Raw genomic sequence first — 57,671 nt, forward strand, 5'->3', positions numbered from 1 at the left:
AAAATCAAAAACTTTTTTCAAAGTAGACTCTGGGGTGGAGAATAAATCTTCACTTTTTATCATCATTAATTGTTTTTTTGAAAAATAATTCATCCATTTTTTGACAAAATAAAAATATAGTCCTTGCCATAAATAACATGTTTCACCTTTTTTATTACCTTTCTGTACTAACTTACAAATTCTTTTGATATCCTCGAATTTATCCAGATTATAATTATTAATTTCATCAAAAATCATTTCTAACTTCTTAATTTCTGGAGTAACCGATTCTTCAAAAGAACGAACTTCTAAACCATTCCTGACCCAATGATTATAATGAGAGATCGCTTTATCAATTGGATTTCTCATTAGAACAATCAATTTAACGTTGGGAAACATATCATAAACTTTTTTTTCAATATCGGCATATAAATAGCCGGGAGTTGCTTCTCCTGATATGAAATTATCTCCTGGCAAAATCGGAGAAAAATGTGATCGATACCAGTTTATTCCTTTTTGAAAATTTGGTTGGTGGTTAAAAAATCTGATCTCTTTTTTGATAGAAGGCGAAGCATTAGGATGTTGAAAAATATACTCATAAAGAGAAGAAGTTCCACATTTCCCGGCTCCAATAATAATAAAATTCGGAGAGTCTACTTGTTGAAATTTATTTTCATTTTCTTTTTCCTTATATTTTGGGTACTTTTCTAAAAATTTATTACGACCTGCAATTTGATAGTAATGAATGGCTTTACTAAGATCTCCCTTTTCTGCAAAGCTATCACCTAAATAAACATAAGGCTTATAAAAATATGGGAAAACTTTTATTGCTGATTTATATGCTTTAATTGCGATATTTAATTGATGTGACGTCAATTGAGTATGACCGTGAAAATAACCTAGCTTTCCATATGATGACAAAACATCTGGCTTAATTTTAACTGCTTCTAGGTAGCAATTAAATGCTTCATCAAGCTTGCCAGATTGAAGCTGAATACTACCTAGCTTAAGATAGAGAGTATGATTATTCGATTCAATCGAAAGTGCTTTCTTATAACTAGCAATACCTTCATTTTTTCGTTTTATATCTATAAGCAAATCACCGAGTCTCATGTATACCCAAAAGGGTTGGTCTTCCTTTAGCTGAATTACTTTTTGGTAGGTGGATACAGCTTCTTGTTTATCGGCTGATTTAAAATCATACAATGCATTTGCTAAATCACGATATACCCAAAAAGGAAGATCTGGATCGAGTTTAATAGCTTTTTTGTATCCCTTAATCGCTTCATGAAAACTAGCTAGCTGAAGAAAACATTTAGATTGTTGAATATAGATTTCAGTACGATCGGGTTGAATATCAAGAATTTTTTGGTAACAACTTATAGATTCATGCCATTCTCTTTGAGATTCGTAAGTTTTAGCTAGTTTATTCAGGGAATCAATCAAAGATTTTTCGTGTGATTTGATTAGAGTTTGGTACTCTAAAATTTCTTTGGCAATTTTTTGTTTTTTTTCAATGCTTTCATTAGAGACCAAAATAGAGTTTTGTTTATGAGCTTTGTGTTGCATTGTAATTCTAATATTAATGATTGGAATGAGTGTAGTAGATGCTTTATAGAATCCGAAAATATAGTCTTACCCGCGCAAAATTCCTTTTCAGTACAAGTTATCACACTTTTCTTAAAGTTGCTAGATCGACTTCTTGAACTTTGCGTAAAGAATAAATTATCGTTGTAATTAAGTCCCTTTCCTTGAAGGAAATAGTGTATCAAACAAAAATCAAAAAGTTGCGAAATTACGTAAGTAATATCACTTAAGTGTCGATCGAATTTTGTATGCTTTTTCAACCCAAAGTCAGCATTATTATCCCCACTTATAATAGCGATCGCTACATTGCTCAAGCCATCGACAGCGTTTTAGAGCAAACTGACCCAAAATACGAACTTATCGTCGTTAATGACGGCTCGACCGATCGAACTGCGGAAGTCTTAAAACCCTATCTCGATCGCATTCGATACATCGAACAAACAAACCAGGGGGTAGCTGCTGCCCGCAATCACGGTATTGAGGAATCCCAAGGAGAATTAATTGCCTTTCTCGATGCAGACGATTTCTTTTTACCAGACAAACTGGCGGTGCAAGTTACTCGTTTTGAGGCAGAACCGAAGCTGGGAATGACGGTTTCGGGCTGGCATCTGGTTAACGCCGATGGCGAATTCATCTCGACGGTAGAACCCTGGCACCATGCTCCTGAGTTTAACTTAGAAACCGCAATTGTGCACAAACCCGCTCGTCCCAGTGCCACCATGGTTCGCAGAACGTGGTGCGAGCGCGTTGGCGGTTTCGATACTCGATTTTCGATCGGCGAAGATTTAGATTTTCTTTTACGCTTAATGGTATCGGGTTGTCCGGCCGATTGGGTGCGTCAATCCCTCATCTGCTATCGCCAGCACGATCGCAGCCTGATGTCTCGGGGAATGGAAGTCGTTCGCGGAACGCAAGCGGTGATGGAACGGTTTTTCGCCCGACCCGATTTGCCACAATCCATCCGATCGTTAAAAAACATAGAGCGCTATCAATGTTGGCTTTGGCTGGCCTGTCGCACCTACTACGATGGCGACCCTGAACAAATGGGACGCTGCTTGCACCAAGCCTTACATTATTCCCCCTATCGAAAAACCCAGACGGTAGACCATTGGGTTGCCAGTTTTGCCGCGTACGCTCGCCAGTACGGTCGTACTTTCGATATGTACGCCCTGAGTCATTCCCAACCGTGGCAACAGACTATCGACCGGCTCCTTTCCTCCGAAGTTCAGCCCTATCGACGATGAAACCCCATCTTCTTCTCTACACCGACGACCTCGGAATTGGCGGTGTCGCTCAGTTCAATAGTTCCCTCCTATGTCACCTCGCAACCCTTGGCTACCCACTCTCTCACGTCCAAGCCAAACCCATCGAACCCCTCATCCATCCAGAACGGGAACTGGGCATCGAGCATATCTGGTTGGGTTATCATGCCGGGAACGATTTGACCCGCACCCTCAAAGATATTAACGGTGCGAAAAGGATTTTTCGCCAGAGTCAACCTCAGCTCGTTCTCTTCAGCGACGGTTGGCCGTTTTCCAATCTCGCAGCCAAGCAAGCCGCCATCGAATTGGGAATCCCCTATATCATTATCCTAGGATTCATCGAGCCATCTTGCGTGCGCTTATCCTATGGCGATGATATTCCTTATGCCGATGTGGCAACATACCAATACGGTCGCGCCCGCTCCGTCGTCGCCGTTTCCCAAGAAAACTTAAACCTACTTCAGAGTCTTTTCCATTTACCTTCCCATCTCGGACAGGTGATTCACTACGGACGACCTCCCCAGTATTTTACCCCGCCAGCGTCGGAGGTGCGCCAGCGAGTGCGACGAGAACAAGGGATTCCCGAAGATGCAGTGGTGTGCTTTACAGCGGCGCGGATGGAACCGATTAAAGGCTACCAGTACCAAATTGCGGCGATGCGACAGTTGCAGCTCACCCAAACTTGGTCAAAACTTTATTTTCTTTGGGCGGGGTCGGGTTCGGAATGTCATTATAATAACGAGCAAGAACTTAAAGATGCCGTCGCCAAGTTAGAGATGGACGATCGCGTGAAGTTTCTCGGTCAACGTGGGGAGATCCCAGACTTGTTGGATGCTAGCGATATTTTCATCTTGCCCTCGCTGGCGGAGGGAATGCCCCTTTCAATTATGGAAGCGATGGCTAAAGGCTTACCGGTTATTGCATCTGCCGTGAGCGGTGTTCCCGAAGAGTTAGGCGACACCGGCAAATTATTGCCCCACCCGCAGCGAGACCCCAAAGGGACGGTTCGCGAATTAGTGACCGCTCTCGAAGCTTGGGTTGCATCTTCCCAGTTGCGCCAGTCAATGGGTCGCGCTTGCCAACAGCGAGCTGAAGTTCTGTTTCAAGAGTCGCGGATGCTTGCAGACTATACAACTGTTATTGAAAACGTGCTCTCATCGTTAGTACCCGCTCGTTCGGAGGTTACCTCACCAGAAATCGATCGACAATCCCAATACGACTTAGAACTAGAACGCCGCTTGCGTTATGGTTCCTGGGTTTGGGAAGCGTGGTCGGCTTATTGTCAGGGAAATCTGACGATGATGGCTCAATGCCTACAGAGGTCACTAAATTGCAGTCCCTTTTTGAAGACGAAAACGATCGACAACTGGATATCGAGTTTCCATCAGTTTTCAACAGTTCAAGGGGAGACTTTAGATGTTTACCGGCTCACCGATTTAGAGGAATGGAAGCACGCGATCGACGAATTCTCCATCCTGTATAGAACCCTAACGTTTCTTTGAGTTTTGTTTCTTATTTTTCCAACTATCTAGCTATTTTAGAGTTTTGAGTAATGTACGAAAAGCCGCCTGTGTCTAGTGTAAGTGAGTTGATGGACTGCTTATGCTCTCGTCCGCTCAATTTCTACAATCCCCAAGAGATAGATCCGCCCGTCGTCTCAATTATTTCTTCTTTTTATAACGCTTCAAAATATTTCGACGAAACCTATCATTCCATTATTCATCAAACTTGGCAAAATTTTGAATGGATTATCGTTGATGACTGTTCCCCCGATCCCGAAGAAGTTGAATTTTTCAAAACCCTTCCCCAACGCACATCAAAGATAAAAATATTTTTCCGCGAACAGAATGGCGGGCTGGCCGCCGGTCGAAATACTGGTATTGCCGAAGCCAAAGGTAAATATTTATTTTTTATGGATACAGACGATATTCTCGATCCGACTTATATCGAGAAAGCCGTTCTGTTTCTCGAAACTCACCCCGATTTTTCTTTTGTCAATTCCTACTCTGTGGGGTTCCAAGCTGAAGAATATTGGTGGACTCACGGCTTCAATAAACCGTCCAAGTTTATCGAGCAAAACTGGGTGACCGGACGCTTGTTATACCGGAAAGCGGATTTCGATAAATTGGGAGGCTTAGATGAAAACCTCCGGTTTTATGAAGATTGGGAGCGATGGCTCAAAGCGATGTCTAACCACCAAAAAGGTTGGACGATTCCCGAATATTTAGATTGCTACCGGCGAACGAGTTCTGGATTGCTGGCTTCCTCGCGCGATAAAGTCGATAAAGAGAAGCAAGTGACGGAGTACATCCAGTCTCGCTATCGTCCTTTTTTTGAAGCGAACGAGTTACCGGATATCGAGCTGCGACGATCTGCTTTCGACGCGCGCCAGTTCGATCGAAAAATAGAGGCAGAAAATCCCATTCACCCCGACAGTACCGGCAAGCGGATTTTGTGCTGGTTGCCCCATTTAGAAGTGGGTGGCGCGGATAAATACAATCTCGATTTGCTGACTTTGTTGAAAGCGCGAGGATACGAGATTACGATCGTCACCACCAATCCATCGGCGAGTTCCTGGCACTGGAAGTTTTATCAAATCACGCCGGATATTTTCCACCTATCCAAATTATTCGAAAACGGCTATTGGCTGGAGTTCGCACGCTACATTATGCGATCGCGCCAAATCGATATCGTATGGATGTCGAACTGCTACTACGCTTACTATCTATTACCTTTCCTGCGACCGGAATTTCCGGGCGTGGCATTTGTTGACTACACCCACACCGACGATCCAGGATGGCGGCAGGATGGCTATCCGCGCGTGTCCTGCCGGTTCCATCAATGGCTCGATTTTCAAGTGGTGTCGAGTCAGTATCTCGCCAACTATTACCGAGAGGTGCATCAAACCGATCCCGAGAAGCTCGTCGTTTGCTACACCAACCGGGATACGGACAAGTGGCAGCGCGATTTTCAGCTACGACAGGAATTGCGATCGAAGCTGGGTATTGCCGACGATACGGTGATGTTACTCTACCCAGCTCGAATCGCACCCCAAAAACGCCCTCTATTCTTAGTCGAGATCGTCCGCGCCTTAGTTGCCGCCGAGCAGCCGATTTGCGTCGTGACGATGGGGGGTGGCGATTTGCTAGAGGCGATGCAAGCCAAAATCGAGCGGTTGAATGTGGGGAAAGCTTTTAAAATGCTCTCCTCCGTCGCACCGGAAGAAATGCCCGGTTACTACTCGGCCGCCGATATTTTACTCTTACCCTCCGCTTACGAAGGGCTATCCCTAACGCTCTACGAAGCGATGTCAATGGAACTCCCGGTGGTGGCCTCTGATGTGGGGGGAAATAAGGAGTTAGTCACGCCAGACGTGGGATTTATCTTACCCAAAGGCAACGCAGATCGAGCTGAGGTTGAAGAATATCTCAAGGTTTTAATTCCCTTAATTGAAGATACTCAACAACGCCGTCATCTCGGAGCATTAGCCAGACAGCGGGTGGCGGAAGTCTTCCCCTTGGAAGGGATGGCAGACCAAATGGAAGAGATCTTTGCCCAAGCTATCCAAAAAAGTCAAGCGCAACCCCACCCTGCCATGGATGGGGAGATGACTGAAGAAATGCTGATACTCATTCAAGAATATCTGGCGCTAGATGAATTTACATCCGGGCAATGGAAAGAGTTACAAAGCTGGATACAGGAGTTAGAAAAAAATAAAAATCACTGGCATCGTGCGTGGCAAGAGTCTCATAACTGGGCGCAGCATTTAGAGAAGGAAAAAGTCGCACTCGAAACCCAGCGCCAAGCCTGGGTTAATGTTGCCAAACAAACCCAACAAGAGCTAGAGGCGGTTCAGCTACAACTCCAACAGGCTCAAGCTCAACTTGCCAATTTAAACGGTCACCAGCAACCTGTTTAGTCAAGTCATCGAGTCTAGTGGTACTTTGACAACTTTTAAACCTTTTCACCGCTCAAACCCTTGCTGGGACTAGGATTTAGGTCAAACCTCGAAAAATCGCTCAAACCCCTATGGTTATCACGTTTCTGCTGCTTCGACCTATAAGCATTGCTGTATATGGGTTTGAGCTGAAAATAACACCAAGTTTTGTCAAAGTAGCACTAGAAAACTATAGGGGTCAACAGCCGTTGACCCCGACAAAGATGGCGATTTTAAATTCAAGACGTAAATTCAAAACGCTAAGTCTTTACTCATTCCAATCGAGCTTGTATCCCAAACACTCTTCTAAGCGCTGATTGTGAGGGTGAAAATACTCGCTTAATTGCTCTCGAACAGACTGCTCGATAGGAGAGTAAGAACCCGCATAACGGACGGGATACTCTTCACGGTGAAACTCGGATATTCCCAAAAACTCAAAGACGGTTTCCATGGTTTGTTGGGTATTTTCCAACATCTTCTCATTTTGAAGAACCAAAAACTGGTCTTTGGGGAAAAGATCCACCCATTTTTCAATAAAGTAGGTATACAATCCCATGAGAATATAACCGGGTCGCTCCCACCAGTTCCAAGTTTTAGCCGCTTCTGAAGGGTCTTTCACACCTTGTAAAACATCTAACTCGGAAGCGATAGCCTCTGCGAAGGAGCGTCGCTCGAAGCCGTATTTCAGATTATGCTGATAATGAGAAAAAGCTCGATCTACGGGATTTCTCAAAATTGCGATCGACTTCATTTTGGGAAACAGTTGAAAAACTCGATCGTGGACGTTATTCACCATATATCCGGGACTCGCCTCACCGGTAATGAAAGACTGTCCTTCAACGGTCGGACAAAAGTGAGATAAATACCAGTCAACACCGTACTCGAACTTACCATCGTTATTGAAGAAGTGGACTTCTTTTTTAATACAGGGTAAAACTTTCGGGTGCTTGAGAATGTAGTCGTATAGAGCAGAGGTTCCAGTCTTCATCGGACCGATAATGATGAAATCGGGAGACGTTACCGTTCCGCGTTCCCAGTACTTTCGAGCGTATTCGGGTCGCATTGCCGAACACATTAAAACACTCGCTTTTTGATAGCTCTCAACAGCACGCTCGATATTATTTTGCTTGCTGAGGGTATCTCCCAAACGCACGTAAGCCCACGGATTGTTCGGTTCTTTCTCCAAAAACTTTTGGTAGCAAGAAACAACTCCATCTAACTGATGGGGTTGAGCCTTAGTAAACATGAGCTGGATAAAAGGAGAAGGAAGAAACGGATCGCTTTCAATCGAGCGAGTATAGGAAGCGATCGCTTCATCCAGGCGATTTTGTTTTCTAAAGATTTCTCCGAGGTTGTAGTGAACCCATGCTAGCTTCGAGTCGATTTTCAAGGCTTCCTGATAGGCAGCGATCGCTTCATCGGTTTTTGCCTGCCGCAGGAGAGCATCCCCCATATTTTGATAGGATAATGCGGCTTTAGGATTGACCTCTATGGCCTGAGTGTAGGATGCGATCGCCTCATCGAGCTTGCCCAACTTGGCAAAAGCATCTCCTAAGTGGTGATGGGCGCGATCGAGTTTTGAGTTGACTTCAATCGCTTTCTGATACCAAGAAATCGCTTCATCCCAGCGCTTTTGTTTGACTAGTGCTTGGGCGAGATTATAGTAAAGGCGATCGGACTTGCCGCCCATTTCAATTGCTTTATGATATTGGGCGATCGCTTCAGAAAAATTTTTTTTCGATTGAAAAGCAATTCCAAGCTTTTCATGAAATACTGCTATTTTAGGATTAATCTCGATTGCCTTCTGGTAGTTTTTTATTGCCGGATCGAGCTTGTTTTGCCAAAATAAGGCATTTCCCAAACAATGGTAAGACCATTCAAGTGTGGGTTCAATTTCAATTGCCTTTCGATAAGCTTGAATAGCATGTCCTAATTTCTGTTGAGCTACAAATGTCTCACCCAAATGATGATAGGCTTTCGCAAAGCTTGGATCTCGATTAATTGCTTTTTGAAATAAAAATACCGCTCGTTCTAGGTTGTTTGACTGACGAAGTTTCAAACCTCGCTCGAAGTAATCTTGTACGGTCAGTTCAGCTTTTATAGTTGTTTCTTCCATTTTTTTAGTCAAAATTCTAGAATATATTTTTATTGATTTTTATGGCTTCTCGATAAGCTAAACTGGCTTCATTTACGTTTCCTTTTTTGACCCATGCATCACCCAATCCTTTATAGGAATCTGCTAATTCTGAATTCAAACGAATGGCCTGAGTGTAAGCTGAAATGGCTTCGTCAAGTTTGTCACTCCACAATAGCGTATTTCCCAAACAGTGGTGAGACCAAGAAAAGTTCGGATCGAGTTCGATGGCTCGTTGGAATGCAGATATCGCGTCTTTATTTCTAGAGCGTTGTAGCAGTGCTTCCCCCAAAAAGTGATAAGCCAAAGCAGAAGTGGAATCAAGTTGAATAGCACGGATGTAACTTTCTATAGCCCACTCAACATGACCTTGCTTCATCGAGCTTTTACCGATTTGCAGGCAAACTTCTACATCTTGCAGATCGCTGGGTAAACTTTGATAGAAATTCCCTTGGATTTGACTGACTCGATCGAATGCTTGTTGCGCTTTATCGAATTGATTTTGTTTCACTAAAACCGCACCCAAATAGTGATAAGACCAACTATACTCTGGATCGATATAAATGGCTTTTTCGTAACATTCGATTGCATCCGACCAATTTTCTTGCAGAGCTAAGACTTTTCCCAGCTGTAAGTAGATTTCTACTTTGTTCGGCTCGATTTGAAGCGCGATTTTGTAAAATGCGATCGCCCGGTCTAGCTGACTTTGTCGGGTCAAGGCATTTCCCAATTGTACGTAAAGCCGACCGTCCTTGGGTTGAATCTCCAAAGCTTTATGATACAGCTCGATATTATCAGGATTTTGTTGAATCGCCTGACGGTAGGCCGTTAGCGCTTCTGATGAATAAAATTCCCGTTGTTTCCATCGGATATCTGCTAATTTTTCGTGGACTTTTGGGAACTCGGGATCGAGTTCGATCGCTTGCTTGTAAGCCTGTGCCGCATCCTCCCACAAGGTTTGTTCCGTCAGTGCATCTCCCAAGCCGCAATAAGCCCACACGGCATTGGATTCAATCTCAATCGCTTGCTGGTAGGTTCGCGCGGCCCCTTGCCAATCTTCTGCAGCGATCAGGGCTTCCGCCAACTTCTGGTAAGTCGGGACGAACTTCGGATCGATCTCGATCGCCTGACGGTAGCAGTCTGCCGCGTCCTCCCACTGCTCGAGATTCTGATAGAGCTGTCCCCAGTTACGGTAGACCAGCGGAAATTTGGGACTGATTTCTAAAGCGGCTTGGTAATGAGCCATTGCCTCTTCCGGTTGGTTCAGCTGGGCGCAGATACTCCCCAGATTTGCCCGCACGTAGGCTAAGTCGGGTTTGAGCGCGATCGCTCGGGTATACGCCTGCTGGGCTTCTTCGTAGTTTCCTTGGGCGTAGCAGGCATTGCCGAGGGTAGCATAGGCTTCTGCAGCTTCCGGCTGAATATCCAGCGCCCGTTTGCAAGCATCCACCGCTAACTGCCATTCTTGGTGCTCGTAATGAGTTTTCGCCTCTTCTAGAGCGGCTTTAACTTGAGCTTGATGCTCGGTACTCGGGGCTGGAGAGTCGATAATTAAGGTCGATCGAGCATCAACCTTTTCCTTGGACTGGCTCATGTAGAGCTGCATCGCTTGGCGGTAGTACCGAGCGGCTTCATCGGATTTGCCTTGTTGGGTGAGGGCTTCGGCGAGATTCTGAGATGCCGCAAACAGTTTGGGGTCTAATTCGAGCGCCTGACGGAAGCAGAATACTGCCTCGTCGAGATATTTGTAGCGAAACAAGGTATTGCCCAAGGTCAAATACCGAGCGACACCCACACTATTGGGATTGAGTTTGCAGGCACGGACAGCGCACTCGGCGGCTTCTCGCTCTTTCCCCAGTTGCTGCCACACCTTCGAGAGGCGATCGTAGACTGGGGCAAAATCAGGTTTGAGGGCGATCGCTTTTTGATAGTACTCGGCAGCCTCCGACCACTGTTTGGCTTGGGCTGCCAAGTTGCCCAGATTGGCGTTAGCCTCTGCATAGTCGGGATCGATTTCGATCGCCTTGAGATAGTACTCCCGCGCTTTTTCGATGTCTCCGCGAGAATGGGCGATATTTCCCAAGGTTTTCAACGTGGGAACGAAATTCGGATCGATGTGCAACGCTTCCTCGCAGGCTTGGGTAGCGTCATCGAGCTTCCCTTGAAACAACAAGGCTTCAGCGGCTTGCTGGCGACTGGCGGCAATTTTTTCCGATTGTTTTTCCAGTACCGGACGCTTGCCGTTACTGGGGTTTCCTGCGGGTGCTTTTAAGGAGAATTGAACCGCGTGGCGAGCGTAAATCGCAGCTTCTTCCGATTTCCCTTGTGCGGTGAGGGTACGGCTGAGGCGTTCGTACACGCTCTGCATCTGGGGAGCCAACTCCAACGCTTGACGGTAGCAAGTCATCGCTTGGGTGAGCTGACCGCGCTCGAATAACCGATCGCCTAAATTCAAATGTTCTTCGGGTTTGAACGATTTCGGTTCGAGTTCGTAGGCTCGATAGGCACAGTCGATGGATTCTGCGTCTCTTCCCACCTCCTTCCACACCTTTGAGAGGCGATCGTAGGCTCCGGCCAAACTGGGGTCGCGAGAAATCGCTTTTTGATACCAGCCAATGGCTTCGGGCCAGTTTTTCTCCTGGGCGGCTAAGCTCCCTAAATTGGCATAAGCAGGTCCGTAGTTGGGATCGAGCTCAATTGCTTTTAGATAACATTCCCTAGCTTTCTGACTTTGTTTTTGCGCGTGCCAAACATTCCCAAATATCTTATAAGCTGGAGCGAACTTGGGTGCAATTTCAAGTGCTTTTTTGCACGAGGAAATTGCCTCCTCAATTTGTTTTCGAGCGAGCAGGGTTTCTGCTTGTTTTGCAAGCGTAGCTGCTGTTTGTTCGGGGCTAACGGTGGCTGGCATGGGATTCACAACGAACGCTTCTAAGGGCACGAGTTGGATTGGTTTTACTATACCAATTCTTTCTAAAGTTTTCCGTAAAGTTTCTAAATTAATTTTAATATCTTCGATTAGGGGATTGGGATACATCAGCTTTCTCAGGGGAGAGCACGCAAAGACCTCTCCTCGGAGGTAATAATGCCGAAGACCGACGAGCTGACTAATTGCACCGAAATAATGTCGAAAATAATTCGGGGAAACAATTTCGATAACAGAGGTTTGCGGTTGGCAAAATAGAATATTGGTTAACCCGCTCCCGTGAGGGGCAACGATCGCCTTGGCTCTAGAAAATAGGTGAACTTGCTCATCTAAAGAGAGCGTTTCTAAGCAAACGGAAACAAAACCGTATTCTTGAAGCAGATCGAGCACTTCAGGTTCATTTAAAAGATGGCGATATCTCGTTTTCGTGCGACTAATATAAATTCGTTCCGGGGAAGGAATATCTCCCTCGATTTTTGGCAAAAATGTTTGTCGCAAAAAACGAACGGATTCAGAAGAAAGCCAGCTAAAATGACTGGGTAAAGACGGAACCAGCAAACGCTCGGCTCGAATATGGGGGTGGCGATCGCTTTCGATAATTTTGTCTTCTGGAATCCCCAACCGTTGCAAACTTTCTTTCTGAAACGGCTGACGATATTGATTGACGAAAAACTTATCGATGCGATCGAAATCGAACCCACCCCGTCGCAAAACGTCCAATCGAGGCAGAACGTCTACCATCCAGTGAAAATAGACATTGGCAGACAAAGCGGTGACGACGGCAACGGTTCCTTCGATCTGTTCGCAAGGGGGCAACTCTTCCATGCGAAAAATTCGGTGCTGTCGGATATTCCGGCGATCGCAGCTAGGAAGTTGACCGGGATACTCCGGCGATACATCAGCAAGCAGGTAATTATCTGGGGTGACAGTAGCCATCGTTTCGCACATTTGCCACCAACTGGTTTGAGGCATCACCCACGTCTGACCCTGGGGAATCGTTGCCACGAAGGTTTCGGGAGGTTCTACCCCGTAGGCATTCCTGGCACATTGGAAAACTCCCCCGCCGACATCCGTCATCTCCCAAGTCTCGAAAGTGGATTTCAAACAGCGATGACAGGCCAACCCCGCGCATGGGTCTTCAGCGGCAAAGGATGGGGGCTGCGGTTCTGGAGACGCGGTCGATGGTGCGCCTCTATTCACCCGAACGTAATGGGTCGAGTCGAGATCCGATCGCATCCACCAATCTCGGGTTGTGGGGTATACACCTCGGGGAAACCGATCGGCGCCAGTTTCGAGCGCTTGTAAGCGTTGTTGTTGCGACGCGCACTTTTGCAACTGCTGTTTGAGTCGATCGTCTTCGGGGTCGATGGCTGCCGCTTGTCGGAAATACTCGGCGGCCGGGTTGTAGCGATCGGAATCGAACTGAACGTTCCCCAGATAAGTATAAGTCTCTTTTAAATAGCGTACTGCATCGGGAGAGTCGGGTTGCTGGTCTATTGTCGCGACGAGTTGACCCGCGGCCCACCGCGCCCGTTCGAAATTATCCTCAGCCACCAACTCAGCCGCGCGATCGCAGTAGGCTTTCACCCACTCTGGCTGACGGGCGATAATGCGATGAAAGTCGGCAAAGGCTTTTTGATATTCTCCCCGTGCCATCTGGGAAACTCCGCAATCGATTTCGGCCCGGACCAGATCGGGTTCGAGTTCGATCGCCTTTTGGAAACAAGTCACGGCTTCACTGTGACGATCGCTTTTTTGATAGGCTTTGCCCAGATTGTAGTGAGTTAAGGCTCCCTCGGGATTTAATTCGAGCGCGCGATGGTAAGTGGCGATGGCTCGATCGAATTCTCCTTGGAGAAACCACAACTTTCCTAGGTTATTGTATGTGGGGACGAAATTCGGGTCGATCGCTCGTGCGGCTCGGTATGCTTCTAGAGCTTCATCAAATCGTTTTAGTCTGACAAACAGCAGACCTATATTATTGTAGGCATATAAGCAATGGGGCTGGTTCGCCTCGAATCGCGCCAGTGCCTTTCGGTAGCAACCAATGGCATCAGTTGGGCAACCCTGTCGGGTTAAAACCAAGGCGAGTTTGTAAAATGCCATTCCCCAGCTGGGTTGGAGAGCGATCGCCCGTTCGTAGCAATTTCGGGCTGCGGCTAAATCCTGCCGTCGATACTCGATCTCGCCGAGTTCGTAATGAAGTTGGGAATTCTTTGGAGTTAGGGCGATCGCTTGCCGGTAGTGCCATACAGCTTGAGAGAGTTCCCCAGCTTGGGCGAAGGTTCTCGCCCGATCTCGATAGCTAGTTTCGGTACCAGTGGCGGGTGGCCGATCGTTCTGTGCATCCCCCACGCCAACGTTATCCACAGCCATAACAGGCTGCTGTTGCACTGGCTCTGATGAAACTCCGGCGCTCGATTGCCGTTGAGCTTCGTGAGTGGATGCCATGGGGGGGTCTGCCTTCATGAACGATCGTTGGCTTTCGCGCAAATATCTGTGCATTCGGACTGTTCGATCGCAACGGACGCTCTGCCGTACGCCGAGAGTCCGAACCCAAACAGGTCTACTGAAGTCGAGGTTTTTTCGGACACACTACCAATTTGAAGCTCGATTCATTCTGTAGAGAGCACCCTACACCCAAACGCTAGACCCTGAAGAGTATTTTGGTAAAAGCTCGAGATATATACTCACTCTGGGCGGATTGGCTTGCTTCGTTTGGGAGATCTAAGAAGTTGAGTTAGTTTATTCTTAATCGTTTTTTGCGCTGCGTCATCCGTCATTTTACTGAAGTTCGATGGCGCCACGGGGTATGACCCATCTCGGTACAATTTCCGATCGGATGATTCGAGACGATCGCATCAGAAGTTTCCTCAACAGGCAGAGCGAGGTGATTCTTATCTTCAAGTGAAAAACCACAGTCCCGGTGCAGCGGCAACTGTGGTTAGAGTCGTACAGATTGAATGTTTCTCAATATTTAGCAAGCGATTGAAAAGCGCTTGGGTTGGAAATTTAAGCCTAAATCGAAGGCCGTTCCCAACGTAACCGATTACGTGGCTGAAACTTAGAGCAGACCGTAATCGGTGGTATCCTCAACGATCTCGATGATGCCGGTAGCGTCGTCGAAATCTATCTTCAGACCGGAACCATCAAGTTGAATGCTGTCTCCGTCATCTTCACTGAAGTCTTTGATGATATCGCCCAGTCCGGCTACGAAGACATCAGCACCGCTACCACCGACAAGAGTGTCAATACCTTCACCGCCAACCACGCGGTCGTCTCCGGCATCACCAGCAACGAAGTCGTTACCTTTACCACCAATCACAGTGTCGTCGCTGTTACCACCGCGAATGCTGTCATCATCGCGACCGCCGTGTAAGAGGTCTTCTCCACTCTTACCAATGATCGTGTCATTACCGACGTTACCGAAGGCAGTATCGTTACCTTCAGCAGCGAGTATGAAGTCATTTCCATCACCGCCAATAACGCAGTCGTCACCTAATCCAGCGCGGATCGTATCGTCTCCATCGCCACCGTAAATTAGATCGTCGCCTGTAAGACCTTTGATAAAGTCGTTACCATCGAAACCCGCAATTAAATCATTACTACCGTGATTTCCAACGATAACGTCGCTATCTTCTGTACCAAAGGTAACCGTATCTACAATAAATGTCATTTGCTTTGCTCCTTTTGTGTCTTCTAATTGCTTGCGCGTCCTCGTTCAGTCGCGCCCTAACGGGCTTGAAGTCAAAGACTTCAGTGTTGCACATTGCTTGATCGTCTGCCTTCAGCCATAAAATAGAGGCTTACTTTTACGTGGCAGTACGTACCAGATTCCCGATCGATACTTAAACGAGTTCAATTACTTGCTTGGCTTTGGCTGAGTTTTTGTAAACTTGACCTTAGCTATAAAACATCGTAAGTGGATTTATTTTGAGCGTCATCAGTGATAGTACGGAAATTACTTATATTTTTTTGTTATAGGCCACTATATTAACATCAGCCTGGGTTAAATCTCAGTAATAATGCTGATACTTATATCTGTGTAAATACTTATTCATAAGCAATACCATAATACACTCTAATTGTCAATTCGCTATCTCGCTGACATTTCGTTTCCGGTTGAATGTCTTTATCGATCGAAAATAGCACTATCGTTTATCCGGTTATTTCCATCTTTTATCCGAGATACTCTGAAGAGCAACGATCGTTAAACATTTTTCTCTCACGCATGTTGTCTAGTGAGATTGTGCAGTGAGAGTGGGGTATTCTGAGAAACCCGCTTCAATAGGAATGCGATCGAGATGCAAAATGCATTCAATCGTTCGATCGTTTTTGAGAGCGCATCTTCAAAGATTCACTCAAAAACGATCGATTGCCCTTTATCCATATCTACCAAAAAATTACCAGACAGTTACTCTCGCTCGCAGTCAATTTGCACAATTATCATCTCCTGTCAAAATCTCGATATGACTTCAAGGATTAACGTTTAAATTTCTCGAGCGTTTGAGTCGCTCGGTTACAGATTCTCTCTCCGAGTCTGTCTTCACATTCAAGTGGTAGAGAACCTCACAGCTCAGCCTGTCGTGGAGAATCGAACTGCCGATTATCGCTTTCATGACAGATTGCGATCGTTTGCGATCGTTGCGTTTTAACGTTGATTTTAGAGGGATTTTGGAAAAAAATATAAAAGATTAGATAATAAAAGCATGATATTGCTAGTGTCTTAAAATCGGTTTCAAAACCCTTTAAGCCCGATAAAATTTAACCCATAGCTTTGATATTGCAATAAATCTTTAACCGCTCCAGAACTGAGTCCGAAACTTCAAGAATTCTGTAAACCAATAATATTATTAAGTTCTCCCAATATCGTCTCGCAATAGGGCATAAACATAAAAGCAGCTCGTATCTATTCAAAATAAATTATCTGATGGGAGAACATAAACGCATTGGAATTCTCACCAGTGGTGGTGACTGCGCGGGACTTAACGCCGTCATTCGTGCTGTCGTTCATCATGCAACCGACAACTATAGCTGGGAAGTTTTAGGCATTCGCAACGCAACTCTCGGGTTGATGCAGCGCCCTCCCCAAGTTATGGATTTAACCATTGACAATACCGATCGCCTACTGACGATGGGCGGCACGATCCTCGGAACCACCAACCGGGGCAATCCCTTTGCCTTTCCCATGCCGGACGGAACGGAACGCGATCGCTCCAAAGAAATTGCCGAAGGCTACCATCAACTCGGACTCAATGCCCTGATTGGCATCGGAGGTGACGGCAGTTTGGCGATTTTGCGTCGTCTTGCCCTCGAAGGAGGGATGAACCTGATCGGCATTCCAAAAACCATCGACAACGATGTAGGAGCAACTGAATGCTCTATCGGTTTCGATACTGCCGTCAATATTGCCACGGAAGCTCTCGATCGCCTCCATTTTACCGCTGCGAGTCACTCTCGGGTGATGATTCTCGAAGTCATGGGTCGCGATGCCGGACATATTGCTCTCAATGCCGGGATTGCCGGAGGCGCTCACGTTATCCTGATTCCTGAAATTGCTTACAAAGTGGCAAACGTTTGTGACAAAATTCGCCAGCGTCAAGAACGGGGACAAAATTTCTCGATCGTTATCGTCTCGGAAGCGGTGTGTACCGAAGCCGGAGAGTTGGTTACCAAAATGGAACAATTCGGCGAATCTCGCCTGGGTGGGGTCGGACAGTATCTCGCCGAGCAAATTTCAGTTCACAGCGGGGCCGAAACGCGAGTCACGGTTTTAGGTCACATTCAACGAGGTGGTATTTCCTCCCCCCTCGATCGACTTTTAGCCTCTTCCTTTGGGGTAGCCGCTGTCGATGCGATCGCAGCCGGTCGGTTCGATCGGATGGTGGCTTGGCAAAATCGACAAGTGATTGAGGTTCCCATTGGCGAAGCGATTGCCAATTACCGAGCGGTCGATCCCCAAGATACTTTGGTCAAAACCGCCCGAGGTTTGGGGATTTGTTTGGGGGATTAACCCGATCTGGGGGCTAAGAGAGTACCGGAAAGAAATGGGGACATAGGGGGAATTTGGAGAAATTTAAGCCCCCGAAGCCCCAACTATACGATGTCCGGGCAAATTCGCTAAACTTTGAGGATGAAATACTCTCCTCCAAAGCGATCGCCCCTTCGCCAAACCTCACTCATGGCTGATGAAGAGATTTCGCGCCACACGCTCTGGCTATGCGTGGGTGCGGTCTCGTTTTTGTTGTTGTTTGTCAAATTTGGCTTCGTTCGTTCCGATCTGACCCTCTCCGTTACGGAAGAGACCCAGATCGAACAGCCTAGCACCGTTGAAAGAATCGCCACCTTTGCCAGATCGAGGCTTGATCGCGCCAAAGCCAATCGCGCTGCTCAGTCCAAAATACGTTTAGCGGTCGATTTGAGCGATCGTCGCCTTTACCTGTACAAAGCCGATCGTCTCCAAAGCAGTTATCCCGTGGCGATCGGGCAAACGGAGTGGGAAACCCCAACCGGTGAATTTGAGGTGATTCACATGGAAAAAAATCCCGTTTGGGAGCAACCGATCAACGGCAAAATCGTCCAGCCGGGGGAAGAAAATCCCTTAGGCGATCGATGGATTGGATTTTGGACCGATGGCACCCTGCACATTGGCATTCACGGGACATCGGACGAGAGCCAGATCGGACAGGCTATCTCCCACGGCTGCCTGCGAATGCGAAACTCGGAAATTCGCCGCTTGTACGATCGGGTTTTTTTGGGCACTCCGATCGAAATTCGGGATTAGGTGAGGTTTTCGAGAGTAGGGATTGTCTATTTTGAGTAATGGTATAGAATAATCTTCAATCTACTTTTACTAAATCTTTACACAAGGAGATATCAAAGTATGGTTAATCCGATGGGTGCTAATTGGTTCGGGCGCTCTCTGGCTCTCGTTGCAGTGACTGGAGCGAGCGTTCTGTTGAATTTGCCTGCGACTGCCGAATCTGTCCTCGAAGGCTCCCGAGAAAACTCCGTTGCCGAAACAATCTCCGAAACGAAGTCTGAAGAGACAGCCTCGGCAAGTGGAACCATTGTCGATATCGCCGCGAGTAGTGGTTCTTTCAATACCCTCGTTACCGCTCTAGAAGCCGCCGGTTTAGTAGAAACTCTTGCCTCAGAAGGACCCTTCACGGTCTTTGCCCCGACCGATGAAGCCTTTGCCGCCTTGCCTCCGGGAACGGTCGAAGAATTGTTGAAGCCGGAAAATCAAGACGACCTGATCGCGATTTTGACCTATCACGTCGTTCCCGGTACGGTAATGTCCACCGACCTCGAAGCTGGGTCAATTTCAAGCTTGCAAGGAGAAGCTCTCCCCATCGACCTCAGTAACGGCGTGATGGTGGGTGATGCGATGGTTCTCGAAGCTGACATCCAGGCCAGCAACGGTACCATCCATGCGATCGATACGGTCATGCTTCCCGAAAGTGTCTTGGGTGTCGAGGCAGCACCGATGCCCGAAGGGATGATGATGCCCGAAGAAATGACCACACCCGAAGGCATGACTCTTCCGGAAGAATCACCGATGCCTGAAGGAATGATGATGCCCGAAGGTAGCACTCGCTAAGATTGCCAGGGTACTGTTTGAATGGGTTTTAATTTAAAATTTGAATAAGTCAACCCCGTCGCTTAAGCGACGGGGTTTTTACATGAGGCCGATTTGTATTGCGCTTTGTCAAGTTTGAATTGACGGCTTGACTCTCACGACAACTAACTGGGATGATTCACCAAACGCGAAAATCCCCATCTTTATCGAACCTCACGCAAACAGACTGTTTTTCGGGTCAATTTCCAGCTTGTTTGTTCGGCAAGGCTTTGAGGGATTTTCGTTAAACCCATGAATAATGCAGGCTAAACCTGGGCTAAAACCGGCTCTCGGGTTGGCACCACAGAGGTTTCTTCCGGTTCTTGAGTGCAGTAGACCTCGCAAGAATTGTTCGGACTCTCGATCAATTTAATCTTGTGGAGTTCGGCACCGAGGTCGCGAATGGGTTGGCGCAGCAAGTCGCGGATGCGGATGGCAATATTTTCGGCCGTGGGAACTACTTGGGCGAAGTAGGGAATATCTTTATTGAGAAAGGTATGATCGAAGGGTGTGACCACGTGTTCTTCGATGGTTTCGAGCAAAGTACCCAATTCCACGAGCATTCCCGTGCGAGGGTCGATATCTCCTTTGACGGTGACTTCTAGATGATAGTTATGACCGTGACCGTTGGGACGAGCGCATAATCCGTAAATCTCGCAATTTTTCTCGTAACTCAAATCGGGCTTGGCCAGTCGATGCGCGGCGCTGAAGTGGGTACTCGTTGTTAGGTAAGCTTCCATTCCGTTTCCTAGATAATCTGCCCAAAGTTCGGGATGTTCGTACAATTGAATGCGCACCAGGGGAAGGTAGGGAGCCAGCCGTTGCCAGATGACCCGAGCTACATTCTCTGTCGTGGGTAAGGTTTGCGCGAATTCTTCCCACACCTCATTTAAAAAAGAGAAATCAAGCTGACTGGTGACTTCCCGTTTGATATCGTGCTTGACATCAGATAGGTTGAGTACCATGCCATATTCATCGAGTTCCCCTTCCATCGAGACGTACAGCACGTAGTTGTGACCGTGTCCCGGCGATCTCGAGCAGCGACCGAATCGCTGCAAGTTCTCGTCTGCACTCAGTTCTGGCAGCCAATAACGATGACTCGCCGAAAACTGAGCGCGACGATTAATGATACATTTCATGAATTGGATCGGGTGAAACTTTTGTGAAGTTATGCAAAGTTAGAGCTTTCTTTAGGATATCTTAATTCTCGCTCTTTCTTTCAGGAAGCTCCTGGAGAGCCAGATGCCGGCAATTGAGGCAGGGGCAGATCGGAACTGGGGTTGAGTTGCTTGGGTTCTTCGGTTCCCGGCAGCTGGGATGGTACGGGTTCGGCTATCTCTCCAGCATCTGGAATCTCATCGAGAAATTGGGGAATCGTGGGGGAGATGTTAGTGGCTTTGGCACTGGAAATGAGAGAGACCGTATCCCCCAAGGCTGTCGTCAAATCCGTTCGGGTTTTCGCGTGATTTTCCCGTTCGGTTTTCAGGGCTTCTCTCAAACCGGCGAGTTCTTGAAGCAAGCGTTCGCATTCCACGGTTCGATCGATTAATTTTGGCTTGAGTCGGTCGGGGGGAAGTTGTTCGACCTCTTGCTCGGCGGCGTTGAGCAAATTCGCGGGTGAGGGTTTGGGGGGATTTTGTTCTTGGGCAATTCGAGTCTGCAACTGCTCGATCTGAGTCTGAGCCGCATGAACTTGGTCGCGACGCTGTTGGGCTTCTGTGGTGTAAAGAGATCTCCAATGTTCGGCACTCGCTCGAGCCGCCGCCAGTTCTTGTTTGACCCGAGCCAGTTGCTGTTGCAGCGACTGAATTTCCCCAATCCATTGAGCGACGTTATTATCCATGGTTTTTGTTGACGATCGAATTGCAAGGTCTGCGGCTCGTTTTATTGGGACAACGAGTGGGATAATGTGGCATTCAGAAATGGGGAGACGCTCGTTGCGGTGTCACGATCCAAGATAATGCGATGGATCGAGTTTACCAAATTCCTTCGACTCTTCGGCAATCGTTACCCCGATTTGCCGGTAGCCGCATTCCCTAGCCTTTGATAGCGCGAGTTTTAAGATCGGGCAACATTGAGGGCGATTCAATCAGAGAATCGGGTGTTCGCTCATTGTTCGACTGAGGAGGAATGCAGGTTTGAGTCGACCCAAAACTGGCATTCGATCGAGTTGCGAGCGCACCTGTATGACGAGCTTCGAGACCTAACCTACGCTTGCAACCCCGATCGAGTCGCAAGCGCAGATGATGTGGAGCAGAATTTTCAAGCTGTCCGAGAACGATCCAGAGATCTTCGCAAACTGACCAAGGTCGGGGCGTGGCTATTTTTCATTCCCAAACGTATCCTTCAAGACCGTCCGGGCCGCCAGATGATTGCGAGTTGTCGTGAGAATTTCTGCTTCGCGCTCCAGTCGCTTCAAGGTATCTTGCATTTCTAGAAGAGCTTGTTGTTCTGAAGCCACGCCATAAAGATTTCCGGCAACCCAATAGGAAAGTTCCGTGGGTAAGCTGGGAATATCCTCGGGGATTTCGAGCTGCCGATCCATTAGCTTCGCCGAGAGACGAACGACATCTTTGAGAAGTTGTTCGACTGTTGTTGCCAAATCTGTCAAATCTCCTTCCGGGGGACGATCCTCGATCCACTCGACCAGACCGACGCGGTAGGGCTTCTCGCGCACGTATTCCAGAACGCGAAACCGTTGCTGCCCCAACGTCCAAATTTTCATGCGATCGTCGGGTAGGCGCTGATGTTGGACCACTTCAGCACAGCACCCAACGGCTGCTGGCTCTCCATTGGTCGGATCTAACATGAGTACCCCAAAACGACGATCGCTCTTGAGAATTGTATTCATCATCATCCGGTAGCGAAACTCAAATATATGAAGGGGGAGCGGTCTACCGGGAAATAGAACCACCTCTGGCAATGGAAACAGAGGCAGTTCGCGAACGGCGATTGAAGATGAGGTGGCCATTATCCCTTGGAAGTAACTGTAGTAACTGCGGTTCTTTACTTACTTTAACGGATTTGGCCCGAACAATTCTACGTTGCGCCGGTGGTGTTAGAGTTTCACTTCAATATCAACGCCCGCGGGAAGATCGAGCTTCATCAGAGCATCGATGGTTTTAGAGGAGGGTTGATAGATATCAATAATCCGCCGGTGAGTGCGCGTTTCAAAATGCTCTCGCGAATCCTTATCGATGTGGGGCGAGCGCAACAGACAATAGACCCGACGCTTTGTGGGAAGGGGAATCGGACCGATGGCGGTGGCGCTGGTGCGGTTGGCTGTATCGACGATCTTCTCACAAGAGGTATCAAGTAAGCGGCGATCGAAAGCTTTGAGGCGGATGCGAATTTTTTGCTGCTGAATGGTAGCCATGATTTTTTAATTGTCGAGGTTCGGTCAGTCTAAACAATCGCTGAGAACAACTAGGACGCACTGTAGAATGAGTGCGTCCCAAGTGTCACAGAGGGTGTGGGTTCGCCCTATTCGAGGATTTTAGCGACGACTCCGGCACCGATGGTACGACCGCCTTCACGAATGGCAAATCGCATTCCTTGTTCGATGGCGATCGGGTTAATCAACGTTACGGTCATCTTAATCCGATCTCCGGGCATCACCATTTCCGCCGTGCTGCCATCGTCGGCGGTAAATGCGTCGATGGTTCCGGTTACATCCGTGGTGCGGACGTAGAACTGAGGGCGATAACCAGAGAAGAAGGGAGTATGGCGTCCGCCTTCTTCTTTCTTGAGGACGTAAACCTCGGACTCAAATTTGGTGTGGGGTGTAATGGAACCGGGCTTGGCAAGCACCATTCCCCGTTCGACGTCGGTTTTTTGCATTCCTCGAAGCAAAATACCGGCGTTGTCCCCGGCCATTCCTTCATCGAGGCTCTTCTTGAACATTTCCACACCGGTGACGGTGGTCTTGCGGGTATCTTTAATTCCCACAAGTTCGACCTCTTCACCGACCTTGACTTTACCCCGTTCGATCCGTCCGGTGGCGACGGTTCCCCGACCGGTAATGGTAAAGACGTCTTCAACGGCCATCAAGAAGGGCTTATCCACATCCCGTTCGGGGGTGGGGATGTAACCGTCCACTTCATCCATCAGTGCCCAGATTTTATCCACCCATTCGTTGTCGCCTTTGTTGGTGCTGCCATCAGCAACCATGGTCTCAACGGCTTTGAGTGCCGAACCGGCAACAATCGGAATATTATCGCCGTCGAAATCGTACTCACTCAGCAACTCGCGGACTTCGAGTTCCACCAGTTCCAGCAGTTCTTCATCGTCCACTTGGTCTTGCTTGTTCAAGAAGACCACCAAGTTGGGAACGCCCACCTGCTTGGCCAGCAGAATATGTTCGCGGGTTTGGGGCATAGGGCCGTCGGCGGCCGACACCACCAGAATCGCCCCATCCATTTGGGCAGCTCCGGTAATCATGTTCTTCACGTAGTCAGCGTGACCCGGGCAGTCCACGTGAGCGTAGTGGCGGTCTGGGGTTTCGTACTCGACGTGGGCGGTATTGATGGTGATACCCCGTGCCTTTTCTTCCGGGGCGGCATCGATCTCGTCGTATTTTTTGGCTGTGGCTTGACCCGCAGCAGCCAATGACAGCGTAATTGCCGCAGTGAGGGTTGTTTTGCCGTGGTCGACGTGACCGATCGTACCGATGTTGACGTGAGGTTTATTACGTTCGAACTTTTCGCGTGCCATGAATGATGTTCCTTAGTTGTATTTATGCGTTCCCTTTGTTTTTAGCGATGATGGTCTCAGCCACGTTGCGAGGAACCTCTTCGTAGTGACTGAACTCCATGGAGAAGATACCACGACCTTGGGTTTTCGATCGAATATCGGTGGCATAACCGAACATCTCAGCCAGGGGAACCTTGGCTGTGACTTTGGCTTGACCCTGTTCGGTATCTTGACCTTCGATCTGACCTCGACGAGAGTTGAGGTCGCCAATGACGTTGCCGATGAAGTCTTCGGGGACTTCTGCTTCGACTTTCATCATCGGTTCGAGCAAGACGGGAGATGCTTTCATCACGGCCGCTTTAATCGCCATGGAGCCAGCAATCTTAAATGCCATCTCGTTGGAATCGACGTCGTGGTAGGAGCCGTCCACCAAAGTCGCCTTGACATCAATCAGGGGATAGCCTGCTATAATACCAGATTCGCAGGCTTCTTTCATCCCTGCTTCAGCCGGACCGATATATTCTTTGGGGACGGAACCGCCGACGATTTTAGAGACGAACTCAAATCCCGTTCCCACTTCGCCGGGTTCGAGTTGAATGACGACGTGGCCGTATTGACCCTTACCACCACTCTGGCGGACGAATTTCCCTTCAGCTTTCACATTTTTGCGGATGGTTTCGCGGTACGCCACCTGAGGTGCGCCCACTTCCGCTTCTACTTTAAATTCCCGCAGCATGCGATCGACGAGAATTTCTAGATGAAGTTCTCCCATTCCGGCAATCACGGTTTGGTTGGTTTCCGAGTCGATGCTGACTCGGAAGGTGGGATCTTCCTCCGACAGGGATTGAAGGGCTTTGGAGAGCTTCTCCATGTCGGCTTTGGTTTTGGGTTCGACAGCCACGGAAATCACCGGTTCGGGGATGAACAGGGATTCCAAGATAATCGGGGAATCTTCGGGACAGATGGTGTCGCCGGTCAAAGTATCCTTGAGACCCAAAGCCGCGCCGAGATCTCCGGCTCGCATCTCGTCGACCTCGATGCGCTCGTCAGCTTTCATAATAATCAGACGAGAGACGCGCTCTTTCTTCCCTTTCGTGGAGTTGAGGACGTAAGATCCCTTCTTGAGAACGCCCGAATAGACGCGAATGAAGGTCAAGCGACCGTAGGGATCGGCCATGACTTTGAACGCCAGTGCCGAGAGCGGAGCTTCGTCATCGGCCGGACGATCTGCGGTTTCGCCATCGGGCAGAGTTCCCTGAATCGCGGGAACGTCGATGGGAGCGGGTAAGTACTCCACCACGGCATCGAGTAGGAGCTGAACCCCTTTGTTTTTGAAGGCGGAACCGCACAGCATGGGAACCACGGTACCTTCGATGGTGCCTTTACGCAGGGTGGTGCGGATTTCGGCTTCCGAGATTTCCTCCCCTTCAAGATATTTTTCCATCAGGGCATCGTCGGCTTCGGCCACCGATTCGATGAGCTTCTCGCGATATTCTTGGGCGGCATCCATCACCTCTTCGGGGATGTCCGTCTCTTGAATGTCGGTGCCTTGGTCGTTGGTGTACATGAAGGCTTTCATCTGCACCAGATCGACAATCCCTCGGAAGTCGGCTTCGCTGCCGATGGGAATCTGAATCGGAGCGGCATTAGCGCGCAGGCGATCGCGAACTTGGTCGTAAACCTTGAAGAAGTTTGCTCCCGTGCGATCCATCTTGTTGACGAAGACGATGCGCGGCACCTGGTAGCGATCGGCTTGCCGCCACACGGTTTCCGACTGGGGCTGAACGCCACCGACGGAGCAGAAGACCGCGATCACCCCGTCGAGCACTCGCATGGAACGCTCCACCTCAATGGTGAAGTCCACGTGACCGGGAGTGTCGATAATATTGATTTGATGGTCTTGCCAGGTCGTACTGATTGCAGCGGCAGTGATGGTAATTCCCCGCTCCCGCTCTTGAGCCATCCAGTCTGTTACGGCCGTTCCTTCATGGACTTCTCCCATTTTGTGAACGATGCCGGAATAGAACAGAATGCGCTCTGTTGTGGTGGTTTTTCCAGCATCGATATGTGCTGCGATGCCGATGTTACGTACTCGTTCGAGCGGGACTGTTCGTGCCACAGTTACCTCCTTGTTTTTCTGCCGCTGTTAATGTTGTTATGGATTTTGTTTCTAAGCGTCCTTAAGGCAATCGGGAACAGACAGGTCGCCCACAAAACTCAGTTACGTTTGCGACGCTGTTTATTGATGGGTCGAATATTTGACAAAACGATTTTGTCGACTCGCACATCACGCTTCTTATTACATCTTAATATTATTTAAGAGATTTATTTGCTTTTGCGATAAATAACTACGATTTTCTAGCAATTCAAAGGAATTTTACCGCTCTCAACCCCACAGCCAAGAGCGATTGAAAATACTAGTAGCGATAGTGGGCAAATGCTTTATTCGCTTCAGCCATCCGATGGGTTTCTTCCCGCTTGCGGATGGTGTTTCCCGTTTCATTGGCCGCATCCATCAGTTCGTTGGCGAGTTTCATTTCCATGGTTCGACCCCCGCGCTGTCTTGACGCTCGGATCAACCAACGTAGGGCTAAAGCGATACCGCGTTCGGAACGAACTTCCATGGGAACTTGATAGGTTGCCCCACCCACGCGACGGGCTTTCACTTCGACTAAAGGCGTGGCATTGCGAATGGCTTTTTCAAACAGTTCTAAGGGCTCTCCCCCAGTCCGTTCTTCAATCAGTTTCATCGCCCCATAGACAATGCGAGAGGCTAAGGATTTTTTCCCTTGGCGCATGACTCGTCGGATCATCATGCTGACCAATCGGCTATTATATACCGAATCGGGGGGAACCGGACGCTTTTGAACAACTCTACGACGAGACATATGTAATTATTACAACCTACAAACTTTAGAAAGGTTACTATACAATGCGGTAAGTTTTGACCTAAATGGGAGTTTTCCAACGGAATGGATTGACAACCGATGAAAAACTGCCGACGGGCAATTTACTTCGGACGCTTCGCACCGTATTTGGATCGACCTTGGCGACGATCTTTAACGCCTGCAGTATCGAGCGTCCCGCGAACGATATGATACCGAACCCCTGGTAAATCTTTAACCCGACCGCCCCGCAGCATCACCACCGAGTGTTCCTGCAAGTTGTGACCGATGCCTGGAATGTATGCTGTCACTTCAAAACCGGAAGTCAAGCGAACGCGAGCCACTTTGCGCAGGGCAGAGTTGGGCTTTTTCGGCGTGGTCGTGTAAACGCGGGTACACACGCCTCGACGCTGAGGACAACTTTTAAGAGCGGGTGATTTGGTCTTTTTTTGCGCTTTCTTGCGCTCGCTGCGGATGAGCTGCTGAATGGTGGGCATAAGTATATGGATGAATCTAGTGCGAGCTAGATCGGCAGTATATGCAAACAGTAGACCATAATATCAATATTGCCAATCCGTGTCAATCACCCCCGCTGGAGCCAAAGCCGATCGTGGGAGGAGTCCTCCATCTTGGCGATCGCCCATGAAATGCGAGGGGTTTCTATCGATTTATAGCAGTCCCGGCCGGTATTATTACAAATTTTCAGTTATGGGGAACGGGGAATGGGGAATGGAAAATACCGATTTCTTCGATTTGTGTAAATACACCAGCGCGAAGCGCTATAGAACCCGATCGGTCACTACCTACATACCTACATACATACAACCCAATACAGATGAACCTCAATCAACTCTTTGTGTGGATAGTATGCCTGTCATGCTTGGCTCTTTTGGTAAAGTCCTTTCGTTTTCCGAAGGATGTGGCGCGGGGGTGGACGATCGTCTCGGTGGGAATTTTGGCGATCGTCGGTCTGGCATTGTACCTTTCCCCAGCGATCGCCGGTTGGGTTGGAGGCGCTGTCTGGATGCTCGGGATCGTGCTGCCCCTGTTGGGTCTCAAACGGGTCGATCGACTCTGCCTGCAGGAACGCTACGATCGAGCCAGCCGATGGGCGAAGGGGTTGGGGTGGTTGCATCCGACGGATGGATGGGTCGAACGCGCCGAACTGCTGCGGGTGCTCGCATTCGCGCAAAGGGGAGATTTCGCCGCCGCCGACTCGATTCTCGATCGCTATCGAAAAACCGGTGGGACGATCGGGCGCCGCGCCACAGCCATGGGGTATGCTCTCGAGGCTAATTGGGTTGGGCTGCTCGACTGGTTTCGTCATAGCGTCTCCCCAAACGTCACCGCCAAACCTTGGGAACTCGCCAACGATTACCTGCGAGCTTTAGGAGAAACGGGAGATTTGAACGGCTTGCTCGAAGAATGCGTTCGATGGGAAACTAAAGCGCGTCGAACCTCCCTAGCCATTGAAGATCTGCGCCAGGTCGATCGAATGCGACTCTACGGCTGGGCTTTTTGCGGTCGAGTCGATCGCGTCGTTGCCCTATTCGAGCGCTGGCCGAACTTGTATTCCGCCGACACCCGCCAGTTTTGGCTGGCAACGGCTCAGATGGTTGCCCGCGGGAGCGAAGCCGAAGACGCTCGTCATTGCCTCATCGAGTTAAAAAAGCGGGCAGACGGAGTTCTCGAGCGGGCGATCGCGTGGCGTTTATCGACGCCCTTAGCCGATCCCCAACAGGTACTCCTTCCATCTTCTGAGGGGATTTTGTGGCACTGGGAAACTCGTGCTGCCACTAGCTCGCGATCTCGGATGGGACCTGGTAAAGGTCTGCCAAAAGCAACCTACACGGTAATTGCCCTCAATTTACTCTTCTTTGCTGTGGAAATTTTCCTGGGGGGCAGCCAAAACAATCAAGTCTTGTATCGTTTGGGGGCATTAGTGCCTGAAGTGGTTTGGCTCGGAGAATGGTGGCGGTTGTTGAGCGCCACGTTCTTGCACTTTGGCGCGACACACCTGGCCATGAATATGTTGGGTCTCTACTTTCTTGGCACCTACGTTGAATTCGCATTGGGGATGCGACGATTCATTGCCATCTACTTAGCCAGTGGGGTGGGATCGATGCTAGTCACGACACTTTTAACGATTTCGATGGAGTCGGAAACGGGTGTGAGACTGGTGGTGGGAGCCTCGGGGGCGGTGATGGGTTTAATGGGAGCGATCGCCGCTATTTTTCTACAAGGATGGCGTCAGGATAAAGCGCCCCTGGCGCGCGATCGTCTACGTGCCATTGGGGGGATTGTTGCCATACAAATGATGTTCGATCTGATGAATCCTCAAATTTGCTTTATCTGTCACCTCTCAGGGATGATTCTTGGTTTTTTGACCTGTCAATTTCTGTTGTGGATACAGCAGAAATAAGAAGAATAGCGATCGAGAAACTCATTGTTGAATGGGATCGAGATCGAGACATTCAAATTTTTTGAGATTTTATTTTAATTTACAGAAGTTTTGGGAATCAAAAAATACCGGTAAGATCGAAAAGAGATTTAAATCAATCTAAGACTCGTTTCCCCTGAAATCAGATAAGCGAAGAGATACTCAAGATGCACGAACAAAATCGTAAACGACTCGCTCGATTCAATTTATATGCGATCGCCTTGCCATTAACGCTCGGGTTTTTGCCATCGATATTACCCGTAGGAGGGCAAACCCGAGCGCTGGCCAACGAGCAACGGGTGGCCAGCCAACCGACTCCCATCATTTATTTCGAGCCAGCCAACGATGATTCCGTCGATGGAGATGGCAATTCTCGGGGTGGCGCATCTCGTCCGGCCACTCAAAAATGCCAGCAAGATACAACCTATCCCGTACCGATGACAGCGTTACTACCGGATTCAAGTCGAGGGTTAACGGTGGAGGGTCATCCGACCTTCTTCGTCTATATTCCGCTCACCTCCGCCCCGCAAGCTTACTTCATCATCAAAGACACCACCACCGATCTCGAAGTCTATCAAACGATGTTTCCCTTGACCCAAACCTCCGGTATCCTCAGCATCCCCTTACCCGATTCCGTACCGCCATTAGAAGTTGGCAAAACCTATCGCTGGTTTGTTGGGTTACTTTGCCAGCCATCTCAGACGGATCTGCCTTGGGTGGAAGGCAGTATCGAACGCATCGAACCCAATGGCGAACTCAAGGTTAATGCTTCCCTCGAAGAGCAAGCCATATCCTACGGTGCTTTAGGAATTTGGTACGATACGATCGAGCGAGTCATTCAACTGCGACAGCAGCAACCGAATAACGAAGTGCTCGGTATCACTTGGTCGGCACTCTTGGACTCCGTCGGTCTGGGTGAGATCGCAACTCAACCAATGTTATAAAGTCTCTCCAGGGCGATCGCGATGTCATTTGTTAGCTCGATATTTTTGTGTCTTTAAAGATTTGACGATGCTCGAACCCATTCAATTCGGCTTTAAAACTTTAATGATTCAAAAATATTAGGCGAAGTAAATGACATCGTGATTCCATTAGAAGTGGTCGATCGTTCCACCCGAACACGTTCATGTCTACCGAATCGACTCGACATCTTGAAGTCTCAAATGTGTGCCCGAGGATAATCTGGTCGAACTTGCTACATTCCCTGACAATCAACAACATTACTCCGGTTATGGGGTTCTTGAGAATGCAATGGTAATGCAATCGAAGCTCAACATTCTGCGTTGGTCTTGGTTTCCCGTCCTCATCACTACACCTGCCGTTGCCGGTCTCACCCTCTCGATTCAACTGACGGGTTTCTTTCAACATTTAGAATGGGCAACCTACGATCGCTTTTTTTGCCTGCGACCCCTCGAACCCCCCGACGAGCGCATCACCCTGATTACCATTGATGAAACCGATATCCATCACCTCGGACAGTGGCCGATTCCCGATGCCACCCTCGCTCGACTCCTACGCACCCTCAATCGTCATCAACCAGCGGCGATCGGTTTAGATCTCTATCGCGATTTACCCGTCGAACCCGGTCATCAAGACCTCGTTGCGGTGATGAAATCCACATCCAATTTAGTTGGGGTGGAAAAAGGAATCGACTCCCGCGTCAGACCGCCACAGATTCTCAAGCAAACCCATCGGGTGGCTTTATCGGATTTGTTACTCGACGCAGACAGCAAAATCCGCCGCATTTTGCTCTCCCATCGCAACAGCGACGGAGAGATTCAGTTTGGTCTGGGAGCCAAGTTAGCGTTGATGTACCTCGAAGAACTCGGAATCGCCCTCGAAGAGATCGATCCCCAAAAAAAGCACTATCGCTTGGGTCGAGCTATCTTTAGACCGTTTTCTGAGAACGATAGCAGTTACGTTCGGACCAATGCCGGGGGCTACCAGGTATTTTTAAACTATCGAGGGCAGCACGATCGCTTTCACAGTGTCTCCCTCACCGAAGCATTAACCGATCGAATCGAGGCTGACGACATTTCCGGACGGATTATCCTCATTGGCTCGATCGCCCCGAGCCTGAACGATCTGTTCTATACCCCCTATAGCAGCCACAGTCGCTTTTTTAAAACCTCCCAGGCTAGTCCCGGTGTGGTCATCCATGCCAACGCCCTCAGTCAAATCCTGAGTGCTGCCCTCGATGGCAGACAACTCATTCGAGCGAGATCTGAATCTTTCGATTGGCTGTCGATCTTGTTGTGGTCGGGGATTGGGGCGGGCGTGTGCTGGCGGTTGTTCGATCTCGACTCGCCCCATGGAACAACCGCCCGGATCTGGATTGTTCGGGGTGCGATCGCCCTAGCGGTTGGATGCTTGCCCATAACGATAGGCTACGGCGCGTTCTTACTGGGATGGTGGATTTGTACCATTACCCCGATGGTGGCGATGGTCGGTTCGGCAGCGACGATCGCTGGAGTTCGCATTCGACAATTACAACAGCAACGCGCCCAACTCGCCGATCGACAACTCCAACTCGAACGAGCCAAAATGAAGGCAGAAGTTGCTTCTCAAGCCAAAAGTGAATTTCTAGCCCACATGAGTCACGAATTCCGCACGCCGCTGAATGCGATTTTGGGTTTTACCCAACTCATGCATCGAGAGCCCAACCTCAACTCCCAACAACGGGAGTACTTGGATATTATCAACAGCAGCGGCGAACACTTGTTAGAGCTCATTAACGATGTTCTCGACTTAGCCAAAATTGAAGCGGGTGTGCTTCCTGTCAACGAACGCAGCGTCGATTTGTACCAGCTCATCGATCGGCTCGATGCCATGTTTCGTCTCAAAGCCGATCGAAAAAACTTAGACTTTATCGTTCAAGTTAACCCTGAGGTTCCTCGGTATATTAAAGTCGACTGTCAAAAGCTGCGAGCCTGTGCGATTAATTTGCTGGGAAACGCACTCAAGTTTACCGAACGAGGTCGCATCACCTTGCGGGTTTCTGTCGCCGAAAAACTGGATTTAGAAGACGGGGGTTCTCCAAGAAACTTAATTTTTGAAGTTGAAGATACCGGAGCGGGAATTGCAGCGGAGGAACTCGATGGCCTATTCGATCCCTTCGTCCAAACCCAAGCCGGTCGGAGCTTAGGAAAAGGGACGGGATTGGGGTTGGCGATTACTCACAAATTTGTGAAAGCCCTCAGCGGAAAGATTGAGGCTTGTAGTGTGGAAAATTCGGGCAGTACCTTCAAGTTCGAGATTCCCCTCGTCTTGGCTCGTCCCGATGAAATGACCTCAGTATCCGGGCAACGAGTTGTGGGTTTAGAACTCAATGGATTTTCCTACCGGATTCTGATTGTCGATGATACGGATGAAAATCGTTTCTTACTGCGCGAACTCCTCCACCCCCTCGGATTTGAAATTCGCGAAGCCGAGAATGGTCTCGAGGCGATCGAGATTTGGGAGAGTTGGCATCCCCATCTCATTTGGATGGATACGCGAATGCCAGACATGGATGGATTGGAGACCACCCGACAAATTCGATCGCGCGAGCAAAGAAAACGGATTCAAAGCCAAAACCCAACGCGCACGGTTATTTTGGCCCTCAGTGCCAGTGCCTTTGAAGAGCGACGGGAGGAAATTTTGGTCGCCGGTTGCGATGATTTCGTTCGCAAGCCTTATCCACAGTCGATCGTCTTTGAAAAAATGGTTCAATACTTGGATGTGAGTTACCTGTGGGAAGAAGAGCCTTTGCCCGTGCCATCTCAACCCGGTCGAACTTCAGAATACCAAGCCGATGCCATCGTTCTCGAGCAACTCTCCCAGATGCTTCATCCCTGGGTGCGATCGCTCGCCCAGGCTGCAAACGAAGGGGATGAGGATCGGGTGTGGGAGTTAATCGAGCGCATTCCCTCCGAGAGAGATCGCCTATCGGCAGATTTAAGGGCCCTCGCCCATGACTACCGGTTGGATATTATCTTGCAACTGGCTCGGCAAGTCCCGGAATCGGTCACATAAGATTCTGAGGATTGCACCGCATTCGAGTTCACTCCTCGACATTGGCAAGTTCATCCCCAATGTCTTTGCTCTCCTTATCCTTAAGCGGCGGGGCGATCGTGGTTAATCCTCCTGGAATGCACTCAATATCCACCGGAGTGGTGCCGATAGTTTCTCCGTCGAGTACGACTTTTTGGGGTGGATTCGTCATCACTTTCACCCGTTTGGTTTGCAGGCTAACGATTTCCTCCCGATTCGTGGGAATTTTAAGCAGTGCCGCTCCGAGCAAATTGGCCATGGCCCTCACCGCTTGGACGTCGGTTTGCGGGGCTGCAATCGTGATATCGAGCAACCCATCATTGGCAATCACCGTTCCCGCACCCTGAGCCATCACGGAGGTTGGGGGGGCAGCATTGGCAATGGTCACGGCTCCCGCATTAAACTTTTTGACGACTCCTTCGACCTCAATTTCCGTTTCAAACAACTCCTGCTCGTTAAACTGCTGAATTCCCGCCATAATATACGCTAAAGCCCCCCAGCGGTTTTTCGCCTCGCGATCTGCTTTTTCTACCATTTCCGCTTCAAACCCAATTCCCGCCAGTAAAATCATTGGCAATCCGTTACAACGAGCTGCATCGACTTTGCGCGTATGACCGTTCAAAATCACCTGACAGGCGCTGCGAATGGGAGTCAATCGGGCGGGAATCCCCAGGGCGACTGCAAATGCATTCGCCGTACCTCGAGGAATAATGCCCAAGGGAACGTCCGTACCGATGAGCGCGTCGGCCACCGCAGACACCGTGCCATCTCCCCCAGACGCAATCACCAAATCGGCCCGAGCCTCCATCGCTTTTTGGGTTAACTGTTCCGGTCCGATTTCTGGAGTGGTGAAATGAAGCATGAGTTGCATTGCCGGTTCGAGCAGTTGCTTGATGAGTTTGAGGTCTTCCTCTGCATTACCTTGACCGGATACGGGGTTGAAAATGAGGTGGGCGATCCGAGCTTGACGTAGGGAATCGGCGATCGCTTCTGCAGTGGCTAGGTTGATGGCCAGGGGAATGTTATGGAGGAGGCAAGCACGCTCGATCGCATCGAGGGTCGGTTCGCCAGGTTTAGCAAGGGGATCGACCAGAAAAATGACAGCCGCCAGATCCCTGGAGATCGCTCGAGCCGCAATTTGAATATCGCCCCCCACGGAACCCGAGAAGAGGCGCTCGATGGGTAGATCCGTTTCCGAGTGAACGAGATCGGCCGTATTTTCCGTGGCGACAACACGATAGCGGGTTAAAAGAGGACGGTGTTTCTTGGCAAAATTCACCATTTCGTCTTTTTTGCTATCGTGAGCAACGAGCGCGATCGTAGCGGTCATTGTCGATACTCCTCCTGTCTATGGTGAGCGTGCCCGAATTGGGTCGAAATTTTACCTAGACTATCCCTAACGGGTCGATCGAGGCAAACCGGCTGGTATGGCAACCACCACATTAGGCGCGGACATCGGTGAAGGTGAGCTGAGGGAGCTGGGGGAAAAAGACCCCGTTTGGATGACACGCGAATGGCACAAATGTCCTAACGTAGCTGGCGACTGCTATAAAAACCTATTTTCGATTTTAGATCTCAACAGTGGACGTTCGCGAGATGGAGTTGTTTAGCTAGAGTTGGAGAACTGAAACGATCGCCCTTCAACTGAGGAGCATGCCACAGACACACCGGACGCGGCGGGAGCCGGGAGGACTAGTATCGCTAAGCGCAGGGGACTTAGGACAATTAATTGGAGGTCACTTTTACATGACTCATTTGGGTTGGGTTCGTGACATTTTTGAGCGACTGAGTGCGTCCCGCTTCATGTGTCCTAACCGCTATGCGCTCGGCTATACGAGTGTGTCTGTTCGAGGTCGGAAAAATACTTCGAGTCAAAATCCTTCAACCCTAGGAGTTTGTGCGAGTATTTCTTGGGAGTGAGGGGGATGGGTGCGATCGACTCAGTATCGGAACGCGAGGAAAGCAAATGAACTTAAAGCATTACGATTACTTAATGGTGCTCGATCTCGAAGCCACCTGCTGCGATCGGCAAACGATTGCTCGAAGTCAGATGGAGATAATCGAAATTGGGGCGGTGATGGTGGAAACCCAAAATCTTACGCCGGTGGATGAGTTTCAAACCTTCGTCAAACCGACCCGCAATCCCCAACTCACGGAATTTTGCCGGCAGCTGACTTCGATTTCCCAAGCTCAAGTGGATACCGCCCCCACCTATCCGGAGGCGGCGAAGCACTTGCAAACCTGGCTGGCTCGATATCCCAACTTTCTCTTCGGTTCCTGGGGAGATTACGATCGCAAACAATTCGAGCAAGATAGCCAATTTCACGGCATTGGCTACCCTATTCCCAGTACGCACATCAATCTCAAGAAGTTCTTCTCCAACAGCCAAGGCTTAAAAAAACGCTACGGCATGGCTCAAGCTTTAGAGTTCGCAGGAATCGCCCTAGACGGAACTCACCACCGAGGAATCGACGATGCTCGCAATATTATCAAATTACTACCCTATATTTTCAAGGACGAATCGATAACAGACCCTCGATCTAGCCGTCGTTAGTTCCAGGAAATTGGGTGTGAGTCGTTCGTTACGGTAGGATGAACAGACCCTTAACCTGAGTTCGGATCGGGAAAACCAATTTGGATCGTGAAGTTTTTCTTTGACCGGTCATTCAAATGCTCGACTTAAAAACCATGAAAAAATTATTTGTCAATCCGATTTCGATCGCCTCAATTGGGCGAACTCTGGGTCTGGCTGTGGCAGTAACGACCCTGTCCGCTTGCGGCACTCCCAGCGCAACGGATACGTCATCCCCCTCCACGGAAACAGCCACGCCAACCCCCACAGAAACGCCCGACACCACAGATTCTGGCACTCTCGATACTCCCGAACCTCCCGAACAACAACCTCTGGCTTCCGGTGCCGAAGAGCAAACCGTTGAAGTCTACTGGTTGGCGGGCGACGATACCATCGAACTCGCTCCCACACCGATTACGGTCAAAACCAACTCCAAGCAACCCGAAGCACTTATAGAGGCGGCATTCGAGCAGTTGTTCCTTGAATCTGAGGCAGAGGAAATTTATAGCGTGATTCCCGAAGGCACTCAACTGCGGGACGTGAGTGTTAAACCGGATGGGATCTATCTCGATTTGTCTTCTGAATTTGCGACCACTAAAGCTGTAGCGGCGATTAATGCCAGCTTAGCTCAGGTCGTTTATACGGCGACAAGCTTGCAACCCGAGTCATCGGTGTGGCTTTCGGTGGACGGGGAACCGCTCACTCAAATGACTGGTGAAGGAATCGATATTCCCCAACCCCTCAATCGTCAGATTATCGATGAGGAGTTTACTTTCTAACGTCAGTTCGGGATCGAAAGTTTCGGGTGTGGGTGGGGAATGGTTAATTGAATAATTCTCCTCTCCCTTGTCTCCCTTGTCTCCCTTGTCTCCCTTGTCTCCCTTGTCTCCCTTGTCTCCCTTGTCTCCCTTGTCCCCCAAAGCCTCCCCCGCTCCCCCGGCTCCCCCGGCTCCCAATACTCCCGACCCGATCAAAGCCAATTCCCCACCAATACGTAAGGTGCCCAATAAATGGGATGTTGGTATTGAGGCGTTTCCAAAAGCTCGATCTGAGCCTGACGCAGGGCTTGAGCTTTCGTGGCTTGACTCTCCCCAAGGGCTTGGTAGAATTCCGTCATCAACGGCGCGGTAGCGGCATCGTCAATGTACCACAAGGAGGCGATCGTACTTCTGGCGCCCGCCCGGACGGCAATCCCTGCCAAACCCAGGGCTGCTCGCTTATCCCCGGCTGCTGTTTGGCACGCACTCAACACCAACAATTCGATCGCGCTCACTTGGGGGTTGGGACGGTTTAATTTGAGCAGTCGTTCGAGGGCGAGAATGCCAATCCGTTTCGTCCAGGAGACCAAAAACGTATCTTCGAGGCTACTGCTGAACTGACCGTGGGTGGCCACGTGCAACACGGGATAGGGAACCAGATCGAGAATTTCTTGAATGGCTTCTGGGGTAAATTCTTCGTCGAGGAGTACCCGCGTCGGCACTCGCTCTGAAATCGCTTCAACTTCAGCTAAGACGTTCGGCAGGGCAGAAAATCCATCTCGGGCTTGGGTTAACGCGGCCAGTAACACCCGGAAGCTGGTATCTTGGAACGGATTTGATTCGAGGAGTTGCAAGCCGGGAGTCAGGGAGATGCCGTACTTTTCGAGCAAAAATCGATTGCCGTCGCTGAGTGCCCCCATGGGCACGTTCCGAAACGCTCCATCGAGGACGAAGACCAAAGTTTGGACGTCGGCTTGTTTGAGATCCGCTTCCACGGGTCGAATCAGCCAATCGTAGACTTGTTCCGATAGGTCTTCATAGGAATAGGAGGTGCGAATGACCAGGGTCTGACGCAGTCGCTTGAGGATATCTTCCACTTCCAACGCACTTTGGAAAATCGTGTAGTGGCGTAAGGGGGCATCGGGGACGGTGACGATGACTTCTAGGCGATTTTCGAGAATAATCGGATAAATCACCGCCGCTTGACGATCGATCTCCTCAATTTGTACCGGTTCGGGTCGCAAACAGGCATCTCGGAAAAAGTTATCGAGTTCGGCAAGCTGAAGCTGTTCGATCGTGTCGCGCGCTTGAATCAAATCGGCTTGGGAGATGGGTTCTTGGGAATCCGATCGCAGCAGCACGTCCACTAACTGACGGTAAATGGGTTCGATATTGTCTTGGAAAGAAAACTGCACGTCTTGGGTGGACGCCACCAAATCCAAACGTAAAGATTGCAGGCTGGCGATCGCTTCGCTATAGGCGGCAATGGACCCCCGACGCTCCCCAGTGCGATCGAGCAAGCGCCCCAACTGCCACTGCCACTGATAGGCAATCTCTGCGGCTTCGATGGTTTGAGCCAGCATCAGCGCCCGTTGGGTCACGTCAATAGCAGCCGCATCTTGGCGAGTTTCTTCATATAGCTTACCGAGGTATCCCAAGGCATAGGATTCCCCCCGTACATCCCCCAAATCCCGAGACATTTCGATCGCCCCGGCTAATTCTCGAGCGGCCCGATCGAAATGGGGGAATTCCCCAGATGCGGCTTCTCCTTGGCTCTGAGCTTTTAAATCCAGCTCCATCAGAGAGTAGGCAAAGTTGGTGCGAGCGTAAATTGCCTGACGACTGGCGGGGAGCTCATCCCACGCGAACTCGATCTGTTCGACCAACGTCCGAGCTTCCTCAAGACGATCGAGGAAAACGAGCAATCTCAACTCGTTAAACTGCCCCTGCATTTGAATCAGGGGAAACTCATCCATCGCAGCTGTTCGTTGGTAGTACTCCAGAGCCCGATCGTACTCTTGACGAATCCAAGACAGGTTGCCGCAGCTCAACAGAATTTTGCCCATCCCTTCGCGCCATCCCAGATTTTGGGCGATCGCCAAACTCCGCTCGAACACCTCCCGAGCTTCATCGAAACGACCGGCGCGCCGCAGTGCTTTCCCCAACGCAAATAGTCCCGTGGCTTTGGTTTTGGAGTCGGCTTCCTCTTTGAGTGTATCCGCGAGACCTTCGAGGATTTCTAACGCTCGAAACTGCAGTCCCACCGCCCACATGGCTTGGGTTTCGTTGATTTGAGCTTGCCACAAACCGAGATCGTAATTGAGGCGATCGTACAATTGACCGGCCTGCTGCCAGTTATAAATAGCCGGTTCCGTTTGTCCCGTTTTTAAGTACAACCGACCTTGGGTATTGAGTGCCATTGCCAAAGCACGGAGGTAGTCGGGGGCCTCGGAGTCGAAATTACTGTTTTGTAAGAGTTCGAGACTGGTGGAAACCGTTGCCGACGCCGCAGACCAATCGCCGAGTTGCTGGTAAGCCAAAGATAGATCGCTCAGGGCGATCGCCCGTCCGAGCTGATTTCCCCCCGTGGTAAATTGCTCCACCGCTTGTCGCCATGCCAGCGCGGCTTGGGCGAACTGTCCGGCTTCGTAGTAGGCTCGTCCTTGCAGCACTAACCGACCGCCTTGAGAACGAGGCGAAGACAGTAGGTGAGTTGCCGTCGCGAGAGAATCATCTTGCCAGGGATGGACTTCTGCCATCGCCGCTTCAGCAGATGTACCCCAAGCTCGGGCGGGCAAACTCCCAATCCCCCACCCGAGCGCCGATAGGGTCACCCCAGCGATCGCCACCGAAACACTCCGCCACGGCGATCGCCAATTTTGAAGGTCGAACCCGATCGCCTTGAAACCACTCAAACCATTTCGATTACCCAAATTCATGCCAATCTTCTGATGTTGATTCTACTTCTAGGCTAGTTTTGAACCCACCCAAATCCCACTCGGATTGCGATCGAAAAATAGAAAACCATACCAAAACTCGATCGCACCGTTGAGCGATCGTCAGATCGATATCGTGATATTTCCTTGCGTTAACGCCAGTTTTGGATCGGCCCAAACCTTGATGCTACCGTGACCCAGAAATAGGCAAAAACCTGATTCTGTCGTTGAAGCATTCAAAATTTAACTCTTAACCAAAACTCAGATTAGTTGAGGAAGATCGGTATGTTTGCCAAGGGCGTACGATAGCACAAACATCTTGTTTGCATTATCGACAATTGCAGCCGCCAGAGGTTTTAACTCAAGCCGAAGACAGCGATATCTTGATTTGCAGGGAGAGGGAGAAAACGTACAATTCACACCCCGCGCGTCAGCATCTCTCCAATTCAGGGTTTTGAGAATTTCGACGTCCGAATTCCCCTTAGAACGGCGACCATCTTACAGAAAAATAAACCCCGTTTTCCTGCAAAGAATCTCGATCGGGATTGTTATCGTCGATCAAGCGAATCCCCCAATCCACGCGCGCTGAAAAGTCATCCCCTTGCAGCCACGCCAACCCCAGTCCGATGGCGACTAAGGTCGTCGGATCGGGATCGGTGCGACCTTCGGCTTCATTATTCCACGCCGTACCGACATCGAAAAAGGGACTCAGTTGTAGGGTTCCTTCTCGATTTGCCGTTCGCAGCAGGGGAATGCGTACTTCTGCCGAGGCAAACAAGCCATTATCGGAGAGCAACTCATCTTGACGATAGCCCCGCACGCTTTCAAAACCCCCCACTCCGAATTGTTCGAGGGGAACTAGAGAAGTTGCCGCCAGTTGCAAATCCGATCGCACGAGCAAGGAGGCTGCATTTTCCGACTCCGAGAGCAGTTTCAAGTATTGCACTTGACCCCGCCAGGTAAAAAATCGACTGTCCGGTGCGATACCGTTGACGGTGGCATCGAAGGCATCGATTCCCAAGCTAAACTGAGAGCGAGCCGCAAACACTTCCCGCGCCCCCCGTTCGGTATATTCTTGAAAAAAGCGCAGTACCGAGAGCCGGGTTTCGCCATCGTCGCTCGCCCCCAGGGACAGGGGAAAATCGACCCCCAACAAGGAGGTATCGCTTTCGCGCCGGGTGGCCGTCAAACCGAGGGCAAATTCTTGGGTTGGGGTTTCGTAAATCGGTTGGCGATAGCTAATCTCGAAGTCGCGGGAGTCCGCTTCGATGTCGAGGCGATCGAAAGGTTCTTCGACAATTTTGCTCGATACGATCCGAAATCTCAGGTCGATGGTGCCGTTGCTGGAGTTAATTGGCAGGGAGTAGCGCACTTCTCCTTCATTGCTACCATCGGTATTTTTGTAGCTCAGAGAAATGCTATCCCCAAACCCGAACAAATCCCGCTCGCGAATCTCTGTCCCCCGTCGGAAGGTTCCGACGCTCGGGGAGCGACCGTTATCGGCAAAGATATCGACGCTAAAGGTATCGGCTTCGATGACTTCGACTTCGAGTAAGTTGAGACCCGGACGAGACCCGGCCGATAGCTCTGCCGACAGGTTCTCCACCAGGGGATTGAGTTGTAGCAGTTGCAGCGATTCGAGCAGTCGTTCGACATTCAGAGGCGGTTCGGTGGCCCGTTCGAGGCGACCGCGCACGTAACCTTCATTCAGCCGTCCGTCTACCGTAACCAGGATATCTTCCAGGCGACCTTCCACCACTTTAATGGTGACGACCCCGCTATCTAAGGTTTGGGGCGGAATGAGCGCACCACTGGTAATGTATCCGTTTTCGGTGTAGAGTTCCGTCACGGCCGATCGCGCTTGGAGCAGTTGAGCGAAGGAAACTTCCCCGAGATATTCCCCGAGGACTTCGTCAAACTCAGCCTGAGTAAAGACCGTACTGTCGATGACTTCGTAGCGATCGACTTGAATGGTTCCCGGTAGAGTTTCGAGAATTTCCTCCGACGGGGCGTCTGAATCTGAGGGTTGCAGCAGTTCATCCGGTGACGGAAGCGGTTCGGGGATGGTCGGTTCCGGGAATTCGGGAGGGTCTGGTTGAATGGGTTGGACTTGAGCGACAGGAGACGCAAACGCTTCCTCAAATGCTTCTTCCTCAAATAACGATCGCCCCCCTTCGATACCGGTGCTGGAGTCATGAACTTTTAATTTTCTTTTTTCCGATTGTCGGAAAGAAAGGGATAAATCGTTCTCGAATTCCCCTAAATCGGACACGATTGGATTGACTTTTGCCGATTTGGCTGATTTTAAGGTTGGGGAGGGTACAGATGTGGCGCTCGCACTACTCACTAGTCCGAAAAAGAAGCCCGCCAGAGACAGCAGACCGAGGGCCTCTCGAGTTGAGGTTCGAGGTTGCAACTCCACAGACCAACCCCGGAAGCGCTTTTTCGGCTTAGAGGCTCGAAAGGCCTTTTTTAAAAGCCACCAGCTGCCCGACAACTTGAGTGCAGAAAGTTGTTGGTCTAACTCGATCGAGTTAGTTCGAGTCACGCCCCTCAGTTTTGCACAATTTCGAGCAAATAGATTCGGCATAGCTACAGTTCTTGGCAATTTATATCGGTAACAAGTATCAATTCAGTCTATACAGAGCCAGAAAATCGTTTTGTGGACTCCAACTGCACCCAGATGTCCTTTACTATCTACGAAGAAGCGGTTCCGGACAAGTCAGGAGTCCCCAAGAATGGGCTTCAAATCCTTACCGTTCAAGGTTTATTAGAAATTCAGACTCCCTCAACCCGAACAATCGAGTCACAGAAGCTAGGAAGTTAACGTGGGAGAAAAAGAGCGAGTCCGCAAGGATCGATGCACGAGCGATCGAGATTTTTAGAAATTGTCGTACTGGCTAACTTAACTTTCCCACAACCTGCGCGATCGCCCAATCCTCGGGCTTGCATTTCTCTCTTTAACGAGCCTAAAAACGCGCGAGAGTTATTACCCACATGGTTCGATTGAAAGTAGAAGAAACCGAACCACGTGCCGGAAATCGATCGAGGTTTTTCGTTTCAAGCTGGCTCTAGCACGATCGAACTTTTCGATCGCTTTAAGCATCCGGCGCGAGATCGGCAACAGTATAACAGAAAGCATTTACCCGTAAGATACGATCGACCCCCTTTTTTGGACGGGTGCAGCCAAGGACGCTCGCCCCATCGTTTAAAAGCGATAGTCTCGATCGAGAATCTCCCCCGCGCGATCGCCATCGAGAGCTCGATCGAACAAAAGACCCTGACCCCATTGACCTCCGAGAGCTTGAATTTGCCGAGCTTGTTGCTGGGTTTCGATCCCTTCAGCGATGACACTCATGCCTAAATGATGGGCCAGGGTGATAATAGCTTGGACGATTTCTTTATTTTTCCCACCGCTCTCCATGCGGGAGATGAAGGAGCGATCGATTTTGAGAGTATCGACGGGAAAACGATGCAGGTAACTCAAGGAAGAATAACCGGTGCCAAAATCATCGATACTCAGCTGAATCTGGCGGGATTTGAGCTCTTCAAGCAGAGTCGCTACCGATCGAGTGCTTTCCATGAGGGCGCTTTCCGTGATTTCGAGTTTTAAAGAGCGACCGTCTAACTGATAGCGAGCCAATATTTCGTCAATTTGTTCGAGTAAATTCGCTTGTACGAACTGGCGGACGGAGAGATTGACGCTCATGGTTAACGGCGGAGCTTCTTCGCCACTCGGATATTGTCTGCGGCGTTGAGTTTGCCAAGTTTGCAACTGACGGCAGGCGGTTTCGAGCACCCATTGGCCGATGGGAATAATCAGTCCCGTTTCTTCGGCTGCCGGGATAAACTCCATGGGGGAAATAAAACCTCGCGTCGGATGTTGCCAGCGTGCGAGGGCTTCAAATCCATGGATGCGTCCGGTATCGAGGGCGACGATGGGTTGGTAGTAGACCTGGAGTTCCTGGCGCTCGAGAGCTCGTCGCAAATCCGTATCGAGCTGCAAAAAGGCCAAAACCCGATCGTGCATGGTGCGATCGAATACTTGATAGCAAGCTCGACCTTTTTCTTTGGCCCGATACATGGCGACATCGGCATCTCGGAGAATATTTTCGGGCAGTTCGTAGCTATCCGTCCCCAAAACGATGCCAATACTGGTATTGATAAAAACTTCGTGGGGATCGATATGAAAGGGACGATTGAAAAGTTCGAGCAACTGTTGGGCCAAATCGGTGGCCTGGCGAATATCCCGAACGTTATCGAGGACGATGGTGAATTCATCGCCGCCCAATCGCGCTAGGGTTTCCACCTGCGGCACCGATGATTTCAAGCGTCGGGCGATTTCGACCAGAAGTCGATCGCCGACTAAATGCCCGAGGGAATCGTTGACGACTTTGAAGCGATCGCAATCGAGAAAGAGAACGGCAAACCGATCGCTGGGTTGGAGTTTGACGCGATCGAGCAGTTGGACGAGCCGATCGAGCAAAAAGGTTCGATTGGGCAGACCGGTGAGGCTATCGTGTAGCGCCATTTGCAGCAGCTTTTTTTGCACGTGCTTGCGCTTGATGATTTCCTGACTTAATTCCTGATTGACGGCTTCGAGTTGGGCGGTTCGTTCTTTGACTCGTTGTTCGAGTTGGGTTTGCAGTTTTTTGAGAGTGAGCTGGTTTTCGACGCGAACTAATACTTCCTCGACTTGAAAAGGTTTGGTAATATAATCGACGCCGCCAACTTGAAAGGCTTTGACTTTATCAAAACTGCGATCGAGGGCACTCAAAAACACAATGGGAATTCCTTGAGTTTCTCGATCGGACTTCAACGACTTACAGATGTCGTAGCCGTTCATTTGGGGCATTGTAATATCGAGTAAGATCAAATCCGGAGCTGCAGCTTTCACCGCCCTTAATGCCAGCGCTCCATTCAACGCACTCCGAACTTTATACCCCGATTCGCTTAAAATATTCGAGAGAAGACGTAGGTTGTCAGGGGTATCATCAACAATAAGAATATCTCCTTTAGAGAAGTGAGTGTTTGAGGTACTCATTATTCGTTTTAGATTCTTAAATTCATCTTTCTCTCTGGACTTTAGAGAGCGAGGGAGCCTTGAAAAAACTCTTGTTTGGCTTTAGAGAGCGCTTTCAATCGACCGGGTATTTGGTGGGAATTTCCAGGGTAAATGACGTGCCACTTCCCGGTGTGGAAAAACACTGAACGGTTCCCTGGTGCTGGTGAACCACAATGGCATAAACCATCGCCATTCCCACTCCCTTGAGGCTAGCTGTCGATTCAGTGGTAAAAAAGGGCTTGAAGACCTGTTGGACGGTCTCCTCGCTCATCCCAATTCCGTTGTCGGTAATGGTGATTTTGACCCGCTCGGTATCGGGACGCTCCGTACAAATCGTAATCATGGGGATGGGAAATGGAGACCCTCCTTCTCGATCGCGCCGATCGAGAGCGGTCATGGCATTGGTCATCATTTCACTAAAGACCCGCGTCATCTGACGGGCGTTGCACTCCACCCGGGGCAAATCGCCGTATTCCTTAAAAACCCGTACCGACGCACCATCACCAACCCGACGCTCTTGCAATGCGGCGATACTTCGCTCGAGACAGTCGTGTAAGTCCACGGATCGGAAATCCTCTGCCCCCAAGCGCGAGAACTGTTGGAGGGATTTCACAATGTCGGAAATAAACTCGGTCTTGGTTTGCATCGAGTTCATTTGCTCGGGCAAGTCAGATTGCAGTAGGCTTAGGTCTACTCGTTCGAGCAACCCTTGAACGGCCTGGGTGGGTTCGGGAACTTCGAGCTGATAGAATTGGAGCAAGTTTAAAAGATTTTGAGTGCGATCGCTCGCGTATCGAAGATTGCCGTAAATCGAATTAGCAGCCTGCTCGATCTCCGAAGCCAAAGCTAAGGTTAAATCTCCCAAATTCGAGATCCGTTCGCTTTGTTCGAGTTGGTCTTGAGTCTGTTGGAGTTCTTCGAGGGCCTTCTCGAGCTTCTGAGCTTGTTCTCGTTCTTTGAGTTCGGCCGCGCGACGATGACCGATCTCTTGCTGCAGGCGCACGTTTTGCTCGGCGAGTTGAACGGAAAGTCGCTGAAGATAACTATTTTGTTCGGCGAGTTGTTCGGAAAGTTGACGCAGGGTCAGATGAGCGTCAATTCGGGCGAGTACTTCTTCCACCTGAAAGGGTTTAGTGATGTAATCGACCCCACCTAAAGATAAGGCATCGGCTCGATCTCGAACTTCATCGAGATCGCTCATAAAGATGACTGGAATGCTGCGAGTGCGCTCGTCTTTTTGCAGCTTTTGGCAAAACTCGCGACCGCTCATATCTGGCATATTGAGATCCAGTAAAATGAGGTCGGGTGGGGTAGCCGTCGCACCGACGAGCGCCATCGAGCCGTTAATCGCACTGCGGACTTTGTACCCATTTTCTCCCAGGGCTACAGATAGAGAACGTAGCTGACTGGGGATATCTTCAACGAGTAAGAGATTGCCCTTGGGGATATCAGTTTGATGGCTGTTCATTACTCAGTCACTTGTTGAGTCAAGGTCATAATTTGATTAAAGCTAAAATTCCCTTGTGCGTCATGGCTTTCTGCGGGATGGCACGGCACTCAAAACATCGGACTGGCTCCCACATTCGTTTGACGATTTCCGTCAAAGCCCTGACGCTTTGGTTAGGTGTCTCAACACCTTTCTGGCATCTCCCGATCGAGCCGATCTTCGAGTCCGGATACAGAAGCATCCGTTTTTCAGACCGAAAACCTTCAGATCGGGGGATCCGAAGGTTGAAACTCTACATCGGCAGCGACGATCTCTGCCAACACTAGAGTTTCAGGAGAATTTTATTTTCCGACTCAAGACAAAGCACCCTACTCTGTAAACTTTAAGCCCGACCCCATTCAGATCGTAACCCGATCGCTCCAGTATGGGAACATCAGTTTTATCGAGGTCTCTCAAGACGAATGGAGTTTAGCCTGGATTATTCACGAGGAGATGCGATCGCCAAAAGAAAAAGAGCCTGAAATGTAATAAAATCAGGCTCTAACAAAGATTTTTCAGCTCCATTGTGCCATGACAGAGCGTGCAACTCCACTCCGGTTCGATTTTTATCAGCAGCGACGATTGAGTGTTGAGTTTTCCGACTTAGATTTGAGTTCGGATGCGGGAATTCTACTCGCCCGACAAGGGGAAGAGCGATTGCAGATTTGTCAAGGTTTGAGTGAGTGTATTCAAGAGTGGCGCGACCCCGACAAAATCACTCATCGCTTGCATCACATGTACTTCCCGGTCTTAATCAATGAAGCCACCAGTGGCTATCCTTTGGTCTTACAGTTGAGGGCTGGCAACACTCATCCGGGTAAAGGGGTCGCGGGGATTTTACGCTGGTTGTTTTGGCGCTTGAGACGCGCCTGGTCTGAGGTCTCAATTACTTTACGAGCCGATGCAGGGTTTTCGTTACCCGAAATTCTGCGGGTGTGCGAACGTTCTCGAGTCGGCTATGCCATTGGCTTTTCGAGCAATGCCGTACTCAAACGCAAAATTGCCAATTTACTCGAGCAGGCTCGGGTGGTTTGCTGCCTGACTCAGGAGAAAGCTCGCTTATTCGATGATGTCTATTACGCAGCCGCGAGTTGGTCAGAACCTCGACGATTGGTGATGAAAGCCGAATGGCTGCTCAAGGGGGCTAACCCTCGATTCGTCGTTACCAATCTAACGCTCCCACCCCAAGAACTCTATGATGACTTTTACGTTCAACGGGGAGCCGATAGCGAACATCCGATTAAAGAACTCAAGCTGGGGATGAGCGCGGGGCGACTGAGTTGTCGAACCTTTATCGCTAATCAATTCCGACTGCTTTTAGCTCAGGCGGCATACCTGTTGATGCTCACTTTGCGCCGAGCGGCAATAGGAACTCGCTTGGCTAATGCTCAAGTCGAACGACTTCGCAGCGCATTGATTAAAGGGGCTGCCCGAGTCCGGGTGTCCGCTCGCAGAGTTCTGGTGGAGTTAGCTGCGTTTTGTCCTTTTGCTGACGAAATTCGCTCCATCTGTGAGCGATTGTGCGAACCTTGGACTCTCCAACTGGGCTAATCCTTTCTCCATAATAGGATTGGTGTCTCCAATTTCTTCGAGATCGGGGTTTTTGAGCGATCGCACTCGGTATTTTTTCTCATCCCAACCCAGTCACTGCTCATTCCGATCGCGATCGCCCTGGAGAAAGTCGCACGATCGCACCTTCGTCACCGGCTCATGAATAATCCAGGCTAAGGGATCTGCGGGAAAATAATATATCAGTCGAAGGGGTCAACGGCCGTTAACCCCTACAGCAAGTCGTTGGCAAGCTGGTATCTTATTTTTTGGCAAGTCCCTAATCTCTCCCTTCCAAAACACCAGCTATTTCTTCGGTCGTGCGATCGCATTCGGTTTGGGCGAATTCTCAAAACTTTTCCCAATCCACAATCTTGTGACTGCCTGATGACTGCGACCCCGATACTCTCTGGGTCAGGGACGGATATAAGGTCGAGGCATCACAGAGGACTCCCAGGTGCTAAGACATCCCGATTCTACGTCCGCGCCCAACGTAGCGACTGCTATAGCTAAGCGCAGGAGAATCTTGACACTCAATGGCATGCCACTTTTGCATGACCCATTTGGGCTGGGTTCGTGACATTTTTGAGCGACTGAGTGTCCCGATTCATGCCTCTGGGCCTGATATGCACTCAGCTATAACTTTAGGATGCGAGTGGCTATGAGTTGGAGCGTCACAATAAGCTCGGACAAAGAGAGTCAGTTATTATCCTCATCTATCTTTGTCCTGCCATTAACCCAGCTTCGGTGACAACTATTTTTCCACTTCGCAGATCCGACCCACTCGGGCGAGAGTAGAACTGTTGCCACTCTATTCGTCTTCGGCAAAAATAAAGCGACGTAAATCTGCTGCATCCGGTTCGGGACTCTCGTTGGCAAAGGTCACCGAATCATCCACCGTTGCTTGAACCTGCCGTTCGATATCCTTGAGTTCTTCCGCGGTGGCTAAGTTGCGCTCGGTCAGGTGAACTTTCAAGCGTTCGATGGGATCGCGAGCCAACCACTCTTCTTTTTCCGCTGGGTCTCGCAACTCATCGGGGTCGGCGAGGGAGTGACCTCGGAAGCGATAGGTGAGGGCTTCGATCAGGGTCGGTCCTTCTCCAGCTCGAGCGCGGGCAACCGCTTCCTGGGCGACGGAACGCACCGCTAGCACGTCCATGCCATCCACTTCGACTCCAACCATATCAAAGACGCTGGCCTTTTTAAAAATTTCCGGCTGGGACGTGGCTCGATTGTGATCCATCCCGATGGCCCACTTATTGTTTTCCACCACGAATAAAATCGGCAACTTCCACAGGGCGGCCATATTCAAACACTCAAAGAACTGACCGTTGTTACTCGCCCCATCCCCAAAGAAACAGGCGACGACATTGTCGGCACTCTCGTCTCCAAGTACTTCTCGTCGGTAACGGCATTGAAAGGCCGCTCCTAAAGCCACCGGAATCCCCTCTGCCACGAAGGCATAACCGCCGAGTAAATTATGGGGGGCTGAGAATAAGTGCATCGAGCCACCGCGCCCTTTACTGCAACCCGTTTCTTTCCCGAACAGCTCCGCCATCACTTCCCGCGCGGACACCCCACAACTGAGGGCGTGAACGTGGTCGCGATAGGTACTGCTAACGAAATCTTCACCGGGTCTCATTGCTTTAATAATCCCCGTCGAGACCGCTTCTTGACCGCTGTAGAGGTGTACGAAGCCAAACATCTTGCCCCGGTAGTACATTTCGGCGCATTTGTCCTCGAACAAGCGTCCTAGAACCATATCCTCGTAAAGTAACAATCCGTCTTCTCGACTCACTTCCTGAGTGGTCGGATCGACGATCGGTAGGACACGTTCTCGAACCATACAGTTTCTCCTATAACTTCACCGCTTTACAATAATTAATCAAAGCATGACAGTGGAACGCTTTGCTAGAAGCGACGCGGGGAACGTACTTGCTTGAACGCGATCGACTCGATTGCCCAGCGCAGATACACGTTACCACGAATGCACAAACAAAGGCGACTTCTCATGCACCGTCAACTTGGGTCGGGTTCAGTGTAGATTGTGCCCTAATGGAGATTCTACGTCGCGCTCGTTCCGAGAAGCTTGCGTTTAACCACATCTTATATCAGTCGTCAGGAACAGCGTAGATTTTAGAGTGTCAACTCTTTGGACCTCTTATCTCCTCTCGATCCCCAGTTCATTAGCTGCCAGAATCTGAAAAATATCTAATATCTCACATCTAAAATTCTCCCGGATCGATACCCCGTTCGGCTCCGGGCAGATTGCGATAGACTAGATCGGGACTTGACTGCGATCCGGAGCGGACTCGTGCTAATTCCTCTCGATTACTACCGTATTTTAGGCGTCCCCATTCAAGCGACGGCCGAGCGATTGCAGGAGGCGCATCACGATCGGGTGCGACAAATGCCCCGTCGGGAATACTCGGAAGAGGCGATCGAGAAACGCAAACAGCTCATCGACGAAGCGTTTGAAGTTCTATCAAATCCCCAAGAACGCACCCGCTACGATGCAAATTTCCTGGCTAAAACCTACGAACTCGAGCCCTTGGGGACCGGCGGTCAAAATCGAGAAAATGGGGCAAGTCCTCAAACCTCTCTGAGAAATTCTCAAACACCCAGTCTTGACATCGATGACGATCGATCCATCGGTGCTTTGCTGCTTTTGCAAGAACTTGGCGAATATGAATTAGTATTAAAGCTAGCTCGTCCTCTCTTGGGGAGCCACCCGACAGAGTCAGATCCCGATCGAGAAAATCGTCCGGGTTCGGCTGCGGTGATTCGCTCGGATATTACTCTGGTGGCTGCGAGTGCCTACTTGGAGCTGGGTCGAGAGCAATGGCAGCAAAACCAGTATGAAAAAGCGGCCTCCTCTCTAGAAGCCGGTCAGGCTCTCTTACTACGCGAAAGCTTATTTCCGAACCTACGGGGTGACATGCAAGCCGATCTGAACAAACTTCGTCCCTACCGAATTCTAGAACTGCTCGCCCTCCCTGAAGAGCAAAGCGTGAACCGCCAGCGAGGGTTGCAATTGCTGCGGGATATGCTATCTGAACGCAGTGGTATCGATGGCAGCGGCGACGATCGTTCGGGTTTGGATGTCGACGACTTCTTGCGCTTTATCCAGCAGTTGCGCCCCCACACCACCGCAGCAGAACAACAGCTCCTATTCGAGCGCGAGGCTCGTCGTCCGTCAGCGGTGGCAACGTATCTGGCGGTCTACGCACTGATCGCTCGCGGATTTGCCGATCGCAAACCGGCGTTAATTCATCGCGCGCAGTTGATGTTGGTCCAGTTGGGACGGCGGCAGGACGTGCATCTGGAGCGCTCTATTTGCGCCCTGCTGCTGGGTCAGACGGAAACGGCCAGTCACGCTTTGGAACTCTCCCAGGAAGAAGAAGCTCTGGCGTTTATTCGAGAACATTCTCGCAATAGTTCGGATCTGCTGCCGGGACTTTGCCTGTACGGGGAACGATGGTTGCAAGATGACGTGTTCCCCCATTTTCGGGATTTAGCCGATCGCAAAGCTTCGTTGAAGGAGTATTTTGCGGACGAACAGGTGCAGGCCCATCTTGAGGCGTTACCCTCGGAAGCAGAACTGTCCGATCGATGGGTTGCGACTGGAACCACCATGGCATTGGCCGATCGTCCGACGACGACAGCCCACGCCCAAATTCCCGTCGCCCCAGCACCGGCCGTGAGGACGGCAGTGGCCGCGAGCGATACCAGTTCTGCTTTCGGTGCGATCGGTGCGAGTCCCGTGACGCAAGTGCCGCCACCGATGGCCGCGCGCGGGACTCCGGAATACCCCCAACTGCCGCTGCCGGAAGGGAACCCCTTCGAGAGCGACAAAGGAGGCACGACTCATTCGCGCTCCAAAGCTAAGTCAACACGCAAGACCCGTTCGGTGAAAATCGATCGACTGATATTAACCATCCTGGCCGGCTTACTGGCGCTGGGGTTTGCGGGCTTTTTGGCCAGCAAAATTGTCGGAGGCTTGGCGGGCTTGGTCCGCTCGCTCTCCGGACCCGAGTTAGACGGTGACGGATTGGCAATTCGCCTCAATCAACCTCCCTTAGAAATTCCCAAACCCGCACCCCCTTCTGCCTCTCGATCGGGACCGCTGAATGAGACCGTTGCCAAACAGATTATCGAAACCTGGTTGAATACGAAGAAAGCGGCAATGGGTTCCCAGTATCAGATTGACAAACTCTCGGAGATTTTAGCCAGCCCAGCTCTGGAGGATTGGCAGCAACGGGCGGCCAGCGCTCGAGATGAGGGAATCTACGTCGAGTACGAACACGGGGTAGAGATTGTTTCGGTGACTCCCAATGAAGGGGATGAAAACCAAGCGGTGGTGGAAGCTCGGATCCGCGAATCGGAAACCATTCTCCAGGGTGGTCAACCCGTTGGGGGGGGCGATAGCAACCTGCTCGTTCGTTACCAACTCCTAAGGCAAAACAATCAATGGTATACCCAGGATTGGACTTGGGAAACGTTATAGCGATCGCCGCGATGGTTAAGATTCTGGTGAGGGGGAGCGTTGGCATGCTTGGATGCGATCGGTAGGTCTTACAGAATGTAGCGATCTTCCCCTAAAATCTTGAATTTTTCATCCTCTCCTCCTTGTCCTGTTGCCCCAGATCTCCGAAAGAGCGATCGCCACTCATCCGAAACGATAACCCCCTAAAATCTAAAATCTAAAATCTTCCGATCGATATATGTCTCACACCCCAGCCTCAGAATTATCCCCTCAAACCACATCACTCTTACCACCACTGACCATCGCACCCGCCCGCGTGATTCGAGGCTGTGGGGCGATCGCTTCTGCGGCTTCCGAAATCGCCCGCCTGGGCAAACGTCCTTTAATCGTGGGGGGAGAGCGGACCCTAGACTTGGCTCGCGATCGCCTGCTGCCAGCTCTGGATGCCCAGCAACTTCACGTGACCCTCGCGTCCTACGGCACGGATTGCGATGAAGCGGGATTAGCCGCCATGCAGCAAGCGGTATCCGATGGCGAAGCGGATGCGATCGTCGGAGTGGGTGGGGGAAAAGCCCTCGATGCCGCCAAACTCCTCGCCTATCGCTGCGGGCTGCCGATTGCCACCATTCCCACCTCGGGGGCGACTTGCGCGGCGTGGACGGCTCTGTCGAACGTCTATTCATCGGAAGGTGCATTCTTGTACGATGTTCCCCTGGAGCGTTGTCCGGATTTGCTCGTCCTCGACTACGATTTAATTCAAACGGCCTCCCAGCGCACTCTCGTCGCCGGAATTGGCGATGCTTTGGCGAAATGGTACGAAGCGTCGGTCAGTAGCGGTCATTTAGAGCACACCACCATCGTGGCGGCAGTCCAACAGGCGCGCGTCCTGCGAGATCTGCTCCTGCAAAAATCGACGGTTGCCCTCGCCGAACCGGGGAGTTCCGTCTGGCAAGAAGTGGTCGATGCCACGGTCTTACTGGCTGGGGTCATTGGCGGACTCGGTGGCGCTCAATGTCGTACTGTGGCCGCCCACGCCGTTCACAATGGTTTGACTCATTTACTGGCCAGCCACGGCACCCTCCACGGCGAAAAAGTGGCTTACGGTATCTTGGTACAGTTGCGCCTCGAAGAACTGTGTCAGGGCAGCCAGTTAGCGATTTCCGCCCGACGGCAGCTTTTGCAATTCTTCGAGACGATCGGATTGCCGAAAACCCTCTGGGATCTCGGACTTGGGGAGATTTCCCTGACCGAATTGCACCACGCAGCTGAAGTCGCTTGTGCGGCAGATTCCGATATTCACCGACTCCCATTTTCCGTCGTTCCCGAACAACTCGTGGCGGCGATGGTTTCAACGACCGCTTTGACGGGAAACAATCGGAGTTCGCTATCGGGTAGTGTCAGCGATTAATGCTCGTTGAGAATGGGGTCTTTCGAGGGTCGTTATATCAAGTTCGGATAATTACTTACAATAAAGAAACCCTTGTGCTTAAATTCAGGCGAATTTTAATGAGAAGTGTTTAAGCGAACCTGATATTACAGCGGTTTTCAAAAACATTGACCGCTGAAAGAAATTTGTAGGGTGGGCAGTTTTCCTCTCCGGGGTCGTACTCTGAATTAGCTATTGCACTGCCCACCAACCCCGATTGGGTTCAACCTTAATGAAAACCGCTATAAATCCCAAAAGAATGAGGGAGAATTCTGCAGAATCCTCCCTCGAGTTGACCCACGCTCGCATCTATAAAAAGTGTCGGGGGTCAGTTATTTCAATTGTTTCAATGCGATTTATGTCGCTTGAGACGTTCCTTTATACCGCAGCATCGTCCCCCGCTGACCGAGAATAAATCCTTGGTCGGCCGAGATAAACTTGACCCGGTTGAAGTTGGACGGAATGCTCTCTAACTCGGCATCTTTGAGCCAGGTTTGACCGCCATCCAAACTACAAAGGGCATTACCGCTACCGCCAACGCCCCAAATTTCTTCGGGAGTTCGGTAACCTAAATCGAGTAATCCCAAGCTATTCTTGCGCTCTGGATAAATCGGCTCTTGCCATTGCGGTTCTTGACCGGGTTCGGTCTTATCGATATCGCTAAATTGAACCATGCCACCGCGACCGAGAGTCCACAGCTCGCCATCGGGGCTAAATCCCATATTCTGCAAGCGGCGAGAACTCTCGCGGTTGTAGGGCCGCCATGTGGGTTCGCCGGGTTTCCAAACGGAGAAGAAGTTACCCCGTGCAGAAACCGCAACATATCCACCATCTTCAGACCGGGAAATATTCCGCAGTATACCAACAGCCCCCTGAACTAGAGCTTTCCAGTTTTTTCCGCCATCTTGAGTGCGATAAATAGCCCCGATGTTGGTGGTCATTTCCGCTGCTTGCGGTCCCATGGCAAAGATCGTACTCGGATTTCCCGGCAGCTTTTGGCTCAATGGAACGCGGAACCAGGAGTTACCACCATCTTCGGTATGCAAGAGCACGGAAGGGGTGCCGACGATCCAACCTTCATCGCCGGAAAAACTGATGGAGTCGAAGCGAATCTTTTCATCACCAAAATCTAACTCGCGCGTTTCCCACGTCAAGCCACCATCGGTGGTCTCGAGAAGGGTTGCGTTAGACCCCACACTCCAACCTCGTTGCAAATCGTCGGTAAATGCAATATCGGATATGGTTTCTTCGGTCGGTAACGAGAGAATTTCCCACGGATTTTCATCTAAGGTCGGCGCGGTACGACAGCCCACGCACAAGAAAATAGCCGCAAATAATACGGCTAATTGTTTGAAGCGATTAAAAATAGAATTCATGAGGTTGGATTCGATCTCTGGCAATGATATGGATAGCAATAATTGGAGTGGATTTGGCAACGGATAACTTGCCCGTAAGAGCCTTATGTCAAACCGTAAAAACTCAGCATGATTAATACCGCGACGCCTAAACCCCCAAAAATTAACAGACTTTTTTGTCCGGGGGTGAGGGTGTTCACGCCGAAGCCATAGCCGTAATTTTCCTTGAATCCCGAGGCACTACTCGCCGGTCCGATATTAGAAAAGGCATTTTTGCGAGCACCGCAGACCGGACAGCGCCAGGTCACGGATAATTCTTCAAAGGACGTATTCGGTAAGATCCCTCCCACGCTATCGCCTTTTTCCGGCTCGTAGACGTAGCCGCAAGGAGCGCATTCATACCGATCGAGTTCGGCAACATCGGAGGTACTCTCCGTCGCACTGGCTGGGGAGTTTTGCTCTGGGACTTTTGGGGTTTCCATTACTTGGGGCTTTTGAGCGGTTTGAAAGTATCAATATTAAAATTTCTGTTAAATATTATGACATAATCGAGTTCACCTGCATCAAAAACCCTTTTATTTGCTTAGAGGGTAAAGTCGGCTAAAACTTTGTTGCCTGATGGGCGATCGGATCGAACTCAAACCTCCGAGTGTAGTCGGCTTTGCCGTAAAGATTGAAAGAAACGGTGGGTTCGTCTCCCATGGCTTCAATAGAGTGAATCGCGTCGGGTACAAAGCCGATGATTTGACCCGGTTCCAAAATGCGATCGCCCACTTGTTCGATGCGATCGGGATATTCTTCATCCGGTGCGCGCCGCCAAAACGTATTCTTCTCCTCCCCTTGCAAAAGTGCCACCAATCCCCAACCGGCATGATTGTGGATGGAGGAAACTTTCCCCGGCTGCCATGCCACCATCTGTACCGTCAGGGGATAGTCGGGTTCGTCGTAAAGCATCACCACCGACCAACCTTTTTGCGGGTCGGGGGGTAGGTACTGAGCTTCGAGCCAAGGAGAGTCGATGAGAAACTGTCGCACCAAAGGGGATATGTACCGCAGACGCTGAAGATCGTCGGTGTGGGCTTCTAAAATATCGTCGAGATCGCTGAGCAATCGATACAGTCGGTAGGGAGTTGGAAGATTCGCTTTTGGAACCCCATCTAAGATTTCGCAGCGTCCTTCTCCGGTTACGATCGAGTCACTCGCTTCCATCGGCTTCTCCTCCAAAGGTTGAAGACTTGTTACTGTACCACGATCGGGTAGTCAGGGGTGGGGTTGAGGGGACAGCTAAACACGTAGTTCCCTGGTTTTAAGGTAATCTGATACTCCTGGGTGGTTCCTTGAGTGAGGCCGCCACCGCTAACTTTCGGTAAGGTGATGCCCGTTGCTCCCGCTCCGCGCAAGTAGAATCCCAACTCGTAGGGTACGTCTTGATTGGTGACCTTAAAGATATAGTCTCCGGCTTTGAGGGTTAATGGTTTAAACTTAGCTTCCCGTTGGGATAGCGTGTCGGTATTGATTTGCTTGCACGCATCGGCATCTGTGGGTTGATATTCGTAATCTTTCTCCTCTGTTTCTAAAAACTGACAACCGGTTTGAGTCAGAGAAATCGTCGTCGGTGGTGCGCTCGACGTTTCGTTAGTCCCAGAGGAGGTTGGAGAATTTTGAGTACAGCCTGCAGTCCCCAACATCAGAAGCATTGTCCAAACCAGCGCTCGGGATGCTTTTGGGGAAGAAGCTAGAGGAGTTCGAAAAAGGCTGGAAATCATGATTTTTACTCGCCGGTTGAGAGGTGAAGTTTTGAGAGATTGCAAGGGACGATCGCGCTCGATTCTTTTGGCTGAGTCATGGGATAATTCAGTCTTTCGAGTTGCCGTCCGATATTTTCTTCAGGGTATTATTGAAATCTCGCGAATCCCTGAGTGGAAGATAAGTTTTTACCCAGAATAAGATAGGAGCTAAATATTGTCACAACGGTGCGAGGTTACCGTCACCTTGAGCCTCAAATCCTCGTTTTTGGCGATGGCGATCGACACCATAAGTTTTCAGGGATTTCTCATCCAGAACTTAGATTGAGATGCTACCTTAAATACCGTACGGGAAGTCTAAGTAAAGCGAGCGTATTGTAACGGAAAATAACACAAATGTTCCGGTGCTTTGGGCTTACCCGTCCTTTAGAATTCCTAAATCTTTTCGATCTGAGGTGCGTTTTCTGCTCCGCCTATCTATAATGGCATAAATATACACATTCAATCGTTACATTGGAGATCGGTAGATGAAAGTTAAATACCTGAGTGCCCTAGCAACAATGACGCTTCTGAGCGTTGGTCTGGCTGTCGGCTGCTCGAATCCTTGTGCGGCTCAAGACGAAGCCCCCACCGAAACCCCAGCAGCAGCCCCAGCCGCGGATCCTTGCGCTGCCAAGGAAGCGGATCCTTGCGCTGCTAAGGAAGCCGATCCTTGCGCTGCTAAGGAAGCCGATCCTTGCGCTGCTAAATAATCTAGATAATATCGTCGGTTGAACTGCATTGTTACCGATACGCAGAA

At 50.1% G+C, this 57,671-nt stretch carries 37 protein-coding genes; 15 read left to right on the plus strand and 22 right to left on the minus strand.

Translation table 11 applies throughout. From position 1 onward, the window contains the following. The coding region (locus tag AC2215_RS04090) for a sulfotransferase domain-containing protein (protein ID WP_486808681.1) at positions 1–1,548 on the minus strand (1,548 nt) is incomplete at its 3' end. 266 nt (positions 1,549–1,814) lie between these two features. Here AC2215_RS04090 and AC2215_RS04095 point away from each other — a divergent pair. The 3 genes from AC2215_RS04095 (at position 1,815) to AC2215_RS04105 (ending at position 6,747) form a co-directional block, all read left to right on the plus strand. Continuing rightward, positions 1,815–2,810, plus strand: coding sequence for a glycosyltransferase family 2 protein (locus AC2215_RS04095; RefSeq protein ID WP_486808682.1), 996 nt, complete (start codon positions 1,815–1,817; stop codon positions 2,808–2,810). Then, entirely contained in the window at positions 2,807–4,330 is a 1,524-nt protein-coding gene (locus tag AC2215_RS04100; protein WP_486808683.1) for a glycosyltransferase family 4 protein, read from the plus strand. The genes AC2215_RS04095 and AC2215_RS04100 overlap by 4 nt, the downstream gene beginning before the upstream one ends. Before the next feature lie 68 nt (positions 4,331–4,398). Continuing rightward, complete coding sequence (locus AC2215_RS04105; RefSeq protein WP_486808684.1) at positions 4,399–6,747, plus strand: glycosyltransferase; 2,349 nt, start codon at positions 4,399–4,401, stop codon at positions 6,745–6,747. A gap of 286 nt (positions 6,748–7,033) precedes the next feature. Here the strand turns inward: AC2215_RS04105 and AC2215_RS04110 are convergent, their stop codons facing one another. The 3 genes from AC2215_RS04110 to AC2215_RS04120 all read right to left on the minus strand — a co-directional run bounded on the left by AC2215_RS04110 (position 7,034) and on the right by AC2215_RS04120 (position 15,501). Next, positions 7,034–8,881, minus strand: coding sequence for a tetratricopeptide repeat protein (locus AC2215_RS04110; protein WP_486808685.1), 1,848 nt, complete (start codon positions 8,879–8,881; stop codon positions 7,034–7,036). Positions 8,882–8,897: 16 nt separating this feature from the next. Then, complete coding sequence (locus AC2215_RS04115; RefSeq protein WP_486808686.1) at positions 8,898–14,294, minus strand: tetratricopeptide repeat protein; 5,397 nt, start codon at positions 14,292–14,294, stop codon at positions 8,898–8,900. A gap of 595 nt (positions 14,295–14,889) precedes the next feature. Next, positions 14,890–15,501 carry a calcium-binding protein gene (locus tag AC2215_RS04120; RefSeq protein WP_486808687.1) on the minus strand — a complete coding sequence of 204 codons (612 nt, stop codon included), beginning with the start codon at positions 15,499–15,501 and terminating at the stop codon, positions 14,890–14,892. A 1,254-nt stretch (positions 15,502–16,755) separates the two neighbouring features. On the opposite strand from AC2215_RS04120, the gene AC2215_RS04125 reads away from it, so the two are divergent. From AC2215_RS04125 to AC2215_RS04135, 3 genes are all read left to right on the plus strand, one after another. Then, positions 16,756–17,838 carry an ATP-dependent 6-phosphofructokinase gene (locus AC2215_RS04125; RefSeq protein WP_486808688.1) on the plus strand — a complete coding sequence of 361 codons (1,083 nt, stop codon included), beginning with the start codon at positions 16,756–16,758 and terminating at the stop codon, positions 17,836–17,838. 120 nt (positions 17,839–17,958) lie between these two features. Beyond that, positions 17,959–18,609: a L,D-transpeptidase gene (locus tag AC2215_RS04130; RefSeq protein ID WP_486808689.1), complete on the plus strand. Its 651-nt coding sequence runs from the start codon at positions 17,959–17,961 to the stop codon at positions 18,607–18,609. A gap of 99 nt (positions 18,610–18,708) precedes the next feature. Beyond that, positions 18,709–19,428 (plus strand): fasciclin domain-containing protein, encoded by a 720-nt coding sequence (locus AC2215_RS04135; RefSeq protein ID WP_486808690.1) that lies wholly within the window; start codon positions 18,709–18,711, stop codon positions 19,426–19,428. Between the two features lie 284 nt (positions 19,429–19,712). Here the strand turns inward: AC2215_RS04135 and AC2215_RS04140 are convergent, their stop codons facing one another. The 8 genes from AC2215_RS04140 to rpsL all read right to left on the minus strand — a co-directional run bounded on the left by AC2215_RS04140 (position 19,713) and on the right by rpsL (position 27,520). Next, positions 19,713–20,585: a 6-carboxytetrahydropterin synthase gene (locus tag AC2215_RS04140; RefSeq protein ID WP_486808691.1), complete on the minus strand. Its 873-nt coding sequence runs from the start codon at positions 20,583–20,585 to the stop codon at positions 19,713–19,715. An 80-nt stretch (positions 20,586–20,665) separates the two neighbouring features. Beyond that, positions 20,666–21,289, minus strand: a complete 624-nt coding sequence (locus tag AC2215_RS04145; RefSeq protein WP_486808692.1) for a hypothetical protein — start codon at positions 21,287–21,289, stop codon at positions 20,666–20,668. A gap of 477 nt (positions 21,290–21,766) precedes the next feature. Further along, complete coding sequence (locus tag AC2215_RS04150; protein WP_486808693.1) at positions 21,767–22,417, minus strand: LON peptidase substrate-binding domain-containing protein; 651 nt, start codon at positions 22,415–22,417, stop codon at positions 21,767–21,769. Positions 22,418–22,504: 87 nt separating this feature from the next. After that, positions 22,505–22,822: a 30S ribosomal protein S10 gene (gene rpsJ / locus AC2215_RS04155; RefSeq protein ID WP_486808694.1), complete on the minus strand. Its 318-nt coding sequence runs from the start codon at positions 22,820–22,822 to the stop codon at positions 22,505–22,507. Positions 22,823–22,929: 107 nt separating this feature from the next. Then, entirely contained in the window at positions 22,930–24,159 is a 1,230-nt protein-coding gene (gene tuf, locus AC2215_RS04160; RefSeq protein ID WP_486808695.1) for an elongation factor Tu, read from the minus strand. A gap of 22 nt (positions 24,160–24,181) precedes the next feature. Next, positions 24,182–26,257: an elongation factor G gene (gene fusA / locus AC2215_RS04165; RefSeq protein WP_486808696.1), complete on the minus strand. Its 2,076-nt coding sequence runs from the start codon at positions 26,255–26,257 to the stop codon at positions 24,182–24,184. A gap of 298 nt (positions 26,258–26,555) precedes the next feature. Beyond that, complete coding sequence (gene rpsG / locus AC2215_RS04170; RefSeq protein ID WP_486808697.1) at positions 26,556–27,026, minus strand: 30S ribosomal protein S7; 471 nt, start codon at positions 27,024–27,026, stop codon at positions 26,556–26,558. 122 nt (positions 27,027–27,148) lie between these two features. Continuing rightward, a complete protein-coding gene (gene rpsL, locus AC2215_RS04175; RefSeq protein ID WP_486808698.1) occupies positions 27,149–27,520 on the minus strand; it encodes a 30S ribosomal protein S12 in 372 nt (123 codons plus the stop codon). 338 nt (positions 27,521–27,858) lie between these two features. Between rpsL and AC2215_RS04180 the strand changes: the two genes are divergently transcribed. From AC2215_RS04180 to AC2215_RS04190, 3 genes are all read left to right on the plus strand, one after another. After that, positions 27,859–29,445 carry a rhomboid family intramembrane serine protease gene (locus AC2215_RS04180; RefSeq protein WP_486808699.1) on the plus strand — a complete coding sequence of 529 codons (1,587 nt, stop codon included), beginning with the start codon at positions 27,859–27,861 and terminating at the stop codon, positions 29,443–29,445. Positions 29,446–29,630: 185 nt separating this feature from the next. Further along, positions 29,631–30,407: a DUF928 domain-containing protein gene (locus tag AC2215_RS04185; RefSeq protein ID WP_486808700.1), complete on the plus strand. Its 777-nt coding sequence runs from the start codon at positions 29,631–29,633 to the stop codon at positions 30,405–30,407. 313 nt (positions 30,408–30,720) lie between these two features. Continuing rightward, on the plus strand, positions 30,721–33,477 hold the full coding sequence (locus AC2215_RS04190; RefSeq protein WP_486808701.1) for a CHASE2 domain-containing protein: 2,757 nt from the start codon (positions 30,721–30,723) through the stop codon (positions 33,475–33,477). 28 nt (positions 33,478–33,505) lie between these two features. Here the strand turns inward: AC2215_RS04190 and AC2215_RS04195 are convergent, their stop codons facing one another. Beyond that, positions 33,506–34,825: a methylglyoxal synthase gene (locus AC2215_RS04195; protein WP_486808702.1), complete on the minus strand. Its 1,320-nt coding sequence runs from the start codon at positions 34,823–34,825 to the stop codon at positions 33,506–33,508. Positions 34,826–35,461: 636 nt separating this feature from the next. On the opposite strand from AC2215_RS04195, the gene AC2215_RS04200 reads away from it, so the two are divergent. Both AC2215_RS04200 and AC2215_RS04205 read left to right on the plus strand, forming a co-directional pair. Beyond that, on the plus strand, positions 35,462–36,049 hold the full coding sequence (locus AC2215_RS04200; protein ID WP_486808703.1) for a 3'-5' exonuclease: 588 nt from the start codon (positions 35,462–35,464) through the stop codon (positions 36,047–36,049). A gap of 116 nt (positions 36,050–36,165) precedes the next feature. Beyond that, a complete protein-coding gene (locus tag AC2215_RS04205; protein ID WP_486808704.1) occupies positions 36,166–36,846 on the plus strand; it encodes a GerMN domain-containing protein in 681 nt (226 codons plus the stop codon). Between the two features lie 191 nt (positions 36,847–37,037). On the opposite strand, the gene AC2215_RS04210 is transcribed toward AC2215_RS04205, so the two are convergent. The 4 genes from AC2215_RS04210 to AC2215_RS04225 all read right to left on the minus strand — a co-directional run bounded on the left by AC2215_RS04210 (position 37,038) and on the right by AC2215_RS04225 (position 46,294). After that, positions 37,038–39,764 (minus strand): CHAT domain-containing protein, encoded by a 2,727-nt coding sequence (locus AC2215_RS04210; RefSeq protein ID WP_486808705.1) that lies wholly within the window; start codon positions 39,762–39,764, stop codon positions 37,038–37,040. 478 nt (positions 39,765–40,242) lie between these two features. Continuing rightward, entirely contained in the window at positions 40,243–42,309 is a 2,067-nt protein-coding gene (locus tag AC2215_RS04215; protein WP_486808706.1) for a ShlB/FhaC/HecB family hemolysin secretion/activation protein, read from the minus strand. Between the two features lie 660 nt (positions 42,310–42,969). Continuing rightward, positions 42,970–44,805, minus strand: a complete 1,836-nt coding sequence (locus tag AC2215_RS04220) for a putative bifunctional diguanylate cyclase/phosphodiesterase (RefSeq protein ID WP_486808707.1) — start codon at positions 44,803–44,805, stop codon at positions 42,970–42,972. A gap of 94 nt (positions 44,806–44,899) precedes the next feature. Further along, a complete protein-coding gene (locus AC2215_RS04225; RefSeq protein ID WP_486808708.1) occupies positions 44,900–46,294 on the minus strand; it encodes a hybrid sensor histidine kinase/response regulator in 1,395 nt (464 codons plus the stop codon). Positions 46,295–46,843: 549 nt separating this feature from the next. Between AC2215_RS04225 and AC2215_RS04230 the strand changes: the two genes are divergently transcribed. Then, positions 46,844–47,863: an IS1380 family transposase gene (locus AC2215_RS04230; protein ID WP_486808709.1), complete on the plus strand. Its 1,020-nt coding sequence runs from the start codon at positions 46,844–46,846 to the stop codon at positions 47,861–47,863. 808 nt (positions 47,864–48,671) lie between these two features. Here AC2215_RS04230 and pdhA read toward each other — a convergent pair. Continuing rightward, the gene (gene pdhA, locus AC2215_RS04235; protein ID WP_486808710.1) at positions 48,672–49,706 is read right to left on the minus strand and encodes a pyruvate dehydrogenase (acetyl-transferring) E1 component subunit alpha; all 1,035 of its coding nucleotides are present in this window, start codon (positions 49,704–49,706) and stop codon (positions 48,672–48,674) included. A 468-nt stretch (positions 49,707–50,174) separates the two neighbouring features. Between pdhA and AC2215_RS04240 the strand changes: the two genes are divergently transcribed. Together AC2215_RS04240 and AC2215_RS04245 are read left to right on the plus strand one after the other, a co-directional pair. Continuing rightward, complete coding sequence (locus AC2215_RS04240; RefSeq protein ID WP_486808711.1) at positions 50,175–52,367, plus strand: IMS domain-containing protein; 2,193 nt, start codon at positions 50,175–50,177, stop codon at positions 52,365–52,367. A gap of 217 nt (positions 52,368–52,584) precedes the next feature. After that, positions 52,585–53,754, plus strand: a complete 1,170-nt coding sequence (locus AC2215_RS04245; RefSeq protein WP_486808712.1) for an iron-containing alcohol dehydrogenase — start codon at positions 52,585–52,587, stop codon at positions 53,752–53,754. Positions 53,755–54,128: 374 nt separating this feature from the next. Here AC2215_RS04245 and AC2215_RS04250 read toward each other — a convergent pair whose 3' ends face one another. From AC2215_RS04250 to AC2215_RS04265, 4 genes are all read right to left on the minus strand, one after another. Further along, entirely contained in the window at positions 54,129–55,148 is a 1,020-nt protein-coding gene (locus AC2215_RS04250) for a photosynthesis system II assembly factor Ycf48 (RefSeq protein ID WP_486808713.1), read from the minus strand. Positions 55,149–55,231: 83 nt separating this feature from the next. Continuing rightward, positions 55,232–55,609 (minus strand): rubredoxin, encoded by a 378-nt coding sequence (locus tag AC2215_RS04255; RefSeq protein WP_486808714.1) that lies wholly within the window; start codon positions 55,607–55,609, stop codon positions 55,232–55,234. Between the two features lie 118 nt (positions 55,610–55,727). Continuing rightward, entirely contained in the window at positions 55,728–56,336 is a 609-nt protein-coding gene (locus AC2215_RS04260) for a cysteine dioxygenase family protein (RefSeq protein ID WP_486808715.1), read from the minus strand. 29 nt (positions 56,337–56,365) lie between these two features. Beyond that, positions 56,366–56,815, minus strand: a complete 450-nt coding sequence (locus tag AC2215_RS04265) for a hypothetical protein (protein WP_486808716.1) — start codon at positions 56,813–56,815, stop codon at positions 56,366–56,368. A gap of 584 nt (positions 56,816–57,399) precedes the next feature. Between AC2215_RS04265 and AC2215_RS04270 the strand changes: the two genes are divergently transcribed. After that, positions 57,400–57,624, plus strand: a complete 225-nt coding sequence (locus AC2215_RS04270; protein WP_486808717.1) for a hypothetical protein — start codon at positions 57,400–57,402, stop codon at positions 57,622–57,624. Positions 57,625–57,671: the final 47 nt, after the last annotated feature.

The organism is Zarconia sp. (assembly GCF_057467645.1).

What these genes read in the sequence shown, in the direction of transcription:
- AC2215_RS04145 (WP_486808692.1), bottom strand. Translation starts at nt 21,289, where the DNA reads ATGGATAATAACGTCGCTCAATGGATTGGGGAAATTCAGTCGCTGCAA.
- AC2215_RS04225 (WP_486808708.1), bottom strand. Translation starts at nt 46,294, where the DNA reads ATGAACAGCCATCAAACTGATATCCCCAAGGGCAATCTCTTACTCGTT.
- AC2215_RS04095 (WP_486808682.1), top strand. Translation starts at nt 1,815, where the DNA reads ATGCTTTTTCAACCCAAAGTCAGCATTATTATCCCCACTTATAATAGC.
- AC2215_RS04250 (WP_486808713.1), bottom strand. Translation starts at nt 55,148, where the DNA reads ATGAATTCTATTTTTAATCGCTTCAAACAATTAGCCGTATTATTTGCG.
- AC2215_RS04135 (WP_486808690.1), top strand. Translation starts at nt 18,709, where the DNA reads ATGGTTAATCCGATGGGTGCTAATTGGTTCGGGCGCTCTCTGGCTCTC.
- AC2215_RS04115 (WP_486808686.1), bottom strand. Translation starts at nt 14,294, where the DNA reads ATGAAGGCAGACCCCCCCATGGCATCCACTCACGAAGCTCAACGGCAA.
- AC2215_RS04110 (WP_486808685.1), bottom strand. Translation starts at nt 8,881, where the DNA reads ATGGAAGAAACAACTATAAAAGCTGAACTGACCGTACAAGATTACTTC.
- tuf (WP_486808695.1), bottom strand. Translation starts at nt 24,159, where the DNA reads ATGGCACGCGAAAAGTTCGAACGTAATAAACCTCACGTCAACATCGGT.
- AC2215_RS04270 (WP_486808717.1), top strand. Translation starts at nt 57,400, where the DNA reads ATGAAAGTTAAATACCTGAGTGCCCTAGCAACAATGACGCTTCTGAGC.
- AC2215_RS04150 (WP_486808693.1), bottom strand. Translation starts at nt 22,417, where the DNA reads ATGGCCACCTCATCTTCAATCGCCGTTCGCGAACTGCCTCTGTTTCCA.
- rpsG (WP_486808697.1), bottom strand. Translation starts at nt 27,026, where the DNA reads ATGTCTCGTCGTAGAGTTGTTCAAAAGCGTCCGGTTCCCCCCGATTCG.
- AC2215_RS04260 (WP_486808715.1), bottom strand. Translation starts at nt 56,336, where the DNA reads ATGGAAGCGAGTGACTCGATCGTAACCGGAGAAGGACGCTGCGAAATC.
- AC2215_RS04230 (WP_486808709.1), top strand. Translation starts at nt 46,844, where the DNA reads ATGACAGAGCGTGCAACTCCACTCCGGTTCGATTTTTATCAGCAGCGA.
- AC2215_RS04130 (WP_486808689.1), top strand. Translation starts at nt 17,959, where the DNA reads ATGAAATACTCTCCTCCAAAGCGATCGCCCCTTCGCCAAACCTCACTC.
- AC2215_RS04195 (WP_486808702.1), bottom strand. Translation starts at nt 34,825, where the DNA reads ATGACCGCTACGATCGCGCTCGTTGCTCACGATAGCAAAAAAGACGAA.
- AC2215_RS04245 (WP_486808712.1), top strand. Translation starts at nt 52,585, where the DNA reads ATGTCTCACACCCCAGCCTCAGAATTATCCCCTCAAACCACATCACTC.
- AC2215_RS04185 (WP_486808700.1), top strand. Translation starts at nt 29,631, where the DNA reads ATGCACGAACAAAATCGTAAACGACTCGCTCGATTCAATTTATATGCG.
- AC2215_RS04255 (WP_486808714.1), bottom strand. Translation starts at nt 55,609, where the DNA reads ATGGAAACCCCAAAAGTCCCAGAGCAAAACTCCCCAGCCAGTGCGACG.
- AC2215_RS04210 (WP_486808705.1), bottom strand. Translation starts at nt 39,764, where the DNA reads ATGAATTTGGGTAATCGAAATGGTTTGAGTGGTTTCAAGGCGATCGGG.
- rpsL (WP_486808698.1), bottom strand. Translation starts at nt 27,520, where the DNA reads ATGCCCACCATTCAGCAGCTCATCCGCAGCGAGCGCAAGAAAGCGCAA.
- AC2215_RS04100 (WP_486808683.1), top strand. Translation starts at nt 2,807, where the DNA reads ATGAAACCCCATCTTCTTCTCTACACCGACGACCTCGGAATTGGCGGT.
- AC2215_RS04220 (WP_486808707.1), bottom strand. Translation starts at nt 44,805, where the DNA reads ATGAGTACCTCAAACACTCACTTCTCTAAAGGAGATATTCTTATTGTT.
- AC2215_RS04180 (WP_486808699.1), top strand. Translation starts at nt 27,859, where the DNA reads ATGAACCTCAATCAACTCTTTGTGTGGATAGTATGCCTGTCATGCTTG.
- AC2215_RS04140 (WP_486808691.1), bottom strand. Translation starts at nt 20,585, where the DNA reads ATGAAATGTATCATTAATCGTCGCGCTCAGTTTTCGGCGAGTCATCGT.
- AC2215_RS04190 (WP_486808701.1), top strand. Translation starts at nt 30,721, where the DNA reads ATGCAATCGAAGCTCAACATTCTGCGTTGGTCTTGGTTTCCCGTCCTC.
- AC2215_RS04200 (WP_486808703.1), top strand. Translation starts at nt 35,462, where the DNA reads ATGAACTTAAAGCATTACGATTACTTAATGGTGCTCGATCTCGAAGCC.
- rpsJ (WP_486808694.1), bottom strand. Translation starts at nt 22,822, where the DNA reads ATGGCTACCATTCAGCAGCAAAAAATTCGCATCCGCCTCAAAGCTTTC.
- AC2215_RS04205 (WP_486808704.1), top strand. Translation starts at nt 36,166, where the DNA reads ATGCTCGACTTAAAAACCATGAAAAAATTATTTGTCAATCCGATTTCG.
- AC2215_RS04265 (WP_486808716.1), bottom strand. Translation starts at nt 56,815, where the DNA reads ATGTTGGGGACTGCAGGCTGTACTCAAAATTCTCCAACCTCCTCTGGG.
- AC2215_RS04125 (WP_486808688.1), top strand. Translation starts at nt 16,756, where the DNA reads ATGGGAGAACATAAACGCATTGGAATTCTCACCAGTGGTGGTGACTGC.
- pdhA (WP_486808710.1), bottom strand. Translation starts at nt 49,706, where the DNA reads ATGGTTCGAGAACGTGTCCTACCGATCGTCGATCCGACCACTCAGGAA.
- AC2215_RS04120 (WP_486808687.1), bottom strand. Translation starts at nt 15,501, where the DNA reads ATGACATTTATTGTAGATACGGTTACCTTTGGTACAGAAGATAGCGAC.